Here is a 52,432-nt window from a genome sequence, read left to right on the forward strand (position 1 = left end):
GCTCGCATATGGGCAACCATCAAACATTATTTCCCCGAGCGTATTCACGCAATGGCCAACTATGAAAACCGCTTTGGGGTCACTATCAGTCGTAAACGAATAAATGTTCTGGATCTAAGCCAGAATATTTCTCCTATTAATATCACGGATGAGGAAGCGCTGCTGCAAGCGGTAAATCCGGTCTATACATTGCCCGTCATTAACATGTCAAAAGAATGGGTGCTACCTGGTGGGGCGTACAACCGGGAGAAATGCGGGTCAGACTAATTAGCCATCAGCGATTTATAGCTGAGATTTCGTCACCTGAATATTACGTGGAAAATAGATATCAAATAGCAACATTGATACAGGCTTAACCGCCTCTGAAGGAAATATTATGACGATGGTAACGGCCAGAAATTGTACTGAAACACGGTTCAACCAGTTATGGGATGCTCTGCATGAAAAAAGCAGTGCGGAAAACGAATCCTTGTTTCAGCAAGAATTGCATCGCTGCCGCAGTAAACGTCAGCGAAGTAAACTGGCCGGGCGATTCGCCGGTGCCTGGCAAACCTTATTCGATACCTTCTGTGAAGGTCGGGTCTTCTGCTCACTTCTGGACTCGGTTATCCACCAGGAGAGTATCAGCGAATGGCAGGTTGAAGAGTTAATCTCATTCACTTCTGCCCAGATGTCGACTCTATACAAAGGGTAGAGGTAGATATGGGACAAAGAAAATGTGCAGCAGCGTTCCTGCTCGCTGAAGAAATGTACCAGATACCAGCGACCAAATCGGTGATACTTGCCCGGGACCTGGAAGAAAGAGGGTTGTATCTCCGCGCTGCCAGGCAATGGGGAGAGGTCATGTTTGAACATACCCAGTGTACTGAGTACTGATCTTGACCCGCCATTTCCGGACAGCTTTTGTATCTTAAGTTAACGATGCCCGCTGCCGCCGGTATTCTCTCGGAGAGTGATATCCCAGCGCACTATGCGGGTGATTTTCATTGTAATGCGTGAACGCCGCTGCAAGGTTTCGCAGGGCTGTTCTCACATCCGGTTTCGGCATGAACGCGATATAGTCTTCCTTCATCGTCTTCACGAACCGTTCGGCCATGCCATTGCTCTGCGGGCTGCTCACCGCTGTTGTACATGGCTCCAGATTCAGCTCTTTGGCGAACCTCCGCGTTTCATGCGCGGTATATGCTGAACCGTTGTCCGTCAGCCACTGCACCGCTGTGTCGGGCAGCCTGTCGCCGAAGCGCTTTTCCACCGACCTCAGCATCACATCCTGCACGGTCGAACTGTCATAGCCTCCCGTGCTTGCTGCCCAGTCTATGGCCTCACGGTCGCAGCAGTCCAGCGCGAACGTTACCCGCAGTTTTTCGCCGTTGTCGCAGCCGAACTCGAAGCCATCTGAACACCAGCGCATATCGCTTTCTGCCACCGCTATCTTGCCCCTATGTTCACGCTTCGGTTGCTCTGGTTTGTGATGCAACAACAACAGGTTATGCTCGCTCATTATCCTGTAAAGCCGTTTGGCATTCACAGGTGGCTGTCCCTCTGTGCGACGTTGCTTGCGCAGGATGCCCCACACGCGTCGATAACCATAACTCGGCATATCGCTGATAATGTTGAGGATAGCCGACAGTATTTCTGCGTCTGCTTCTTCATTACGCCGGTTACAGCGCCTGTCCTGCCAGTCGGCAGAACGGTTAATCCGCAGTGACAGTTGCGCACGCGACACGCCCATGGTCCGGCTGACCATGGCTATTCCCCGTCCTTTGGCAACAAGGGCGCGTGCGCTATCCATTTTCGCGACTGACCGTACTCCACGGCTTCTTTCAGGATCTCAACTTCCATCGTCTTCTTGCCCAGAAGGCGCTGAAGCTCCCGGACCTGCTTCAGAGCAGCAGTAAGCTCAGAAGCAGGAACGACTTCCTCTCCAGCCGCAACGGCGGTGAGGCTGCCTTCCTGATATTGCTTCTTCCACTTAAACAGCAGGCTGGGCTGGATACCATGCAGGCGGGCGACATGGGAGACATTCATACCCGGCTCCATCGTCTGCTGGATAATGGCGATCTTCTCCTGAGGAGTTTTACGTTTACGGACTTCTTGCCCTAACAGGATCCCGGTCATCTCAAAATTGGTGTTAGTGTTAGACATATATTCAAGCCTATCTCTTATCTGGAGATACAGCTACTGTCTGGTGTTTCAGGGGGCTACATCACAGTGTACTGAGTACATTGTTGAACAACGGGAACGTTGCATTCGGTTATCCAATTCTCGCCATGAAGACCGTATCAGACAGCATGAGCAGGCAAGTGATCTTCAATATATTCACAAGCATATTAATGATGTATACACACGGATGGGACTAAAAGACGATGGTGTCTTTAATACCGCCTGATTTGTCGACCTTTTCCGTTCATTAAAAAATGAAACTGAGGAGAATGAGCGCACTCTTGACTGATTTTGACGGAGGATTACGTAAGTGGTTAAACAAAGTTTATTTGACCTTATAGGAGCTACCACGGGCCCAGAGCGAGATCTGTTGATCGTAAGCCTTCAGTCTCTACATCGTGAACGAGTAAGCTCATACAATGCATTGTGTACAGCCTGCTCAATCTCTGGAGATAAAGTCCCGCCAATGTCTTTATTCGGCATAGACGAGGTTACTGATGCACTACGCCGGTTAGGTGCATTACCGATCAGATAGTTCTTCAAGTAGTCAGGGTGAACAGGTTTGAATTGATACAAACGGCCTATGCTGAAGAGGAACAGAGATAACTGATGAAAACAAACGAAAACCTGCTGAACAGCATTGGAAAAAGTATTCGAATGTGGCGAGATAACTGCTTCCCTCCATTTCAGCGAGCGTATGGAACATGGTTATTGGTTCTGGTTTCGGTTAATGCCGGGATATGGTTTTACATAACCTCTGACTGGTCTGTACAGTTCGTCGGCAATATAGCAGGGCTCTTGGTTTTCCCAATGCTGGGTCGAAAGGTTTTTACAAAACGCGCCAGATCTTGGCAAGAAGAACTGGATATTAAGCTGGCAAAATACAAACCGCATAACATAGCTGCATGGAGGGAGTTGCAGGCTTATGCCTTGGAATCCAATACGCTATCTTCACAAATTGTTGAACGGTGGTATTTCAAAGAGCGGGAATTTATCAAGACGGCCCAAAAAGGGAAGCCGGGTAGTTCTGAACTCAAATTTCTCAAGAATAATACTGGATCAAAGCCTTAAGGAATCTGAGAGCCGGTGCGTAATGCAGAACCCACAGCCGAAGGGTTTTGGGAGTTAAACTGATACAGCTTTTACCGTGAGGTGGGATTTATGTCGAATGTCTTGCAGAAAGAAAACATCATCATGTCTCTGCCTCATCGTGACTGGAGTTGTGAAGTCATCGAGTGCCGATTAAAAGTGTGCCCCGTACCTGACGAACTCGACAGGGGGAATAACATCTTTTTCATCGTGGAAGACCTTTACCAGCTACGCGAGAACAGTGAATCACTTAACGTGCTTGGACAAATTCTGGCGAAACGTTTCCCACACATACCACCAAAAAGAATGCACCTTGTGCTGCACCGACGTGATGTGCAGAAAGCTCATGGAGTAGCCATCCACCTCTACCGCTTCATGCGTAGCGAGAAAGAAAATAACCGTAGTATTTTCATTGGTCGTAACCCTACTGAAGTTTCCCAGAAGACGGCATACGCCTCGATGTGCATTTTCTGACCACCAGCTGTTGAATCGTCACAATAGCCGACATAGTCGGCTATTTTTTTACGCTAAGAAAAACCATTTATGCCCACAAATTGCGGTTGAAAAAGCTATTTATTTTTGGGTGCAAAACGTCCTCATTCTCACTGTAACAATAAATTTCAACATGTGATTATAGTGAGAGTCGAAGCTGAAACATGAATGGTGGCTACATATGCATGATCTCCAGAATTCGTTAACTAGCAAAAATACCAACATTATCCGTGCTGAATTTGAAAATATGCTTTCTGCGCGTGGAACATCTATCGTGCGTTTTGATACCAACGCAGGGGCGAACAGCGGCGAGTATATAGGAAAAGGAATTCAACGTGAGTGGGTTGGGTATTTGCTAAACCATACGAGTTCTGGCCATACGGTCAAGGCATTTGAACCGGTGTATTCTATTCCTTTAAAAATCAGGCCAGACCTTCAATCCAGAAATATTGCAGACCACCAGACTAAAGTAAAAAAGTTATTTGAAAGTTATGATGAAGCGTATCTTACAGCCGCTATAGACTCAGAAGAGTATTGCAAGCCATTCTGGGTTTATCAGAATGCAGATGACGGTCATTACTCGATCAGTACTCGCGGTTTCAAAAATGCAAATGCACCTGCAAGCATTCCGAGCGATAATCGCATTGATATCGCTCAGATGAAAATGGGATATCCCATGCTCGATTATTGCCATAACATTATACCGTCCTCAGTCGTGCGATTAGGATTTAATGGGCGAGTGTTTACGCAAGGTAAGTATTATTACACCAATGAAGAGGTTTTCAGTTGGTTGTCCCGGAACCCGGATAGCGCAGTTTTCATTACGTTCCCAAAAGTTAACCAGACTGATAGATCTGAATTGATGTCAATTATGAAACGAGAATTCCTGAATTCGTGGGGTTTATTCTCATATTATCGCTGGCTGGGACGCAGCACCGCATTACTGGCATTGAGCCCGGTCAGTTCTAATGCTTCTGTTAAGTTAAGAAGTAGCAATGCACACTTCTTCAAAAATGCAATGCTGGCTGTTAACACGATCATTCCTAAAGGTAACGGAATTTCGTAATCGGAATAGTTACCGTTAGAGTGATTTAAAGATCGATTCATTCTGGAAATTGAACGAAGAAAATTTAATGGGAGTAACTATGACTGCACTACGCCGTATCTCAACAGAACCAAGCTGGACTCCAGTTGGCATCCGGGGCGAAGGGTTACCGACTAAAGCAGGTGTATACCGTTTTATTGTTCCCCGGGAAGCCGATAGCTCAGAACATATTGAGTTTCTGGCGTTAGTGCGCTGGCGTAAACACGGTGTTCATCAACTGTTATTTCCCACCTTTGAATACATCGTATGCGACGAGAATATCGTGCTCCCAGAAGGCACATGCTGGCGTGAACGCGAACCGTGGGATCCAGATACGCTGGGGGAAACCGAGTTCATCATCGTTCCTGAAATGAGCGCGGGTGCTCAACGCTGTCCGTTCTGCAAAGAAGTTCCGCGCATCGTTGGTGATAAATACAACTTTGAGTATAAGGAAAACTACATCACGAAAATGCCTCACCGGTTTAACCGCCTGTGGTTCAGCTGCTGTAAATGGGTTGCTCCTGTGCCCACTTCTGGGATTCAGTCACTGATTACGGCCTGGAACAAAATGCTCGGGTCATCCCGGTAGGAGTAATGATGAAATGTGCGTACCTACGAAAGTTTCTGATCATTGCTTTCATAACCGGCATTAGCGGATGCCAGAGTCTCGGAATAGGGTTAAGCCTGGATGAGCGCTACCAGAAGGCTTATCAGAAAGTACTGGCTGACCCTAATGACGATAACATTAAGACTTTCATGAAACTCAGCCAGGAAAAAGGCGAAAGAGACATGCAAGAGGCAAATTCGAAAGCCGCAGCCGACACTCGTGAAAGCGATAAGGGGTTTACTGAGTATTTTAAATCATATGGCAACGATGGATTTAAGCGGGCCAGACAATAAGAAAGAGGTCATATGTCATTACAGCAATCGCATGAAAATCTGGAGTTCCTGAAGGGGGCGGTCTGGTGCGCCGCAAAACTCGTTCAGGAAATTGGCGATTCAAAAGGTGCAGCTATTCTTATCACAAACTTGCCGGTTGGAATTTTCCCTCAATGTAGCGAAAGGGATTTATTTGTTCTGAGGCAATATGTCAGGAAAGATCTGCCACTTGGTATTGATGCCGAATATAGCGATATCAGGCCGGTCTTAATTGATTATCTGGGAGAGCCAGTAGACCTTCCTGAGTGTGAACTGGATAATTATGAACCGGCTCCTGGTGAAATGCTCCGCTGGGGAGTAACTGGAGATCTCAGTTCCGGGACACGATGTGTGCTGGTGGATAATCTTGCTTATCTCGCTGAAGCAATTGGTATCAGCAACGCACTAAGGCAACAGGCCGCAGAGTCAATCCAGCGCACCCTGTGATTAGTGAGTCGCCCCGAATTTCGTAAGCAGCATAAATGCCCTTAATCTTTATCCTACATATTTCAGGTTGTTGGGGTTTACCATGTACAAAGACCATTTTCCACAAGCGTGTCCTTCATCGATAAAAGAGGGCCAGTCATGCTGGCGGGTATTTATTGATATGGACGTAGACAACCCGTCGAAAATAAAAACCAGCGTCGAATTAATAGAAGTTGGCGTAAAAACAATTCGAATGAAAAAGAATGCGGCAGAAGGCAGTGAAAAAACTGTTTTTCTTGTGGATAAAATCCCTGGAATCACATTTATCAAAATTCGGCCTAGCGACAAAAAGCCAAGCGTCTGGAATACAAGCATCAGCAGTTTCTATAAACATGACGTGGAAATCGGGAAAACATTCCCCGTTGGTATCAGAACGACTAAAAGCGCTGCGTTTCGTACAGCAACAAAAAAAGTTGAACAGAGTATGCAAGAATACACTGATACTATAGCTAAGCTTGAAAACGACTATGTTAAGAATGAGACGGAGATTGCTGAGTACAAAAATGAACTCGCTGCTTACCAAACAATACTCCAAACCCTAAAACGTATGGCAAAAAGGCATCTCAAGCAATAATACATTTCGTCTCTTTTCAGGTAAACAAAATGGAAACACAATGTATTTTCATTGCAGGTTTCAAAAATTGTTTCACTCTGGGCCATACATGTTTAGTATGGGGACATAACAAAGAGAACGCTGGCGAGTACGCTGGCATAAAGATCACCTTTCCCGGCCTGGCCGGGATTTTTTTTGTCTGATGTGCCGTCCTTCTCACCACAAACTTAATATCCTGACTATTTTTATGGATGTGCAGTGCAATTATTTAACGAATTACCATTCGTCACCAGACCGGACAGGCTGATAATAATGTCATCCGATACAGAGCTGGGGAGGGTGTATGACTAATCGTGGCTATAGCAAAGTAATTATCGAAGGTACTGTAGGCCGTGAGCCTGAAATCCGACAACACCCTACCCACGGCATCTACGCAAAGATTTATGTAACAACATCTGAGTCCTCAATGGAGGATAAATCTGGTCTGGAGAAAATTACGGAAGAACACTATCAGATCATTTTGCTTGGTCAATTTGCTGATGTGGCCCGCAATCATCTTCATGTCGGGACAGGAGTGTACCTGGAGGCCCAATTGCGTACCCGCCTAATCAAGGAGGATGGTAAAGAACGCTTCTTTATGGACGTACTTGTCAACCCCGTGAAGGGGCATGTTCTTCGCAAAGTCAATGTAGGCGGTAATAAACTGGTGAGTCGTCACCTCCAGCAGAACCGTGGGCAGGATCACCGGCAGAATACCAGTTATAGCCGCAGGCCACAAAACACGAACGCGAGGCCAGCAACACCACGCAACTCGCCCCCAACAATGGAAAATTATTATTTGGGAAATCAGGATGAAGTTCCAGGAAGCACTGGTGCTTATGGAACTGAGATAGCCTTTTAATGATTAGCAGCATATCTGTTTTAATTTGTATCATAACTAATGGGGAATTATTGCCGTGAATGAATTCAATAACGCACTCCAGACGATACTGGAAAATGGGTCTATGTCATATGGCCAGGCTGCTATTTATGCCGGTGGTGCAATTTGCGTTGCGGCCCTTTTTTCGGCGATACTCAGAAGTGGACTACTGGTAATTTTGGGAATTGTCTCAGGCTTTTATCTGTTCAGTCTCAACACTCCAGACAGTACACTGGCGTATACTGCTGCTGCCTCAGACCGTCTCATCGAGCAGGTTAAAGCTGTCGGTGGATGCGCCACTAGACACATTGAGGATGCGCAAACTCTGGGTATCATCATAAAAAATGGCGATGTTATCGAGATAGCAAAGCAGTGCGGTATTATAAAATAATAACCGTAGCATATTATGATTGATGAATGCCTGAATGGTAATCTGCTCGCGGATTACCATTATTTTTTGAGATGTCTTATAGAACTTATCTAAAATTACATACGACTGTCATGACAGTATAAGGTCTTTATGAAAAACGTCGTCAAAACTTTACTACCCTCAGTGAACACTGGTGATCAAGACGAAAGCGTAAAATCGGATACGCTGACTGGCACTACTAAACCCTGCGACCACGGACTGGTTCATAATCATCTTTTAGGGCAGGAGGCCTGTTACTATGCCAAACACTAACGACTCGCTGACAGGACTCAACGTCGAGCTCGTTGGTGCATCGAAACAAGAGTTTACTCTCCTCACTGAAAACCATCTGATGCGCCGCATCATAGTGGCTTTATCTGAGTTAATGCGTAACGCGGAAGGCGTGATGATTGATTCTCATGTTTACCCATGGGATCAAGTTCTCCCTGCTGCGATGGACATTCCATCATCCAACGCTTCTGATGAAGAGATACAGAACTGGATGATCAGTGCCTGTAAGGAGTGGCAGTGCGAATACAATCGCCGGGTTCAGTCGTTTACCGCATCAGAAGTAAAAAGCAAAAGCGACACCGAGAACGATAACCTATTCCTGCTGAATATCACCAACCTAGCCCATATGCTGATTGACCGGTTACTGCCGTTTGTCAGTATCGAGGAGATTAATCATGAGGATCCAGATTTACTCCCCCAAGTTATTGATATCGTGAATTATATGGTTGGTGTTATAAATGGTACAACCAGCACACAACAAGTCAGACAAGAATTGTTTACTGCCGGTGCTGATGACGCAGTATTTGCACTCAAACTAAAGCACAAAGAGCTAACCAGCCGGGGTGAAGATGCTGGATGGCTTGAAGAGGCAATGAAGATAATCGAAGAAAACAAACGCCAATCCATCGACTTTATGCAGCGCAGCTAATCGTTCCCATAATAAAAGGGTAATGCTATGAGTAAACATCTGTACTGTATTAAGGGTGTTTTAAAACCCAGGAAATTTTCTGTAAGTCTGATAAGAAATAAACTTAGCTCATTTGGTTTAAGGGGAAGTACTCTTCGTAGCGAAACCGCTCGCATTCTTGCCGGGCCAATAGATGGTATTAAGGGTACGTATCCCTTCGGCTGGTCAGAAGAACATTTTGACCGCAGGATGAAACGCATATTCATTCGCGCCGGTAATGCTTCCAGACTTTCTGATAATCGTCCATTTGCATTAAAACGACGCAGCGCTTTAACTATCAGTAAAAAGTATCTTTCTGTGTAACCACCAGCAGACGAGTTTTACTCGTCTGCCTGGCCCCATGCCTCTAATCTTCGCACCCGAAATGAAGTTGCCTGGAGTTCTCCTGATGAAGTTAACTCAAATGAAACTGTAAGATCGTTTTTGTTCCGGTACTTCCATACATAGCCATTTTGCTGCAATGTTTTGAGTGACTTACGTAGGTTGGGCTCAGCTACATCCTGGCTGTCTGGAACAGAGTTAATAAACCCCAGCAACCTGGTGAATGGCACTATCGCAGTGCCTTTTTCTTTGCACAAAAGAAGAAGTACCAACGCATCCTTCTGAATACGGGAAAAGCGCTCCAGGCGATGTTCAGTACCATCTCCCTGCATATTGGCATTGTTCATAATCAACCTAATCATATGGGATATGATTAAGGTTAAAAAACACCCCCCGTTTTGTCACCCTTTTTTTTTCTTACTCACCACTTAAAGCAGTAAGCTCAGTTCGATAAATCTGAATTAAATAAGGCGAGGTTATATGAAAACGAAATTATTGCTGGCGCTAATTGCGGGATCGACTTTCTGCATCAATATTGCTGAAGCCAATATTCCTCTTAGAGCAGATGGAAGTCCGGCAGCGGGGCAGACACCAACTCAGTTCATTCAGCTTAAAAATGAATGTCCTGAATGCGTCATGGTCGCAACTGATGTAGTAAAGATGCGTAGCGATAGCTGTAAACAGCAGGCATCCATCGATTCTACAATCCTACAGGATCCTGTTTACGCATATCTCAACAGTATCCGTCTGGTAGTTGCCGGGAATGGTGGTTATGCAAGTCCAATCTATACATCCGCCCGTCAGGTCGTAGCGTCAAACATCAATTGCAGTGATGCAAACGACTGGGTAGCGAGAAGTAAAACGGTAATGGATAACACCTTCAAAACGCCGTAAACAATCCCTGAATATTTCGTTGCAGTAATGCTATCCCGTAGTATGACGTTAAAGGCGGAGCTTTGAATCGGGAAAAAATAACTACTGCACTTAGAGGTATTTATATGGGTCGTCACTTTACTGGTCTGATTGATAGTTCGCAGCAAAATTTTACAATGCCAATCCGTCCGTATGGACGGAGCCGCATGGCTGCAAAATTAAAAGGAATCTCCCGATTGAAAAAATCTGAAAAGCATGACGATGAATATCCTGATGAACTCTGGAAATTTATGAGTCCTTCAGAGAAAGCTAAATTTCTGGTCGCGGATGTATTTTCACGCAGTAGTAAAGACTCTTCCGCCATTCAACCGGGAGAACATAAGCAAAAGGAGCATGATAATGAGCACTGATAATTTACTAGCAGAACTCACTTCAAAAACAGGCCTGACAGAAACGGAACTTAATCGGCAGGCATTGATTATCGGTTTGATGGCATTGTGCCACCCGGATGCTATTGCCGGTGATTTGGTGAGCGCGGCACTTACGGGGTCATACTCAGATAGTACTGATAAACTACTTACCCGTGGTGATAACGCATCAGACAGTGTGTTGATGTCCATGCGTATCTTACTTCACCGGTTGAGTAAGTATGAAGGGTCTGATGGCAAAGTAGGTCAGATCAATAAAATGATGCACCGACTCGGCTACTTTAAGGCATCCGATGTGTTACGCGAGGCTCAATAAAGAGGCTCAATTTATGTTCACCATGACGAATTTCGCGTCCAATATTCTTGACATGGTTTTTCTATCAGAAATGGAAGGGGAACTCATTTATATAAAAGCGCTTAGCGGCGTTACTGGTTACGTTCCTCAGATCCATCTTTTCCGCCTCCAGCTTATCGCATTTGATATAGGTTGGTACTACGAGTACAGATTGAATTCAGGCAACCTCATTATAAAGGAAATTGTTGAGGCCATCACATCTCTTGGATGTGCTTTAAATGAATACCAATGGCAGTTCGCGTTTGAATTAGGTTATCGCCGTCACCACAAATAAACTTCATTTTTTCATAATTTGCTATTCGTCACTTGATTGACCGGGGGTACGATTAATTTAACACGGATAATTATGGGAGACAGTAAAATGACAGACGCATCTACAATAGACGCAGTTCAACCAAAGGCAAGACGCTTATCATTTAAAGAGCTTCCAGGGTTTGATATTTCTGCTGAAGCACTTCTCAAAATTATCGAAATGCCGTGTATGGTTATTCGCCGGTCTCCTGCAATGAAAGTACTGGAGATGATCACGCTGCGGTTACGTGGGGATTGTCTTTCTGCCCTTGGCATTGACTTAAACTCTGCCCAAATTACCAGTAAAGGGACGGTATCGGGGGGCAATGGTGATATGGACGTATCAGTACCTGCAACACAACTCTTTTCTTTAATCCGCAACATGCGCGGCGAAGATGAAATTAACGTCCGCTTCCATGCGGCAAAAAACCATCTTGTCATTCGCACCGACAAAAACTCCTATAACATCCCGGTTTGCTTAGACCATATACCCGAAATTCAGGCTGAGACGCTGGAACATAATTACAGCGTTTACTTTCCAACGCAGATGCTGAGTCAGATTATCAAGCGTGTCAGCCACGCTGCGGCTCAGAACGATGTCCGCTTTTATATGAATGGGGTCTACCTCGGTATCGATAATGGCCAATTTATTGCTGTAGCCACTGATGGACATCGTATGGCCGTCAGTTCTCATGATATCGACTTCAGCGATGACGTGGGCGATGAGATTCAATCTCCGACAGCTCCTACCTCTATCAGTAACACGAATGCAGGTGTGATTTTACCCAACGGGGTTTTCCCCGTGCTCCATAAAATCCTGAGCGGTAGCCAGGGTCAATTCAAAATTGACTACAGCAACCGTAACCTGACATTTACGCTCGGAAGCCATACAGTCATTTCAAATCTTGTCGATGGCCGTTACCCGGACTGGAAGCGCGTGGCCAGCACGGTAGCCAAAAATACTGAACTGTTTAAGGTTGATCCTTCTGAACTCACCACCGCACTAAAACGCGCAACCCCATTGCTTAAAGAGGGCTCGCCAAACAACACCAGTGTTTGTGTGATGTCATTCAAAGACAACGCCCTACAGCTTAAGTCGCCCGGCTCAAATGCAATCAGTTGCAAAGAGGTGATGGACATTGCGAAAGAGGCAGGCGAGCCCGAAACAATTGTTGATATCGGTATGAATGCCGATTACCTCCTGGAATCACTGGCAAGCCTGGGGGCGTGTTCGGAAGAAGGAGAAGCCGCACAGATTGCTTTGCGTGATACAACGACCGGCATATTGATTTCAGTAAACAAAAACAATTACGACATCATCATGCCTGTCCGTGTCTGACAAAACGCTCTCGTTTTGTCGGCCTTTTCGAAATAGCCAATTTCATGGGCGTGATAACGTTAAAACAAGCTTCCTGACGGGATGGCTATATGCCATCTCGCTCCCATTGGTCGCGATCACTGCGTCCTAATATTCTGGAGCCAGAATGAAATGAAAAGCGTTCTGAAGTGGGTAGGAGCCAAACACAACATTATGGCAAGTCTTAAGCATGTACTACCGAAAGGTGGTCGGCTTATTGAGCCCTTTGGCGGTTCAGGCGCTGTAATGATGAATACGAATTACCCAGAATACATTTTGGCCGATATTAATAGCGACCTGATCGATACATACCAGAGTATTTTTAAGTCGCCTGAAAAGGTACTTTCTGAGCTTAAACGCCTTTACTGTCTCGGGCGTTCTGAGGACGCCTATTATGAGCTGCGAAGCCAGTTCAATAATCATGATAGTGCAAGTGACACTCAAGCTGCTCTGTTTATCTATCTGAATAGGTTTGGCCATCGCGGACTATGCCGATACAACCGGAAAGGCATCTTTAACGTCCCCTGGGGTTATTACGCCAACCCCTATCTCCCAGAGACAGAGTTATACGCAATGGCTGAGAAAATGTCCTCAGCAACTTTACTTTGCGCCAGCTTCCAGACCACGCTATCAATGGCCCGCCCGGGTGATGTGGTGTATTGCGACCCACCATATGTTAATCCCGGCAGATTCACGGCTTACCATGCCAGCGGTTTTACACCCGCTATGCAGATTGAGCTTACCAAACTGCTCCAGTTGCTGCCTGAACGCGGGGTTCATGTCATCGCATCATGCCACGATGCGCCTGATATTCGTGAGCTTTATCAAGCCTTCGCTATTCATGGTGTGACTGCCCGGAGAAGCATATTTAAAGGCAGCGGGGATGGGAAAAAAGCTTCAGAAATCTTCGCGGTCAAATTAGCGGATAACTCGAAAAAGGGAGCTGCGGCATGAAACGCTTCCATTGTTCTGAAAAGCTGCATAACCCAGAGACTGAGAAATTTTGTCAGGATATCGCCGAACAATATCGGACAGCACCTGATATTGCCGTGGCGCAGTTTAAACAAGTGCTGAGCTCTAAGCCTCTAACTTACTGGGAGTGTGTCGTGATCCGCGAGCGTGTCTCTGACCTTATTAAAATTAATCAAGCAACAGCTGAGGGCCACGATGAGCCAATTTAAACCCAAAAGCCTTGTAGTCTACCGCATCCAAAAAGCTCTGGAATTAGACAAGCTGGATGAACAGTTAAGTGAGTTGAAATACACTCCCTGCGGGCCTAATGATATGGCACGGTCAGGATGGATCCCGCCATTGGGTGAAGATGTCGAGCTGTTAAAGCATGAGTCGAATAATCTCATTCTTCTGACTGTTAAGCACGAATCGAAAATACTTCCTCCCGCGACCATCAAAGAAATTGTGCGAACCCGGGTTCAGAAACTGGAGAAAGAGCAAAACCGCAGGCTAAAGAAAATGGAGATCCAGGCCGTCAACGATGCCGTGCTCGCTGAGCTCATACCAAAGGCTTTCAGCAAATACAGCACTACAAACATTTGGGTGGATACTAAATCACGTCTACTGCTTGTTGAGACCACCAGCCATAAAAAAGCAGATGATGTAACAGCTTTGCTACGTAAAACTATTGGCTCACTTCCAATTATCCCATTCACGCTGGAAACGCCGGTAGAACTGACGTTAACAGAGTGGGTCAAAACAGGAAGTCTGCCGCCTGGCCTAGCTTTATGCGACGAAGCCACGCTCAAAGATGTGCTCGAAAACGGGGGGGTCGTTACAACAAAACGCCAGGATTTGATATGTGATGAGATCGCTCATCACATCGAGGCCGGAAAGCTTGTGACAAAGGTTGCACTGGGCTGGATGAACCAGATGTTTTTCATCCTGAATGACAATTTCATCTTTTCACGACTGACCTTTACGGAAGAACTTATTGAACAGAACGATGACATTTCGCCAGAAGATCACGCCCAAAGATTTGATGCCGATTTCGTTTTGTTTACCTCTGTTGTTATGGAGGTTCTGGACACAATGATAAAAGCCCTCGGGGGTGAAAGCCCAGGACTCATCACAACGCCGTCAGACGAACAACAAGGTGTCGCGGCAGAAGCCAAACAACCAGAAAAAACCTTCCATTAAAGGGCTGAGAGATGATTACAGCTACAGAACTCCAAGAGTTATCACGCCAGGTTGAAAATGCTAACATTGCCCGAGCCCTGGCAGTTAAAGAGTTGGTTAAAGAGACAAGAGATCGTCAGTTTTCATTGTGGGCGCTATTTATTGGTCTCTTCAGAGAGACACCGGCGCGAAAAAAGCTGAACGAATGTGAATTGCATCTTAACCTGCTGCTGCCAAAATGCAGGAGCATCTTTCTTCAATACGTAGTTATGTCCTCGTTGGAAGAAATTTCGAAATCACCAGATTGTGAGATTTATCAGCATCTAGTCAACTGCTGGAAAGAAGCTCAGATAAAATATAACGAGTCAGGCAGACGACTCAAACTTGCAGAAAATGCCCGTGAACTATTAAAAACAGCAAAGGATGAATGTAATAGTGCTTCCACAACTGAATTTCTGGATATGGTTACTACCAGTAAAGCAATATCCATACTTTCAGCAATAGACACATCCTCTGCGAGTAGTTCGTTAAAGAGAGCTATGGGTGCGCTTAAGCGATTAGCAGATGAAATGCCTGCCCGGCAATCACCTATTGATTCAAATTTACCAGATGACACGCTTGATCTGTTTGTCGATCTGACTATAAATCCTGTTATCGATATTCTCTCCTGGTTAAATATTGAAAAGCTGGATAATGCCGAAGTGCAGTGCAGCAAAGCCTTAAAGAAACTTCAGACGTTATTAGGACAACTGGGTGCTGAGCATGATTTGAGAACTAAGGATTATCAATCTCAATTAGATACGCTTAAGAGAATTGAACAACCATACATCAAAAAGGTGATGCGGCATATACCCGAAAATATGAAGTTCAAGGAGCCTGAGTATCTCCAGACTATAGGAATGAACCCATGACTCTAAAATATATAATCGCTCTCGCAATATTTCTGACATTTGTGTGCTTTGCAGCTTTCATACTTATCTACGCGAGTCGAACAAAACGAGAACAACAACAAACTCAGCAACCTTTGGACGAGCATGATCAGCAGGCAGATATTAATGCCGATGCCGACGAGAACGCCGCACTTGATGGGTTGAGCGAGTACTTCATCAAAAAAAATTCGATATTGCCAAAAGTCCTGATGGATCTTTATGTGCGCTTGAGTGCGGTGTTCAATGGTCAGTACATTATCGCACCCCAGGTGCTTGCCCGGGACTTAGTAGAGCTGGAGCTCGAAGATGAACCGGTTGCCCCGGTTGACGTACTTCAGGCGCAACAGTACGCAGATGAATTCGTGTTCGATTTTGTTCTCTCCGATGCGCATACCGGGGAACTAGTGCTAGCAATGATCAATGAAGATGCTATCAGCGCTCAGCCTGAAGGAGAGTTCATTATTGCCCTTTTTAAAAGAACTCACATTCCTGTCTTTCGCTATGAAACGTTGTCAGGCTTGGACGATAACGCCCTGGCAGTCAACATCGCTGAATCAATAGACGATGGCCGATTCTCTTAGTTCCACAAGGAATTTATTATGTCTCTGTCAAAAAAACAAAGAATAGTACTGAGGGCTAAATTTGGTGGTCGATGTGCATATTGTGGCGAGGTACTGAAAGAAAAAGGTTGGCACGCTGATCACGTAGAACCTGTGCTAAGGAAATCCGTCCAGGATATGCAAGCTGCGGCCAGAGGGAAATTTAAGCTTAAGGCTACCGGTGAAGTGTTTAATGAAAGTGCCAACTGCTTAGAAAATCTTTTCCCAGCCTGTGCGCCCTGCAATCTGCTCAAAACAACATATTCACTGGAAATGTTCCGCAAACAAATAAGTTTACAGGTTGAAAGGGCACGGAAGAGTAGTATGAATTTCAGAACGGCAGAAAGATTCGGCCAGATAAGCATTGTAGAGAAACCCATTGTTTTCTGGTTTGAACAGTATTCAGAGAAAAATGGTGCTATCAAATAAACGACTAATTTAACATTATCATGGCGCGTATCGCGCACTGCTTCGTCAAATATTCAGCCGTGATAATATTGTTTAGTAGGCCCATTACGGAGCGTATATGACTAATCATACAAACTGGACTGGAGACCTGACCGAAGGCGCAACTATATTTGTAGCCACACCAGATGGCCAGCTCAGCAAATGTAGAGTCGAGTCCGTTCGAGACCGACATTTCTCGGTCGAGGGTATTGAACGTGAATTCGATAAGTTGAATGCCTGCTCAGTTGATGGGTTACTACACTCTTACCCCGACGATTTCGAGTCGAGGGAGTTATTTGGTCTGTGCCAGCAAAAAAACAGGCTCAAGTCTCTGCAAATTGATTCATTATCGTTACAGCAAGTCCAGTACATGCTGGCTGGCCTGGAACTTGCCAGGAAGAGATATGGATACCAGTACCGAGGCAGCAAAGCCGTAGATACCAATCAGAAGGGTAGACTGGCCATGAGCATTGATGATTCGCTTCACCCAATTCAGATCGCTTATATACTGGCAGGTTTAAAATTATCTCTCCTTCAAACAGAGGTGAACCATGACTGCTAACCAACGTAAACGTCCTTCGCGTAACAATCGAGCTGTCCAGTTAACGTCCGAGCAGCTGGTAGAAGCGAAGACGCTTGACCTGAAAGCCCACCATTCGTTTAAAAACCTTATGGGTCTTGCTGCAATCAGTGTCGTGGTGTTTGTCTGTCTTGGCTCCTTGATCCATAAACAACGCTCAGTAATGAACGAATGGGACCTGGGTGAAGTGATCAGAGGCGTTGATTTGAAAGCCGGAACCCTCGCAAAAAACAACTTTTTCATCACCAACAAAGGGCAGTTTGAAGCAAGTGGCGTTACAGTGTCACTTACGGGTACAAAACTGAAATTACAGCAGCATCAGGACGGAAAATATTACGTTTGTAATTCTGCAACAGGTGATTGTGTTCTGGTATCCGATGTACAAGCTGAAAAAATTCGTGACCAGCTGTAGCGAGGGGAAAATATCGGTTACTGTCACCGGTAACCGAAGGAACCTTCGTATATGTCACGACAAGAAGCCGCAACGCAGTTATTTATGTCTGCACCACCAGCAAGTATTGATGTCGTTATTGAGCAGCTGGAAAGGGACGCTCAAGCAGCCGGTATCGATATCCATACAATCTCTGTAATGGCCAGCCTGTTACGTGATCGAATAGAAGCATACAGTGACGTGCTTAAAATCGAGCCTGAGCGGGTGATACACGCACTTGAGGTACTGCGAGGTACGGAAGTGCCGTGGGCTTTTTACACTCCGTCCAGGCTACCTGAGCTTGAAGATGTTCATTGCTGGGAAACTCCTCACGATTTTGACCAAGACCTAGGTGAACACCAGCTGCGGCGCTATATTTGCCCTAAATGCGAGCATGAATCAACCGACCCAATGCGCTGCACGGCTGGCCATGCTCCTGGAGTTAACCAGTATCCTGAAAGCTGTGATGCCACTATCTGGAATTCGCCCGATTCTTGGGATAGTATTAACCCTATAATAAAATTAATTATCAAATCTACGTTCCTGGCTGACCTGACTGTTCATACAATCTTCTATCCGAAAGGGTTGAAGCTTCCTGAAATTCAGGACGTTGAGTAGTCTGCTTCGGGCTCTGTGATCTGATAGTTATATATACCTCATTTAAGACCCCTTACTGGGGTCTCTTTTTTTGGACTTCCGCCGTGCTATGTACTTCACGGTATCCCCAAATATCCCGGCTTATGTAGTTCGTCGATTTGCTTCGTCACCTGCCATACCTGTCTCATAATTTCTCTATTTGGAGAAATCTGATGAACCTACCGACAGCTGTATTAGCGAATAACGATGAAAATGAATCAGACGTCCTCAGCCTTTATGCTAATCCCGTAGACAGTCAAAGTGGCCTCATTGAACATGACGGCTTTCAAAAACTAAATGCCATGCGCGATCTGCTGGTGGAATACAACACAACACTGAAGCACATGCAGGCCATGTATGATGCAGTGATGCGGAACCGGCATGATGAAGCATGGCGCATGTTCTGTGATTCTTGTGACAATTCCATCAAATATACGCTGGCTGTAGAAAATTTGTTCTGTATAGAACGGGCCCGCTGTGCTCTCGATGAAAAGTACTGGCAAAAGCTGCTCGATCTGACCGGCGTAAAACCATTTATGCCCACCGAAAGATACGATGACTGGAACGAAGGATTAAGGGCATGGCGAAAATCATCAGAATCAAATTTTGAGAAGCTTAAGCCTGTACCCTTCAACGAAGAAAGTATCTTTTCTACCGCATTCGCATTGAATGAAGAGAAAAAAGACTACTTCGCCCAGATGGTTCATGGTGTGTTTGAAAAGCTCTCCGCTCTGCATAAGACTAACCGTGCCCAGGGCTTCAGCAACAAACTCATCATAGCCAGCTGCTTACCAAGTAGAGATAACCGCAGATCCTATGACTATCTCAACTATTTTAATGACCTTCGTAAGGTTATTGGACTGATGTATGGACGAAGCGGTGCTGAGGATGTGAATTCGGCTGCGGTCAAAGAGTACATGATGAGTAACCCTGGCGAATGGGTAAGTATTGATAACGATAGTCTTAAAGTGAAGGGGTTTATTAACGGCAATGTGCATATCCTGATTGAGGAGGAAACTTGTGACAATCTCAATCTGGTACTATCCCATTTAATGCCAGGCTGCATTCCTCTCGATCGCCGATACACCACCGGCCATAACTCCGCAAGAACTGTAAAAACCAATGAATATCGGTCGCAGTTGATATCATTCTCTGCTGTTAACTCCTTAATATCATATGCCACTGACCATTTGAACGCGGGCAAACACCTGTCACCGGGGCCGCACACTTTTATCCTGCGGGACAACCAGTCTGTTAGTGAGAAAAAAGAACTGGTGAACATATGGGAGTCATTGGGTGCTGTCAGAAGATATAGAGAAGTATATGACTTTGACTTTAGCCCCGTTGAAGCATTCAAACTTCTGGCATTACATGGTTCTATACCTGACCGCTATACGCACCAGTTCTATGCAACGGTCGGAGAACTCCAGAAACGAGCAATTGATGAATGTATGGTGGCTTCAGGTATGCGTTTGCTGGAACCGAATATCGGTCTTGGTGCGCTACTGAAAGGGTTACCAGAGGGGGTGGATGTTACTGGTTTTGATATACACCCCGCAGCTGTTGCAATTACTGGCCTGCGCTGGAACGTCACCCTTAATGATTTTCTATTGGTCAAGCCTGAAAATACCGGCTTGTTTGAAAGAATTCTGATGAATCCTCCATTTAGTGACTCACGCTGGATTGCACATTTTCAACATGCGATGAGATTCCTGAAACCGGGAGGACGCTTGATAGCAATACTGCCAGGGAGCGCAAAGGAGCATCTTTTAACCCGAGAAGCTGGGCCCGGTTACGACATCAATATTCTGGGTTGCTATGACAACGCCTTTGAAGGAACCGCAGAATCCATAAAACTTTTCTCCGTTGATGCCCATGAATAGTGGGGAAAGGAAGAGCTGGTCGAGTTAATTTCGTCACCCGTAACTGAACAGAAAAAATGAGATAGAGAAAAAGCCGTCAGTTTGTCGATGTTAAATGCTATTCAAATTTTTCAACATGCGACAATTGAGCCAACTACATGAAGAGGAAACACAATGTCAGCATTTCTCATCAATAAATTATCTTTCGAAGATACCAAACAAATAATGTTGTCCTCCATGAAAACAATGGCATCTCTTCATGGTATTTTGGCAATATTCTTGCCGATAATTGCTGGTGGTGGACTCCTGACACTCATCATGAAAAATGTGACAATGGAGGGGCTTGCATTTTTTATCTTACAGCCAGTTGTACTCACCCTCTACCTTACGGCTATCTTATGCCGATATCAAAGCTCAGAGCTAAGATTGAATATCTGGGAAGAACTACGCAACTTTATCGTTGTGTTAGTTTATGCATTATTCCTGACCGTACTAATGATCGTAATATTGTGGTTAGTCAAATTTATGATTGCTTCAGCGGTTGCGGGTGAAACCAACCATGTTGAATATAAACAACCAACATTAACAAGCATTAGTCTGGCTTACTCCAACCTAATAGTGTATTTCAATATGTACGCCCTTGCCACTTTGAGCGTATTTATCGCTACGCCAATGCTCGTTTTATTCATACCAACAGTTACGCGGTGTAAAGGTTCTCTGCTGAAAAGTATACCAGTCATTTGTAAAAGTACTTTTATGAATATTGGGCCGTTGTTCGCATTTTCAGCTATCTCTGGTGTTGTTTTACTTTCGTGGTCATACTTTTCGCTCAGGTATGAATGGTTAATCCCGGCAGCAACTATACCTCTGGCCTACTTATCAATATTGAATTACCAGCTGTCTGAAGCAGCATTGCCTCGTAACCAATAAAAAGGAAACCTGTGATGAGAAAAATAATATTAAATGCGGTTGTTTGTTTATTTGCAATTAATGCATCAAGTTTCGCAATATCAGCGGAAAGCTCTCCATCTCGTGACGAACTGAATGACGTGATGAAAGTTCATGCTTCCGAGATTGCTGCTGTTATCGCATGTAAAGACTACCTCGAAAATGGCGAGGAACGTTTGACTGAAGCGAAATCAAAAGCTGGCCGTGTACTGGGTAAGATGGTAGGCAATCAAGCCAAGGGTAGCGAGTATGCTAGTCGGATTCTGGTAACTGTTAACGAAGCTAAGCCAGATGAGCAACTGAAGGCTGAATTCGACAAGGTCAACCTTGACCACTCAGTCCGCGTTGCAAAATGCGCTCAGCTAGTAGCTGGTAATGCCGCACGTGCGGACGATGCTGATATCAATTATCTGAATTAAGAGGCTAGCAATGGCGAAGATCAGGATCACTCATCGTTATGACATCAATAAAGACATGTTCTATGGCGTAGAAACTAACCAGCCATATGAAAAGGTTGTTCAGAGGTTAGCTTATCTCCAATTGATTCATTCCACGTTGCCTGATTTTCCCTACATGGCTAATTGCCTGGAACAGGCCGATGCAGTAGAACTCTATTGTCGAATCTTTGGTGGTATTCCTTTAAACACAAATCAACATTATACCGCAGAGATTGATTTATATAGAAACTGGGAAATAGATACACGCGAACTCGTTAATGACATTAATTGCCAAAATTCAATTGCCATTTCCGGCTGCGTAGAAAAAATATTTAAATACATTGTTGAAAACTCTGTTCAGATCTATCAGCTCACAAAAGAAGCTTATAAATTAGGGCAGGGCATGACTAATAATGAAAAAGAAGAAATGGCTCTTTTACTGATTTATATGGATTGGCAACTTCAAAGGATGGATCGTGTTTTAATGGGAGAAAAAATTCAAAAGGAATGGGATTGGCACGATTTTGAGGGAAGGTTGATTTCAGACATTTCGTATACACACACCGGACAACCTGACCTATACATCCACAAAGATTAATGTCATTGACGCACAAGCTGAATATATTTCGACCTTGCACAAATAGCAAACAAACACATTAGAAAGAATTAACCATGCATCTATAATGGATTCTGTTAAGCATAAAATATGGGTAGTAATAGATCCGTTATTGAAAATGTAAGACATGCTGGTAGAGTAAAACGAATGATAACCGTTTACCTTCTCTGTTCTGGCGGATGCCAGTTTATGGATGTGCATACTGGAACTATTTGAAATATGTAGGTAGAGGGATCTACTTACTATGTAGTGTGATTAAAAATATTCTGTTTTCTATGTGGTCAAAAAGTTCAGTATGAGTGATATATGATTGATGATTACAAAAGCTTCCTCAAAAACCCCAGGGAATTTACCGGAACTAATTAGTTACTCTCCGTCAGGCAGACTGACCTGCCCCCACGATTAGATACAACACTCAGTTAGTAACGTCGGAATCTTCATTCTCAGAATGACCCTTTCTCCAGCCCGCTGCAAATTCAGACGGTGTCTGATAATTCAGCGTGGAGTGCGGGCGGCATTCGTTATAATCCTGCCGCCAGTCATTAATAATTTTCCTGGCATGAACGATATCGCTGAACCAGTGCTCATTCAAACATTCATCGCGAAATCGTCCGTTAAAGCTCTCAATAAATCCGTTCTGCGTTGGCTTGCCCGGCTGGATTAAGCGCAACTCAACACCATGCTCAAAGGCCCATTGATCCAGTGCACGGCAAGTGAACTCCGGCCCCTGGTCAGTTCTTATCGTCGCCGGATAGCCTCGAAACAGTGCAATGCTGTCCAGAATACGCGTGACCTGAACGCCTGAAATCCCAAATGTAGATTCAATTGGTCAACGCAACAGTTATGTGAAAACATGGGGTTGCGGAGGTTTTTTGAATGAGACGAACATTTACAGCAGAGGAAAAAGCCTCTGTTTTTGAACTATGGAAGAACGGAACAGGCTTCAGTGAAATAGCGAATATCCTGGGTTCAAAACCCGGAACGATCTTCACTATGTTAAGGGATACTGGCGGCATAAAACCCCATGAGCGTAAGCGGGCTGTAGCTCACCTGACACTGTCTGAGCGCGAGGAGATACGAGCTGGTTTGTCAGCCAAAATGAGCATTCGTGCGATAGCTACTGCGCTGAATCGCAGTCCTTCGACGATCTCACGTGAAGTTCAGCGTAATCGGGGCAGACGCTATTACAAAGCTGTTGATGCTAATAACCGAGCCAACAGAATGGCGAAAAGGCCAAAACCGTGCTTACTGGATCAAAATTTGCCATTGCGAAAGCTTGTTCTGGAAAAGCTGGAGATGAAATGGTCTCCAGAGCAAATATCAGGATGGTTAAGGCGAACAAAACCACGTCAAAAAACGCTGCGAATATCACCTGAGACAATTTATAAAACGCTGTACTTTCGTAGCCGTGAAGCGCTACACCACCTGAATATACAGCATCTGCGACGGTCGCATAGCCTTCGCCATGGCAGGCGTCATACCCGCAAAGGCGAAAGAGGTACGATTAACATAGTGAACGGAACACCAATTCACGAACGTTCCCGAAATATCGATAACAGACGCTCTCTGGGGCATTGGGAGGGCGATTTAGTCTCAGGTACAAAAAACTCTCATATAGCCACACTTGTAGACCGAAAATCACGTTATACGATCATCCTTAGACTCAGGGGCAAAGATTCTGTCTCAGTAAATCAGGCTCTTACCGACAAATTCCTGAGTTTACCGTCAGAACTCAGAAAATCACTGACATGGGACAGAGGAATGGAACTGGCCAGACATCTAGAATTTACTGTCAGCACCGGCGTTAAAGTTTACTTCTGCGATCCTCAGAGTCCTTGGCAGCGGGGAACAAATGAGAACACAAATGGGCTAATTCGGCAGTACTTTCCTAAAAAGACATGTCTTGCCCAATATACTCAACATGAACTAGATCTGGTTGCTGCTCAGCTAAACAACAGACCGAGAAAGACACTGAAGTTCAAAACACCGAAAGAGATAATTGAAAGGGGTGTTGCATTGACAGATTGAATCTACAGCGGCTTTTTTTAATATGTCCCGTTCGTCGGTAACCCGCTTCAGCTCTTTCTGGAGACGGCGGATCTCGGCCTGAGCATCTGACTCTTCTTTATTAGTGGAAGAATCTGGACCGTACTTCTTTATCCAGGCGTAAAGGCTGTGGGTGGTGATATCGAGACGTGTTGCAACGCTGGCAACAGAATAACCGCGATCAACAACCTGTTTGACTGCTTCAATTTTAAACTCTTCGGGATAACGCTTACCGCTCATGGGCACCTCTCTTTAAGCCATCTTAAATGACTCTGAGGTGTCTGTTAAACCCGTGGCGATTCAAAATGAACCAGTGCCACCAGACTAAATTGTGACAATCGATAGCCAATACTGCAAGAGAACCTAAGAATAAAAGGTATCGCTATATGACAGCTCAGTCGGTAAAATCGAGGAAACCATGTCGGATCACCATTGTAGTTTCTGGTTAGTTCAATAATGAGGTATCCCCAATGACATCCATTCTGCTTACTTCTGATTCTGTTGATGGGTACACTTTTTGTATTTCTACTGATGGTAATGGATGTAAGCTGTCAGTCAGGCCAGAATACCGGCGCAATGGCACACAAACTTATGATGGCTGGTTTCCCAGATACTACTCAAAGCCTCAGTATGCTAAAGCAGCGTTAACAAGGTTCCTTGGAGAATCTGTTAACTGGTCACCACGGACGGGGCTCAGTTAGTCACAGGATACGTAACAGCCTGAGTCCGAGGATACCAACAAGTCAAGAGAACCCCCTGATAAACCCTTAACAATCAACACCTTACCTTGGTGCGCTTAATGAACCTTATGTTGAATTATGGTTAAGTAGTCGATTTTATGGTTGGAAGTGCCTGTTTGCAGTAAAATGCAGTTCATTACCTTTAACCACTGGAACTAGACATGGCTAATGAAGATCTCCCCTCTGGGTGCAAACGCTGTAAAGGATGCAATCAGGTTAAACCCTTCGAAGAATTCGGTAAGGAACTTAAGGGTAAGTTTGGCCTTAAAAGTAAATGCAAGTTGTGCATTAGCGATAAAAACAGAAATTATGCTGCCGGTTCCGGTGCAGGTGTAAAACTCCAAAACAATAAAAAATACCAGACCGAGCATAAGAGTGAACTGGCAGAAAAGATGAGAGTAAGACGGGCAAAGAAAAAATTTGGAGATAACTATGAAGCATATCTAGCATCTTTAGAAAGGATTAAAAACCTCTGATAATTACATAACAACCTTAGCCAATAAGACACAAAGATTATGTATTGTTGCTTTTATTTCAAAGCATCAACTTTATTGAAAAGTTACGCTATACACTGTGCAATTTATTATGCTGATTTAATTTGGTGATTATATGAGTTGTCATGACAGAGACATCAATAAGATCCTTCAATCATTCACTCACTTAATGGTTGAAGCAAAAAAAAGCATCTTTCATTCAAAATCAATGAAGGTTCAAGGTCTTCAGTTAGTAGATGAGTTATACATCCGTGCCCGGACGGGAAAAATGTCATACCTCGGTTCGTCGGTACTGGTAGTCGCAACCATTTCAGTGAAGACCCCAGGCAAAGGATTTTTCAGACAGTTACTCTCGAAATTAAAAGAAGCAGCTGAGACAAATAACTACATCTTAAAGGTTGAGAATGTCATCAGCACCGAACTTAGGGAGTTTCTTATCAGAGAGGGTTTTTCATTTCCTGGTGAACGGTGGATGTGCGGTTCCGGCTACTGGGCTCCATCATCACTTAGGCTTAATGACCAATTAAGCACCCTCCCCGTCTAATATGAGGCCGTAAATGTTCATAACCCCTGAAGTTGCTTATGTCTGCGAGCTGTTACATAAATATGATGTACTTCCACTCGAATGTGATGGTCATACTATGGTTGTAAGTTGCCTGCTAGATAGATTCTGTATACCGCACCAGCGCATCGTTGGAGAAGTAACGTTGGCTGGAACTGGCCAGATAATTCGACCTCATCTGTGGATAGAGTATGACGAATACATAATAGATTACCGCCTCCGCATGTGGGCAAGGAAAACCGAAGATAATGTTAGTCTAGTGCCTCATGGCATCTTTATCGAAGATAAAAGTCAGGCAATTTACACTGCTCAAAGAATTGCAAATAAAGCCATGATATCAGACTCGATAATTGATTTTATGACAGATGGGTTATGGACTAAGATTCTCCTAGAAATCCCTGGTAAAAAAAGAATTACATAAAGCAGGAGGATTAAGTTTGTTCATAAAGTTTTTCTTCACTGACACTCAAAGCAAAGATGTCTTTTTCCAAGCACCAATCTTAGAAAATATTTGCTTTTCTACTGACTCAAGTTGGTTCATTAAAAGATGATAGTCAGGAGTCTCAGCTCCAATGTTCCCTTCCCACTTTAGAATCAATTCACTTACCTTCCCTTTTAATGTTGCAAGGAGAACAAGCTGTTTCTTCGCGAATACAATCTCTTCCTGATGTATGTTTTTCTTTGCCATTGTAGTGTAGGTTCCATATCCATGTTGATTTATGTTAAGGATTACATTTTATTAACAATATTTTTATTGATTGTAAACACAAATCTCAATGGAATAGCATGAATTAAAGTCATCACGACCATTTTACCTAGTAGTATCAGCATGATAGTAAGTGAAATCAGATTATAAAAAGCAGATAGTCATATCGAACAAAAAGATAATTGAAATAAAACAAAAAACCATCACTGTTAAGTGATGGTTAATGATTTCAATATGGAATTATTTAGTAATCAAACAAAATAACCAGGATTATTAATCAGATCACTTTGTTGAGTACTATGTGCCATTTCAACAAATTCAGACACGCTTGTAATTTCATTGAGTGTGGTGATTGCGAATAATCGAAAAGAAAACTCTTTATTACCTTTTCTTGGGTAGATGTTCAGGAAAAAATTCAACTTTTGACCAACCGGACACATACTTGAAACCGCAGCATAAGATTGTGTCTGTCTGAGGTACTGAGTGAGGAATTGAGCAAGATCAACACCCTCATCAGACGTTAACGACCTGGATGTCTGAACCTTTAATAACCTTACAAGGTTATCTATGGCGGTCTGAATAGGAAGAAGTTCTATCTGAGGAACCTTCAAAAAATCAGCTATGATAATACCAAGTAACTGGCTCTGATCGTTCATGAAATTATGGATATAAAGAAAGTGTGAGTCACCGAATCTTTCAGCAGAATCATACTTAAAATTCCATTCATTCAATACTGCACTGTACTTCATTTTATTCATGGTTAGCTCCTCTTTATATAAAAAAAGATTAACGCAACATTCATCGGTGACGAAATTCTAAGACCCGTTAATTTCGCCCCCTATTGGGGTCATAAAAAATTGTCACGCTACGGCCTGTCTGGCAGAATCCCCTGAAACCGATTTGCGATAAGTAACCCTGATGAAAAACCTCATTAATGATGTTGCGACTGAAGCACGGGCATTACTGAACGGTATCCTCGCTGACTGTGATACCGATGACACAACGGGCACATGCCTATTTGCCAGTCTGCTATTAGCTCGTCTGGCACATAGCAAAGGGTTATCAGCTGTGATTAGAGGTGGCGATGGGAAATCTGACGGCGGGTTATTCACTATGTATGGCGGGTTCGGTCATTACTGGTGTGAGATCTCCAACAACGATGAATTCCATATTGTTGATATATCGGCAGATCAATTTGGCTTCGAAGGAGTTATCGTTAAGAACATCAAAGAGGTAGAAGGCTGGCCACGTTACATCCCTGGAAACCAGGATGTCGTAAATGCTGGAGTTGAGGAGCTCTTCAACCACGGATACTAAATGGTCGAGTCTAAGTGCGATTTATACACCTCAAAACGCCCCCATTCTCGATTCAAGAATTATTGATTTACAAGTAATATCAGAAATATTTAGTTCACTCTAAGGCAAGTGAATGAAGAAGAAATTACCGTCATGGTCACCAGCTGAAGATCTGAAGCTTATAAAAGGGCTTAAGGATGGTTACTCATTTGCAGCGCTTACGTCCATTCTTGGATACAATGAAAGGATAATCCAGTTAAGATGTATCGAGTTGGATTTATACCTTCTCATAAGAGAAAATCTCTCCGAGCCTAACGAAATTACCCTCAAGCCTAACTCTTCAATCAGAGTGCCACCGGCTGAACCAGCTTCAGGTATAACTCTTAAAACCCTGCTAGATAATGGATGGGTAGCACACTGCATAAATGGTGAAAATGTTCTGTACTCTCCAGAATGGTGGCGAACAAGAAACACAAGCCTGTTAGTACCCGAAGATGAGGATACTGATCAGCTACATAAGAAAACATCTTCACACCTCATTACCGGTAAACCGTGGACTCCTGACGATACTCGGGCCTTACTTAAGGCGATACAACATGGTATCAGTAAAACGGCACTTGCCGAGCTTACCTTAAGAAGCCATCAATCCACTCTTCAGCAACTTATAGAGCTTGGAATGATTACCGTGGGCGCTGAAGACGATTCATCTAGTACGGTTATATGGTTAAATAAAAAAATAAGTTCTGCGAAATTATCAAAAAAACGTTTTCTTGATGTCCTGCCACTAATCGAATTCGGCTGGCACATTGATGGATTCGACCTTACCGCCCCAGATTGGTGGAGCAAGCATATAGTGCTTAATGAAATTATCTATGAAACCGTACCAGATAAAACCATTTCAAATTACCCGGCCAGAACTGACATTGATTGTGATAGTGAAAAACCACAACAAATTAAGGAAAGATCAGTGCCTGAACGGAACCAAAGAGAACCACAAAAACCAGCCAAATGGGTATGTGGAAACTATAAGTTTTTAATTACACTTCTATCTGAGCATCGTTCAATAGAAGTGATTGCCAAGAAAATGAATAGGACAGATGGCGCGATTAGGTCACGTCTACAGCATATCGGTATAACGCGTTACGAGAAACCAACAAAACCTGGTGAAAAAGGAAGTGTCATTAAAGCTACATCAATTTCTACAGATATCTTCAGAAACCAGCCATTTTTTGTGAAGAGATTACTCATAGATGCCGGATGGTCTGAAAAAAACAATGAATTGCATTGCCCGGTCTGGTGGAGCAATTATCCACACAACGTTTAACGGGCTTAGTCACGAACTCTACCCTGGAGAACTATATGTTTGATTATTTTAACAGACCATTTGACACTTTCGACTGGGCGCTGATTATAGGATGCGGAATCCTTTTTGTCGGGCACTTTATCTGGAAAATCTTCTTCAGCGATGAAGGCCGTAGGAAAATTGATAATGAAGCGCCGCCTCCAATCATGACTCAGAAAGTAGATGATGAAACGGATGGTAAATAAGCACACAAAAATAAAACGCCCTTAAGGGCGTTTTATTTTATTTCGACAGATATTTAATATTAGACTCTATCAAATAAGTAAGCCTACGGCCATTTCTAACCGTCAGCAGTATAATCACCACAAAAATTACGGCAAGTATAAAAAATATTAGAGCAGTACTTTTTATAATATATTTAATATAATTGGATTTAAGATCATTTCCCGACTTCCAAGCAGAAAGAGGATTTGAAGCAAGCGCACCAGACTTGTAACCAATGTCATAAATATGGTAATCAATAGCTTTATAAAGTTGTGAATCAAACAGTGTGTTTTTGTCTTTGACACTATCCTCTTTATATTCAGGCATTAACAAAACCAAGTTTCCAAGATGATTTTTATAATTGCTATCAGATACTTTTTCAGCAGTAATTATTACACCTCTGAGTAACAGGCCATCGATATCTCCCAGTTTTTTTGCAGTAGCTGGTTTAGGATCTGCAAGTGCTTTTTCAACTGACTTTCTTAGTAAACTCCCTCTGTCTCCATAGATTTCATACAAAGAGTCCAAGTCTCCAGTTTTCATAGCAGTACTTATTTTGTCGGTATTGTATTTATAATTATGAGGCTCATCACCAAATGCAGCAATAAATAAATTAAACCCTACAAACAATACTATGCAACTTGTCATTATCTCAAGTTGTAAACCATTCCCATTAATAATTGCCCCTAGTATTACAATCAATATACATACACCCACACCAACTCTTCCATATATGGAAATAAATGATCCAATCGTATCAAAAGCATTTTCAGGAACTAACTCATTGGAGCGTAGAATGTTGAATATATCGTCAGAAACCTGTTTGACTTGCTCATCTACTGGCATGTCTGATGGAATACAAAACCATAATATTAGAAATATAATAGCGAAGATTAGAGATATAGCTAAGGTAAAATATATAGCTCTATCACGCTTCCGTCTAATAGCATTCTCAACATCATCATATGGATTACTTTTTCTGATTCTAGCCATAGCACATCCTCTAAATTTAACTATTATTTGGAAGACAGTTCTTTTGCTACCATAAAACGCTTCTCCTTCCATTGCGCTGCGCGAGCTTCAAGCTGGGTATGTTGCGTCTTGGCTCGGTCGTGGATTTTTTTAATTTCTCGACCGGCCTCATTGATCTGGTTTGATATGTAATCAATTGTCTCAACATCATATACAGTACGATTAGCTGTTTTGGCTACACGAATACTGCTCTCTTTTACTAACAAAGCTTGACGTCTGGCTTGTTGATTTACAGAATCACCAATTGCCTGAATCAGTAATGAGCTTTTATCACTCCTTTCGGCCTGGTCAATAATAAGATGGCTGCGTTTAGAAGATGGTATCGTTACTTTAATAATAGTTTCAAACTGGTCTACCATCGAGAGGTTATTGAACTTCATCATTTTCATCATCTTTAGGTCTTCAAATGCCTTTTGTTGTTCCGTGATCATGTCATTTCGACGTTTTGTTATGAGGGCGATTTGATGTTCAATATTCATTGCTTCCATGCTCAGCATGGTATTATCAGGCTGATTTTTTAGTTCCTTACGAATAGAAGCCTGAACTGTTTGTAACTTCTCCAGAATGTAATAGGCAGCTACAATGTTAACCCCTGTATTTTTTACACTAGTTAAAGCTTGGTCATACATTCCATCAATATTTTTATTCATTTCAAACAACCCCTCCGATATGCTTTCGATATCCGAGGTTAAAATATCGATTTGTCCTTTAACTGAATCAAATCTTGACATTGCACTAAAATGAAGACCGATGGCTTTCATTATGAAAGGCCCAACATACGGTATCCGTGACAGTTTCTTTTGAAGATAACTTGGTTCGACTGCATTACTGACTTCACGAGCCAGTGCAACAATCTCATTCAGAGTCTCTCCCTTCTTGCCCTGAGATGATGAGCTGACGCTGAGAAGGAGGTTATCAAGATAATTAATATCAGTAGTGTCCTCCAATCGTCCAAAGTTATGCGCGGCATCAATATCACCAATCTGGAAAGATCTGACTGCATCTTTTATTGATGATTCCATACTTACATCAACAGCATATTTATCAAATTCCTTAGCCACTTTGACATCTAATATATCAATACTATTTATGATCTTTGAATCGCCACGGATAATCTAGACACTTCCGAGCCGTTGATAATACTGGTTTTCATATTCTGTCGGTGACATCTGATCGCTAGAACCATGCCGACGCTTACTGTTATAAAACATTTCGATGTAATCAAAAATATCGCTGCGGGCTTCTTCCCGCGTTCCGTAGATCTTTTTCTTTATCCGTTCGCGTTTCAACAACTGGAAAAAGCTTTCTGCAACCGCATTATCATGGCAGTTACCGCGACGGCTCATGCTGCCCTCCAGGCCGTGTGATTTCAGGAACGACTGCCACTCATGGCTTGTGTACTGACTGCCCTGATCCGAATGAACCAGCACCTGTTTTTGGGGATTACGCCGCCATACAGCCATCAGCAGTGCGTTCAGGACAATGTCCTTTGTCATCCGGGATTGCATGGACCAGCCGATAATTTTGCGTGAGAACAGATCAACAACCACGGCAAGATACAGCCAGCCTTCGTGGGTCCTGATGTAGGTTATGTCCGTTACCCAACGCTCATCCGGAGCATCCGGATTGAACTGTCGCTGGAGCCTGTTGGGCGACACGATACTGGCCTCGCCTTTACGTGCCCGCGGGCTCCGGTATCCGACCTGAGCCTTTATCCCGACACGTTTCATCAGTCGCCAGACCCGGTTCACTCCGCACTGTTGCCCGCTGTCCCGCAGATCCAGATGGATTTTGCGATAACCATAAACGCATCCCGATTCCAGCCAGAACTGTTTAATCTGTCCTGTCAGTCTCAGGTCTGCCTGATGGCGTTGTGAATGCGGCTGCTGAAGCCAGGCGTAAAAACCACTGGGATGAACATCCAGCACCCGACAGAGCAGGCGAACAGGCCAGCAACAGGTGTTGTCACGGATAAAGGCGTACCTCAGTCGGACAGCTTTGCGAAGTACGCCGCTGTAGATTCAATCTGTCAATGCAACACCCCTTTCAATTATCTCTTTCGGTGTTTTGAACTTCAGTGTCTTTCTCGGTCTGTTGTTTAGCTGAGCAGCAACCAGATCTAGTTCATGTTGAGTATATTGGGCAAGACATGTCTTTTTAGGAAAGTACTGCCGAATTAGCCCATTTGTGTTCTCATTTGTTCCCCGCTGCCAAGGACTCTGAGGATCGCAGAAGTAAACTTTAACGCCGGTGCTGACAGTAAATTCTAGATGTCTGGCCAGTTCCATTCCTCTGTCCCATGTCAGTGATTTTCTGAGTTCTGACGGTAAACTCAGGAATTTGTCGGTAAGAGCCTGATTTACTGAGACAGAATCTTTGCCCCTGAGTCTAAGGATGATCGTATAACGTGATTTTCGGTCTACAAGTGTGGCTATATGAGAGTTTTTTGTACCTGAGACTAAATCGCCCTCCCAATGCCCCAGAGAGCGTCTGTTATCGATATTTCGGGAACGTTCGTGAATTGGTGTTCCGTTCACTATGTTAATCGTACCTCTTTCGCCTTTGCGGGTATGACGCCTGCCATGGCGAAGGCTATGCGACCGTCGCAGATGCTGTATATTCAGGTGGTGTAGCGCTTCACGGCTACGAAAGTACAGCGTTTTATAAATTGTCTCAGGTGATATTCGCAGCGTTTTTTGACGTGGTTTTGTTCGCCTTAACCATCCTGATATTTGCTCTGGAGACCATTTCATCTCCAGCTTTTCCAGAACAAGCTTTCGCAATGGCAAATTTTGATCCAGTAAGCACGGTTTTGGCCTTTTCGCCATTCTGTTGGCTCGGTTATTAGCATCAACAGCTTTGTAATAGCGTCTGCCCCGATTACGCTGAACTTCACGTGAGATCGTCGAAGGACTGCGATTCAGCGCAGTAGCTATCGCACGAATGCTCATTTTGGCTGACAAACCAGCTCGTATCTCCTCGCGCTCAGACAGTGTCAGGTGAGCTACAGCCCGCTTACGCTCATGGGGTTTTATGCCGCCAGTATCCCTTAACATAGTGAAGATCGTTCCGGGTTTTGAACCCAGGATATTCGCTATTTCACTGAAGCCTGTTCCGTTCTTCCATAGTTCAAAAACAGAGGCTTTTTCCTCTGCTGTAAATGTTCGTCTCATTCAAAAAACCTCCGCAACCCCATGTTTTCACATAACTGTTGCGTTGACCAATTGAATCTACAGAAGCCAACCTGATCTGTCTTCGCAACCTCGCGGATGTTTATGACGTTGATCATGACGACATCAGTCTTGAAGACGGCTTCGAAGTGAACGGCAATAGCGTTTATCTGCAAGGTATCTACCCGGCGACCTCAGAGCAGGCACTGGTAGTTGATGCGGTATTTAATATGACTTCTGTAGAACCAGTCGCTGAGGCTGTGACCGGCACGGCGGAATCCGCCTGCGGTATCAGCCTGGTCTCTGATAAGGTCTGGCTGGAAAGCTGGTTCGACCTCGAAGACAAATTTGCTGATCAGATGGCCCACGTCGCTGAAGATGACAAGTCTGATACACGCTTCTTGCTCTACCGTGACCAGGTCATCGATGTGCGTGAATGCGAGACATCTTCTGTCCCAGGCTGGGATCTCCAGTTCGGCTTGAGCGGCGGTACGCAGATGCTATTCATTCGCCTTTCTGATGATGGCGATCACGTTGCACTGGGTCTCGAATAACTGCTGCCTGCGCCCGGGCTTGTTTGCCCGGGTTGCTCCCCTCCCCTGAATCAAACCGAGTATCATGACATCATTCTGAGGAGTACCAGACGATGAGCGAAGTAAAGCACTTCAGCATCACGAAAACCGTTGATTTTTACATCAATGAAGCATCCCCGGAAATTATTGCGGGCCGCAGGATCTATCTGGAAACCGTATTGATTCCTCGCCTTCGTACCGGCCTTGCCGTGCTCAATAAGATGGGCCTGACCGAGCGTGAAGATATGGAGCTGCGCGATGTGTACCAGCGTGGCGTGGAATTTTTTGACAAATTGTTCGATGGCCCTGTCCCGCAGGCCAATACCACCACCAGCCACTAATCCGCAAATTTTGTCCTTTTTTTACCCGGCTCTGACTTCGTCACCCGGGTAACCAGTGATTTAATAAGTAAACAAAACGAACATACCAATAATCACTGGGGATGCACCATGTTTAAAAGTCTGTCTGAATTGATGACCAGCGTTGGCAAGACTGATGCGCATAAAGTCTCGATAGTCCAGGTTAAAACCGGTGTCACCTCGTGGGGCCGCAAAAACCAGTCATCCCGGCCTACGGCTGAATACCAGATCTGGATGGATACTCCTGACAACGACAGTCGTATCGTCCTGAAGCTGAATTTCGTGCTGAGTTCCCGCCGTAACCAGCCTGAGAAGAATGCGCCCCTGAATATTGAAATCAGCCAGTACGCTAACTGGGATACGGTGAAACGCGCCTGGGCGGAATGCGCTCCTGAACGCTATATGCGGCTGGAGAATGAAACGACAGATGAGTTTATGTCCACCAGCGGGGTCTGGGAAGAAGCATCCGTCATCACCAATGACATGCAGCCGGATTACCGCTACTTCTATCCAGGCACGTCCTATTACGTGGCAAACGACAGCTACTGAAGCCAGAAAACACACCATATAACCGAGGATCTACCATGACCGACGCTATCCAGACTGCCCCTGAAAGCTTCAGCCTTTCTTCCCTGACCGACCTGTATCGCACAGTGCAGGCAACCGAGTCCCACGCTCTTTCAATGATGCGTGTCCAGAGGGGGATCACCTCCTGGGGGAGCCGTCGTATAACTGACCGCCGAACTGAGGGGTTCACCGTCTTTCTGGATGCGCCGGATAACGCCAGCCGTATTACTGTTAAAACGGAGTTCGTGCTGAATGCAGCAAAGACCGGCCCTGATACGTCTAATGATCTGGTGGTGGAAGCGCGTGAACATTCAGGCTGGGATGAGAGCCGGAATTGTTTCACTGTTACCCGCGAGATCGGCGAACTGCGGGTTAATGCTGGTGGTGAAAATCATGCTGCTACACTTCGTCAGCTGTGGAAGCTGCTTCACGCGCAGGCAAAAGCCTACCAGTCCAGAAATACTGCCGGTAACGCCACCTGGCTTATGTTCTGATAAGCCCCGGGCATGGTAATGTGCGTCACGACATTACGCCGTGGCGCACTACGTTCGTTTAGAAGGAAATGAAGATGAAAATAAGCCAGCTGGAAGTCGGGATGAGTGTCTGGTCGGTTAGCCGGGTAAATATGGGCAACACCACACTTAAAACAGTTGTCGTCCACCCGGTCGTGATTGTCGAAGTCCATGATAACCACGTCATAGCCACCTGGAATGGTAACGCCCCGCGTCGTTTCGGTGAGTCCGTCGTTAAGGGCTGGAAGAAAGAAAAGCCGTTGCTGATCCGTGAAGGTTTCGGGCAAATGCGCCTGGCTACCAGGGAAGAGAAAGCGCTGGCTGGTAAGTAACCCCCTTCGTGACCTGTATGACCCGTGGTGTAATGGCTCCGACAACCTGGCAGTTTTCGCAACGCAACACTCTGCCGCAAATCACCCTCCACGGGGCCAGACAGGGAATACACGATGACCGATGCCATTCTCTCTGAAGAGCTGTACTTCAAATACCTCAACACCTACGAACGCGAAAGCAGGTTTCGCATTGACTCTTTTCGCTTTGATGGCGAGCCTCAGTGGACAACCAAATTCGGTCAAGCTCGCATCCGCCCTTCTCAGGTACGTGTACTGCTCTGCCGCTGCGGGGCAAACAACTGGAAAGACGATGGCAGGTTCGCCAATGAGTACTGCTGCGACAGCTGCGGACAGTTCGTGGAGGTGCTACAGCATAACGACCGTTGATTCGCGTCCCGGGGCCGGAGCTGATGGCTCACTGATAAACCATTTCAGACCGACATATTCATTCTGATAATACCCGACGTATCGCCTTCGTCACCTGCCGGGCCCGTGTTGTACTGGTATCAGTACAACATAAAACGAGATCACGGGGCGCATCATGCAGACACTGACCGACGTATTCAGCGATAAGGCGAATAAAGCCTTTCATTCGATTTTCGCCGATTTCCTGCCCACCAGCGCGGATGGGGTAATCACCTTTACGGTTCGCGGCTATGGCGGAAAAACTGCCTGCATGACCGTCCCCTCTGGAACCCCGGTTTTCGTCTTTGGCACTGAAGAGCTCGCCGACTTCCATCGCTCCGCCGTGGCGGGTGAATTCTACATCGTTGATCACGGTGGTTTCCGCACCCTGAATCAACAGGTAGAACGTGGCCGCGTCCCAGTCATCTACGACATCCTCTGAAGGGATCCGATTATGGCAATCGACACAGTTTACCGCCTGCGGCTCGATTTCGACGTGTATAACGGCGATGTCATCGACACCAAAGAGCAGGAAGACAAAGACCAGATCTCCATTGCGAAAATCACCCAATTTATCTTCGATGCCTCCGTTCGGCTCAAGCTTGATGCCTGCGAAACCAGCGATGGCGGGCCAGCACATGGGCCTTACTGTGTTCTTGAGCACTGCAACCGAGCTGTACTGGAACAGGCCGAAACTGAAATTAAACGCTATGTGAGACGCTTTAAAGGCCATTCACTGGAAGACTGATGAACCCGGTACATCCACCAGCATGAGGATGTACCTGACTTCGATAGCCGCTGCCGGGCTGTGCCTCCTGAGCAGCAGAGGACAAGGTACGGATATGCCAGACAATAAACCCCGGATGACTGCCGCTGAAATGACTGAGCGAGCCTATCACTTCTTCCTGGACGCAAAGGGTCTGTCCCCTCGTGCCGGGCAGGTAGACATGATGGCGTTTTGCAGCGCAGTCGTTAACGCTACCCCCGCTGAGGAGCAGTATCGCGTCGGGGTTATTGAGGCCGGTACGGGGACAGGGAAAACACTCGGGTATTGTCTGCCGCTGATCCCCCTGGCGATGGAAAAGCATAAGACGCTGATCATCTCCACGGCAACCGTTGCGCTTCAGGAACAAATCATCTCCAAGGATCTGCCAGAAATACAGGCGAGAGCGGGCCTGAGCTTCTCCTATGCGATGGCGAAGGGCCGTAGCCGTTACTTCTGCCAGATGCGCTGTGACGTTCATATGGAAAGCGAGATGAATGCCTATGGCTACATCCGCGATGATGTGGAGGATATCAGCAAGGCCTTTGCTGGTGGTCACTGGACAGGAGAGCGTGATTCCTATCCTGATGAGATCAATGAGGCGGTATGGGGTCGGGTCAATGCTATTGGCAGTCAGTGCCCTAAAAAGCGTTGCCCACATTATCACCGTTGTCCGTTCTTCCTCGCCCGCGCCCTGCTGGAGTCGGTGGATGTGGTTATCGCCAACCATGACATCGTATTGTCTGACCTGTCACTGGGAGGCGGTATTATCCTTCCCCCGCAGGAAGAGTCCATTTATGTGTTCGACGAAGGTCACCACGTTCCGCAGAAAGCAATTAACCACTTTGCGACCTCCGCCTCTCTCGATGCCAGCAGGCATTTCATGAGCGAAATCTTCGACATGGTAATGACCATGCCAGAGTCCTACGGCGGGACTATGGAAAAGCACGTGCAGCAGCTGGTGGAGCTTGCGGGCCATGCCGGTGATGAGCTCGGTGAGCTGCGGGGGACACTTTTACGCTCCCTGAACTGGCGAAACGATCACGAAATGCCAAATGGCACGGAATCGGACATCTATCGCTTCCCGGAAGGTTTCGTTCCTGAAGATATTGCGGCCCTGTTTAAGCCTGGGTTAAAGACAGTAAACGAGATGCAGAATATCGTTGTGAAAATGACGGCGATTGTAGATGAGGCCGGGCGGGATATCAGCGAGGAAGAACTGGCCCTTCAAAAGATGGCTGTCGGCGAGCTGGCAAATCGCCTGGCGGGTATGCATCAGGCTCTGGCCTCATACTGCGGGAATAAAACCGTCTCTGGTATGCCTATGGCCCGGTGGATTAACGTCCGTCGTACTAAACGCAGCACCGAAGTGGTGATTAATTGCAGTCCGGTCTATGCGGGCGAACACCTGAAATCCGAGCTCTGGTCGAAGGCTTATGCCACCATTGTGACCTCGGCAACAATCCGCTCCCTTAGCAAGTTTGACGCATTCCTGGAGCAGGCCGGTCTTCCAGTCGATACACCTACCCTGCTGGCCCGCAGCCCGTTTGATTACCAGAACAACGGCGTGTTGTTCATCCCCCGTATGCGCTCGGTTCCGACCAATCATGAAGAACATACGGCGGAGATCATCGAACTCCTTCCCAAACTGGTGCTTCGGCTTCAGGGTTGCCTCGTGCTGTTCGCCTCCCGCAGGCAGATGGAAGAAGTCAGCAAGGCGATGCCTCAACACATTTCACCGCTTCTGCTGATACAGGGGGCACTTCCAAAACGGGAAATACTGCTGCGCCATAAGCTCAGAATCGACCGTGGTGAGCCGAGCATTATCTTTGGTATGGCTTCTTTCAGTGAAGGGGTGGATCTGCCTGGCGTGTACTGCAACAACGTCATCATTGCCAAGCTGCCTTTTAGCGTTCCGACCGACCCGGTGGGCCAGACCCTGACGGAGTGGCTGGAGAAAAACGGGCGTGATGCTTTCCGGGAAATCTCGATACCGGAGGCCTGCCTCAAACTGACCCAGTCCGTTGGTCGGCTTATCCGCACAGAGAGCGATACCGGCGCGGTGACTATCCTGGATAAACGCCTGAAGACAAAAGCCTACGGGAAAGACATCCTCGCATCCCTGCCCCCTTTCAGGCGCGAAATTCGTTAATCAACAGTCGAGAGGTTGCTATGCATAAAATTGAATGCCCACGCTGTCTGGGTGGTAAGGGTGAGATCCGAGCGTTCCGGCACGTTCAAGGCGGTGTGTGTTTTCGCTGCAAGGGCCGGGGGTATGTCGAGGTGAAAACCATCCCGAAGCCTTCTATCCGGTTTGTTGCTATGCAGAAATGGGCAAATCCAGAGGACGTTAACTACAACAATGGGGATTTTATCAGGACGTTCTATTTCAAGGCCCGAAGTCAGGCTGAAGCAACAAAGAAGCTTCAGAAAAAACTCGGCGCGTCAGGTCGTGAGTTTTATGCCACTCCTGCGGATGATGTCCAGCAATAAATGGGGGCGTTTTGTAGTGGTTTATTCACTCTGAAATCTATCACTCTGGTTATGATTGGTTTCGAAACAAATGACAGGTGGTAACACATGAAAAACCAGGCTAAAACACAACATTCTGTTTTTAAGTTCATTCGAGCTGCGATTCCGGTAACAGTTCTATCGGCTATACAGTACGCTGTCATTTCTACATTGCTGGTGGTTGGAAAAATTGACCTTCAATGGTCGGAACTCGCTACATCACTTCCGTTATGTATTATTGCAATATTCTCAACAGCATTTGTATTTTACGACCCAAATGAATATGAGTACTTTCTTTCAGTGCTGGGAATGCTTACCGTTTGGGTTTTAGTGTTTATTGCATCAATACTCCTACTTGTAATCGCGCGAGGTTTTTCCTTCATCACAAGCAATTATGTAACATATGCTGAATTGGCTTCCTATTCCATACAGATAGGAATGATGATTGTATTTTACTTCAAGAGGGATAGTCTTAATCAACAGACCCTATAGATACAGTATTTCGCGATTAATATTATCATTGAACATTAACGCACAAAATTTACCCCCACGTCATACAAGGTTACCGATGCAATGAAAAATAAAATTATCGATGCAAAACTTGCATTTTTTAAAGTAGAGGGAACTCCAAGTACTGGTCACGTTGTGGTTATCGGGAAACCATCATCTGGGAAAAGTTTCTGCCTTACTGATGAAATAACGCGTTTGTTAAAAGCAGGTAAAAACCACGAAAATTAATTTGAATATTGCAAGCGGGGTTTGCTATGACATCAATTATTACCACTTTATATGAAAAACTTTCATTTCGTGTGCTCGCAGTTCCGCTGATTATTTTCAGCATTGAATTTTTGATATGGGCAGTGCTTATTCGAGAAAATGTTATATCCGGGGACTGGCCTTTGTATAGAACTTGTTTGTTCGCTTGTTTTTCCTCGCTGATTATAACTGGATTCACATTCCAGAATCCTGAAGGCAGTGATTTCCTAAAGGCAGCAGCAGGTCTCCTTGGATGTCTGGCCTTGGGGGGATTGATAATTATTATTTATTATATTGGCACTCTCGAATTTCCGATTATCACTGCCAAGATGGTTTGGATTTTCATGATGGCAAGCTTTACGTCTCAGCTTTTCACTTGCCTGATGAAATCGATGACTGATTAATTTGAAGTTCAGCAAAAACAATTGCAGAGCAAAGTTATTTATTCACTCATTTTGCGATCTAAGTATGCTTACGCTGAAGTAACCGAAAAGTACCTTTCTTGAAAAGTTTTTTCGGGATTTTAGGAGAAATGGATAATGGCATTCTCACTTACTTTCCATCAATACATTCTGGAGTAATAACATGTTTACTTTAGTTCTCGTGATTGGGCTTTATTCAAGTGGTCTTAATCCAAGTGGTGTCACCTCTCAGAAAATACCTGACTACAAAACCTATGATGAATGCCAGAGTGCCGCGCCTAAAGCAAAGCGTGGGGAAACTATCACCATCTTAAGTTATTGCATTCCCCAGCCTGCGGATAAGACAAAGGCGTAAAGGCTTCGCTATATGTGAATTATCGAAGGGGTGTCCATTTCATACCCGATTACTTCGTCAATTGTCGACCGGTGGGATAATAGGATTAAAACAGTTTTTAGCTTCACGATATTATGGAGAAACCGCCGTCATGCACCCATTCGATTCGGTCAGAGTAAAACTGAGTTTTGCCGGAAAGCCACCAGCGGCTTTACTGCAAAGCGCCCTATTTCTTGAAAATCAGCGTCCCGAATCCTCCAGTTGGAGCGACCCGGGCACGGCGGGTAATACACTGCTTCGCGACATCCTCCGGTCACAACCGGTTGAACTGAGCACTCTACAAGGCGTGGTTAATCTGACTACTGGCAACCTCGGTAAAGCCGAATGTAGTGAGTTGCTTGCACTGATGGGCCTTCGTAGCTTCGGTGAAGAAGCTGCTGAGTTAATGGTTCGCAATGCGTCAATGGTTTTTGCGAGTGGACAGGCTAATGCAAAGAACCTGATTCGCATGGAAGTCACTAAATCACACCTTACTTCTGATAAGCAGGTCATTGTCAGTACTGAAACCCTTGAGCGGCGTATGTACGTCATGAACAGCAACGGTATCTGCTTCGTCGTTGAGCCTGAGATCTGCCTTGATGCCGAGAAACTGCCGGGCGCGGATTTCTTTATCACTGAAGACGAAATGGATGCTGCGGGCGTGAGCCGCTGGGGTGAAAACGGCAGTCAGCACTGGCGATGCATGGTTACCTGGTTCAATGGCAGTAGCACCATCATGAACGAAATGGGACACATGTACGAGCTCGGTGATGAACCTGAAATTCGGCTCAATAGCTTCGGTGGATAAAGCCCACCAGCGAGGAAATACGATGAGACACGATAACGTCAAGCCCTGCCCTTTCTGCGGTTGTTCATCTATCCGGGTTCGGGAGATTTCGAATAATTTTCGCGCCTGCTGCAATTCCTGTGAGGCCACGGTGGCGTTTCAGGACTCCGAACAAGCCGCTGTGACGCGCTGGAATACCCGCGCTGAAGAGAAACAATCTGGCGGACTCCAGTCAGCATAAATTAAGCCCCGGGCTGCTCTGGGCCTGAATACCGATAAGAGGAAACACCGACATGAAATTTTACATCAGCGACGTTTTATGGAAATCCGGGCAGGCATTCATTTTCTCGTTTGTCACTGCTCCGGCAGTTGCGTTACTGCTCATTCTGTTCTGCACAGTTCTTACCAGTTCACCATCCAAGGTCTTCCTCGATCAGGCCCGTAGTCTGGTTGGAAATGCCACCAGCACCTCGGTCATGGTTTGCCCTGAAGAGAAAGCAGTGTTTGCCGCGTTCCGCTCCTCAGAATGCCAGCGACACGTGGTGAATGCCGATGATGCCATTAAACAATGGGACTCGCTGTTGCTCAAAGGCTACCTGATAGTGGCGGGTATCGCTCTTATCTGCTGGATGGTAAGCGAGGCAGTTAACTACCGCAGAAAGCCGTGGCGCTATGGGATCCGTCCCTCTGATATGACATTTAGCTATACAAAACTCGTGCCGAAAGAATCCGATGATGACGCGGATAAATAACCACTCATTTAGCACGGCAGACAGCCGGTCAATGCCAGCAGCACAGGGGGCAGTATGGGTAGACCTACAGGCAATATCGTCAGACTCACAAAATCAACAGGCCGCAGCAGCGACTTTTTCGGGCCATGTGAGTTGTGTGGAAAACATATGTCAGAAGCATTCCGTACCCGAAAAGCGCGTGAGTGGCAGCGTGAAAATGGCGAACTCTATTACGGCCATGATTCCGCCGTCATGTATGCACATGAAAAATGCATTCTGAATCTGGAAAGCAAATTTACCTCAAATTAACGACTGGTGAGATTTATGAAAATACCTCTGGGTAAGACGTTCCCAATTTTTTTTATCTTATTGGTGGTGGTGCTGGGGGGCGCTATCGCCGAGAAACTGCTATGGGAGGGACACCTCTATCCCGATTTTCTTATCAGTGATGCCTATGTGGCGAAAGATACTCAATTGCAGGCCAGTAACGACACAACACTGTTGAAGCAGTGCTACGCTCAGCACTTAACTGGATGTGAAAAGTATTATAGAAGCTTCAGCCAACTGGAGGTCAGGGGTAACGATCTCAAGTCGCTGTGTAAAGTCCTGACAAATAACACTGATCTGGACGTCTTTCAGAGTGATGCTCAATTGCTGGTTCGTTGCTCACGATGGAATGTTTTCCGTGTAATTCCATTTAAACCTACAGATAACGCAACTGATAAATTTAAGCCAATGGTCGATATGGTTGGGAGCTGGATGGCCTACAACCGGCTCTCAAAAGAGCTACTTCATGAAGATCCGGTCGATATCTTTTTTGTTGGACTGGATGAGGGAAAAAAGCAACTATCCCTGAAATATTGCTTTACCGGGGTTGATCAAATTCCTCCTCAAGTAGCTTTCCAGCGATGTGACACCGAGTCGGATACGACTAAAACCCAGAGTGACAAATCATGATGACATTTCTCGCTAATTTGCATCGCCATACTACGGCCTGCCGCAGCTTCGCATTCTTCACTCTGGTCTCCGGCCCGGCGATTGCTTTATTTATCACGTTCATCTGCATGAACTATTCAGGTTCACCTTCAGCGCATCTGGTTAGTGCAGCCAGGGCTGTCATTGATGGTGCTCCGGTCGGCAAACTAATGGTATGTACCGAAGAGCCACAATCCACGACTCCCCCGACACTTATCGAATCTCCCTGCGTTCGCGAGGCGGTCGATGAATCAATAGTAACCGCGAAGTGGGATTCAAACTTCCGAATGGTTTACGCAATGCTTGCTCTGCTTTCTTCTGTTATCTGGTGTCTAGTGAGCGCCACACGAGCGAACATATTCAAGGACGCTAAACCCCCTACTCGATAAGCCTGTCAATTCTCAAATAAAATGATGAAAAGTTGTGAAATTAAGGAGTGATGATGAACATAAATTACAGTATTAATAACAGTGTGCTCATGATGATGAGTGAGTTTATGATTACAGCTTTTGTAATCGTAATACTTTTTGTGATTGTATTAGTATATAACAAAGCGTTTAAGTCTGAATTAAGCATAAAAATATTTTGTTTTAGTCAGTTAACAGCCATTTTCATTTCCGTATTAGAAATAACAACAAAAAGAACAAATGCTGGAAGTATCAGTATTACATGGAGTGACGGCATCCATCAGTTTTATACTCACGTTTTTCTGGGGTTTGCTTTTTCTTTCTTACTTTTTTTGCTTGGTCTTTATGACTACAAAATGAAAGGCAACAAAGATGGTTTAAAGGATTGCAAAAAACATGTTTTACCGTGTTTCATAGGGAGTTGGTTCGTATTAATAATATTCTTTTTCTCCGCTTCGCCTTTGCGCTATGAGGAGAATTTGATTACGGATGCTCGCGTCGTAGCTTCGGATCCCAATCGAACCACAATTATCTATGCTGATGGGTTCTACTGGCTATTTGATATGGATAGAAATGAATTTGATAAGTCTATATCCAGAGAGATAGTCAGAGGCAACTACAAGATGTTATGTACTTCAGATACACCAGCTACCTGCTGGGCGGGCAGAAAATTCCCCAAAAACACATCACTGGATAAAGTTTTATGAAAGATTGTAACGCTGAGAAATATAGCTATTCATGTCTTTTCGCAGCGGTATTTAGACCAGGTGAAATGCCTGTCATTTCCGCGTTCCGGGCGCGGTATTGGGCTCTAATCATTCGATGGGCATTGCGTTTCGGTTACACCGTTTGCCTGATTGGCAGCACTGGAACCGGAAAAAGTTACCTCATCGAAAGAACGCTACCAGGACGGATCATTGATGCCCGACTGTTACTGGTAAAGAATGATTGGCATGGCCCTGTGCCATTCAGTTTGCGCGGTGCAAAGCCCGGCCCAGTTGGCATTGATGAGTCGTCCAGCTTTTCAGAGGAAACGCTGCGTCAGAACGCGGAGAACCTGAAAGAAAGAGGGGTAGTGTATACAGCACAAAGCATTGATAAAGCAGCTAAAGTTGCAGCCAACCTGCCAAACAGGCGTGTGTTGCTTATCATGATTGGAAAAACGTAGCCTCTGCGGTCTAGGCCATCTGACCTGCTGAACTGACGCAGTAGACTCTCTCGGAGGCAAACAAATTTGCTGGTGGGATAAAATGGGCGCATACTTAAAGCACGTGTAATCGACACGTGCTTTTTTATTGGAGGACACATGCAGGCTACAGCTGCTCGCCAGAAAAAAACCGTCAGTGTCACCCTTGAGCCAATGCTCGTACAGCAGGCAAAAGACGCTGGGATTAACTTGTCCGCCACGCTGGCAGAAGCGCTTCAGAGCAAACTGAAGGCCAGTGCAGCGGAAGAATGGAAACGACAGAATCGTGCTGGTATTCAGGAGTTGAACCGCATCACTGAAGAGCATGGGTTACTGTCTGACGAATACAGGACGTTCTGATAATGCAATATACCGTTTACCGCAATCCCGGCAACAGCCAGGCATACCCTTACCTGCTGGATATACAGAGCGACATCATTGGCGAGTTAAATACCCGCCTGGTGATCCCCCTTCATCGGCTTAAAAAAGGAGCCTCGGCCCCGGTTGCGCGATTAACTCCGGTCATACAGGTGGAAGGGAATGACGTTATCCTGATGACGCATGAAATGGCTTCAGTCCGCGTGAAGCAGCTCGGTCAGGCGGTCATGGACGCATCTCCGTTCCGGCACACTATCAAAAGTGCGGTGGACTTCCTGCTGGATGGTTTCTGACAGAGATAATGAGCGAGAAAATGATGAAGCAAAATGAACTGCTGGAAGTGGCAAAAGCCATGCGCGATTATATTGATGCCCTCCCTACCGATGTCGTTGCAGCATTACCGGTGATGCCGGGATTTGATCGAGACTGGGCCGACGAAGTCATTTACGAAGCCGAATCCGCCAGCAAATAACCCCCCGTCTGCGCCCGTTTCATCTGAATTCGGGCCGTCACAATCTTTCTGATTTTATTGAGAAAACAGCCTCTTTTTGTCCCCTTTTTTCCTTCGTCAGCAGACTCAGTCGTTCGATAATAAAAACAGACCAACACAACCACTGAGGTGTTTCATGTTAGCGATTATCCCGGCAGCAGGCACTGACAAGGTTTTTAAAACCTCCCTCAAACACGTGCTCGATGAGGACTTCCTGTTTGCAATGGCTTCAAAAGCAAGCGCGACGTACATTTCATCCCATATCAGCGATGACGGTGAGGGCACAGTGTTTTTCAGTCTGAGCGACTGGGATAACCTCAAGCCTTCCTTATCGGCTGATGGCTGGGATGGCGATACGATGCCCGGCTTCATTGATTTGCTGGATGCAATCGCAGCGCAGGGCTATAACACCGTCGAATTCCACATTTCTCACCCACTGGTGGTTGGCGCGGTCTGGTTCACCGATGAGTATTACTTCACGGTTACCCCGCTGGCGTATGACCTTGCCACGCTGGATGGTCAGTTTGTTCTGCCGGATGGCTCTTCCTACCGGCTGGATGACCTTGATGAAGTCAGCTATGACGAAATGACCGACTACTTTGACGGCATTATCGAAGTCGATGGCGATACCATGCTGGGTGTAAAGCGTAACGACGATGACACCGTAAACGTCAGCAAAATCGAAAGCTAACCCCTCCTCCCCGGTGTCGGTATCCGCCGCGCCGGGCTATTTTCCTGCCATCATCCTCTGGAGTGTTTCATGAAAGACCGTTTTTATCTGGTCAGCTTGCGTGACACCGTTGGTAGCAATACCGCTTTTCATAGCCATCACGGCAGAGGTTACAGCACCGATCAGCGTAATGCCCGGGTTTACACCCGCGAGGAAGCACAACGCGCATGGAATACGGGACGGGAGTTTGACCTGCCGGTTGATGCCGATGCAGTCGACCGCCATCTCGTGTTTCATGTTGATCATCAGTTTGTACCGGGAAAAACCATTCTCTCCGAAAGCGCCACCAAATATGTCGGCTTCGTTAATGGCCAATGGGACGGAAACGATCTGTTCTGGCTGGCTGATGCGGGTACTACCACGGATTTTTCCCTTGCCAGAGTTTTTGACTCACCACAGGCAGATAGACCTGATGTCGTCTGGTTACCCCATCACATCCCTGACGCTGCAAAGCGCCCTACCTTCAGTGTTGAGCGGATAGACCGCCGTAAAATGACGCAGGGGGCCGGTCTGCTGATGCCTGCCTGGCTGAAACGCCAAAATCGCCGACAGTCAAAGGGGCTGACTCGCTGGAATTGCCCCGGGTGTGGCCGTATTTCATGGCAACAGAATCCGTATGATTTTGATGGTTGCCGGTTCTGCATATAGTCAACTACCGCGAGAGGCCTCTATGTTCCGATTATTACAGAAGTGGTTAGTCAGGTTTACCTGTCAGGACGATATAGATTGTATGTCGACCCGGCGCTCTGCGGGCGAGTTCTGGCTGGAAATAGATGCCCGTCGTCACTGGATTTTCCTGGACATCGACGGTGTACTCCACCGGGCGGAAAACGGGTCACTGGAGTTTATGCCTGTGCTGGATCACGTGCTGACGCAATGCCCGCAGACGGGAATTATCCTTTCCACAAACTGGCGTACCGGCGTACCCCGGGAGATGGTGCTGAGTCATTTCCCTGCGGGTATACGCGATCGGATTGCTGGACTCAATCCCGATCTGGATGGGCTGGTGAATAACCACGTGCGTTATCACGAATGCATGGCGGTCGTTAAACGGTTCGGCCTACAGCATTACACCTTCGTGGACGATACCGCTCGACTCTTTCCAACTGACTGCCCTGCCCTGTTCCTGACTCACCGGCACGAGGGGCTGAATGCAACGCAGGGTAGCGCTTTGATAGACCGGATTCGGTTAATGAAATGACCGGTTTAAGGCTGAATACAAATTATTAATGAGGATGCGTTATGAATGAAATCCCACAATACGTCTATGACCTGATCGGTATTTGCCTCTTTGTTGGAATGTGGGTCGGAGGCGTTCTGCTTATTTGGTTTATTTTCTCTAATGGAGAGAGCGACGAATAGCCAGGCAACTGGCGCAACTGATGTTGCAGGATGGCCCCAACAATATCTTACCTGCTTACGCTCTGATTACCCGCGCAACGCTTCGTCAGAAGCGGAAAGCTGGGATAATGAATATATCCCGTATACACCAGGCTATCCCAATGAAAATTACTGTGTTTACTGCCCCTGATTGTCCGAAATGTCGCATGACGCTTACCCGCTTTTCTCTGGCTGGGGTGGACGTGAATGAGATCCCGCTGGTGGACAACGCAGATCTCGTTCGCCTGACACAAAATACCGGTGCGCCGCTGGTGGTGGTGGTCAACGATTCGGGCCGTGTGACGGGTTGGGGTGGGTTCCGGCCAGATCTTATTGCGACAACTGCCAATGGCTGGAGTGTCGGGTCACTCGATATCCCCCCGTCGCTGGTTAATCACGTCCTTCACTGAGGTAAACGCCATGCACAATATCTCTGTCGAAATCCCTGCGGCCCTCGGCGTACATCCTCCTTCAGGAGCGGATGTCGTGCTTATAGACGATCTGAATAACGCCCTCGCCGGTGCTGGCTTACCGCAACTGAAGATAGAGCCGATAACGTGGACACCGCCATCAGGCCGACCGGTGATCTACCGGTCTGAGGTTCCCGATATCCTGCGCATTGCAGGTATAAACCCTGACACCTCTGACATGGTGAAAACCTTCTGTTCCGGGCCACTGCCGATTGACGATAACGAGCTGGATGCCCTTCTGGAGATGCGCGAACGGGACGGTCATAGCGAAAGCTTCAGGATCGCGCTCTGTGGGGCGCTGGACGCGATTCTCATTCGACTCTACTCAGCAGAGCGTCAGCTTCGTTGAAACGCCAGTAAAGACGCTGGTGGCCTCATATGAGGTATCAATCGGCTCGGTTCCGTCTCAATAATTTAAAGAGAGCACGGTATATGAGTCCTGAAGAAGAAAAAGTGCTGCATCAGCGGCTGATACAGCTTGGCGATATGATGGGGGATGGCCTGCACTATGAGCGCGACGGTCAATGGATCACCCGGGAGTACAAAGCCACGTTGCGGGCGCTGGGGCTTTTGAAGGCTCCCAAGCGTAAGCATAACCCGACCAAAACACTCGCTGTGGATGAGCGAATGGCACAACGTGTGAAGGACGTAGCCTGTACCCAGTGCGCCGGGAAACTGAAACAGGTGCGCTCCGGGTCTCTGAAAGCGCAATGCACCCGGTGCAAAACCAAGTTCACCCTCCTGAAAACCATTAAGTAACTATACCCGCAGCTGGTGGTCACCCCACCAGCATAAAATATACCCGAAACTGTGACACCTGCGCTTGCCTGCCTCAATGTCGTGATAGCTGACAACCCCCACGAAGAAAACAAACCTCACACCTGCGATCGTCGTGATGCAACGATTTTGTCGAGCCAATTATATGAAGAGACTGTTATGAAAGACTTCCATTTCCTGTATGTCGAACTCCTGGTCGAATTGCTTCGACTGGTCAATTTTCTTCTGCCGTTGTGGTTTGGTAGTTGAAAATAGCAGGTAATACCCGGGCAAGACCTTCCCGTTTTTTTAAAATAAAAGGGCGCACATAGCGCCCTGTCAGAAAGGTATTTTGAAGCAGCAGACTACTTACGAAACTCCCATTGTTTAATCAGCTTTTTGACAAACGTCTCGCCATAGATCTCATGTGACTCCATGTATGCACAAAGCTGTATCAGGGTCATCATGCCATCGCGAAGGGTATCGCATGACTCGTTACGGCAATAGGCCGTGAGTTTGTACATATTCGCCCCGCAAACGTCCGGGTTGTAGAGATTAACAATCAGGCTTGCCGCGAATTTCTTTCTCTCTGCGATAGCGCCCAGATAAGCCAGCTCCCTTTTCAGGTCTTCCGGGATAGGTGTGACAGCACACGCTCGCGGGTTCAGGTTTATCTGGATATGGTCAAAGTCGAGTTCCTGCATTGTCCTGGTTCCTTCTGCTGATATTCGGTATCCGTCTGCCGGGCCACACGATTCTGCATGTAATGCCCTTCATATCACCATTGTACCGGATACCTGCAATTTGCCCCGTAACTACCGGTGCTGATGATAAAAAATATCTTTATTTTGCGAACGATATACACCAGTCCGTCCTGATTTCGTCAGCTGAATTGTGCCGGGTAAGCTGGTTGCCATGTGAGTGACCTAATGGAGAACACCATGCAGCACACTGCAACCACACACCCGCAACCGGCTAACACCGTGAGTATCGTCAGTACGACCTACGGTCAGACGCTGGTGGTACTGAACGGGAAATGTCTCTACTGCGCACCACCAGAGCGAGGAGACGAAGCCCGGCAGCTGGCATCAACCACTGCCGGGGCACTCAACGTGCCGGTCGATGTCGTCCACCTCGATACATTTGCTACCGATACAACCGAAAGCCAGCTGATGGCCCGCTTTGAAAACCAGAATGCCGGGCCGTGGTATAGCCATGCGTTTACCATCGCGTTCAGTGTTGAATACCCGGCGAAGAGTAGCGATGACATTCCACCAGCGGAATTACACCGTGCATTGATGAAGCGGGCCAGAGAGTTTACCGGTGATCTGGATGCGCTGGTGGAAGCCTGCGGGGCATCTTATGACAGTTATCAGATGGGGTAACTCCTGCTGGAAATGACCGCATTCTGCTGGCGTTTTCAATGAGATATCGCCAGCCGCTTTGGTAGAGTTTTCCAGATAGCAAGCGAACATCATAGCCAGTGGCAAGAGGTAAACCTATATGAATTCTGTCTGTCTTGATTACGAGAAAGTGGATTTTCTGGCGAATCTCCTGATCCCCACCCTCGCCAGACACCCCATCAGTAACAGTTTCCCGGAGCGCGGCCTCGCACTTAAGGAAAAGCACCCTGAGCTGGTGGGCTGGCCCGAGCGCAAACTGGGTGAAGTGGAAAATTACCAGAATGCACTGTCCAGACAGCTACCGAGCCTGAACAGCATGTCCTTGCCGGAGTTTATCGACTTCATTCTCACCCCGCATGTCGCGGAGTATGTTCTTGAGCAGGTTGGCACTCCGCTTGCTGAAGAAACCATGCAGCTGTTTATGGCGAAAGTGAAGGCATAACGCGGTTTTCAGCCCCATATACTCCAGATCATAACCGGCCTTAATGGTCGGTTTTTTTTGTGAATTTTCTGCCCCGAAAGCCTTCGTCACCTGCGGGGAGCGTGGTTAACTGGTTATGTAAACAAAACGAACAACACACATAACTACAGGGGTCTACCATGTTAAATCCAGCTATCTGCGCCATGTTCATGTTTCAGGGCTTCCAGCATGAAGTCTCCCGTCTGACCGCATTATCAGTGGCTAATCCTATCCCCCTCACCTTCAACTGTGACAGCGTACAGACAATGATCTGTGAAACGCTGGCTGGTGGCGAAATTGAATGTGCTCACTGGATGTTGGATGCCGCAGAGCAGATCTGTAAAGCCTGCGAACCTGCGTATCAGGCATCTGAAGAACCGGGAGTCTGGTACTACGACATTGCTGAACGTCTGGGCGCTGAAGTGGCCTGCCGTTGCGTAAAAGGTGATATCAGCACTGACCAATTGGTCGCTGTTGCAGTTAACCTCACTGAGTCATGGAACACGCTGAGCGAAGACAGCAATCAGGAGCCTGATTGCGGATCATATGAAAATACCGTCAGGACGTTGGTAGAACGTGCTGATACAGCAGAAGCGGCTTGCGTAGAAGCAGTCAGAATCCTTGATGGTGGTGAGCGGCAGGCGTTATCAAAGGCGATAGCAATTCTTCGCCCTGTGGCCGCAACGTTGCAGTAGATAGTGGCAGAACACCAATACACACAACACTCACTACAGGAAAATGACCATGAAACTCACCGTATCGA

Annotated in this window: 80 protein-coding genes and 4 pseudogenes (2 of these 84 running past the window's edge); 73 read left to right on the top strand and 11 right to left on the bottom strand. The window is 46.0% G+C overall.

Going from position 1 to position 52,432, the window contains the following annotated elements; translation table 11 throughout:
* Both HV345_RS24695 and HV345_RS24700 read left to right on the top strand, forming a co-directional pair.
* On the top strand, window positions 1–267 hold the 3' portion of the coding sequence (locus HV345_RS24695) for a phosphoadenosine phosphosulfate reductase family protein (RefSeq protein WP_007372151.1). Its footprint begins 804 nt before the window's first position; only the last 267 of its 1,071 coding nucleotides appear in the window; its start codon lies off the left edge, out of view; its stop codon occupies window positions 265–267.
* 109 nt (window positions 268–376) lie between these two features.
* The gene (locus tag HV345_RS24700) at window positions 377–694 is read left to right on the top strand and encodes a hypothetical protein (protein WP_255467606.1); all 318 of its coding nucleotides are present in this window, start codon (window positions 377–379) and stop codon (window positions 692–694) included.
* Window positions 695–910: 216 nt separating this feature from the next.
* On the opposite strand, the gene HV345_RS24705 is transcribed toward HV345_RS24700, so the two are convergent.
* Window positions 911–2,118 (bottom strand): IS3 family transposase gene (locus HV345_RS24705; protein WP_088765899.1). Its coding sequence is split into 2 segments (ribosomal slippage): window positions 911–1,797 and window positions 1,797–2,118, totalling 1,209 coding nucleotides; the frame shifts between segments, so codons are not numbered across the junction.
* Window positions 2,119–2,772: 654 nt separating this feature from the next.
* Between HV345_RS24705 and HV345_RS24710 the strand changes: the two genes are divergently transcribed.
* The 11 genes from HV345_RS24710 (at window position 2,773) to HV345_RS24760 (ending at window position 9,395) form a co-directional block, all read left to right on the top strand.
* Entirely contained in the window at window positions 2,773–3,234 is a 462-nt protein-coding gene (locus HV345_RS24710; RefSeq protein ID WP_009653863.1) for a hypothetical protein, read from the top strand.
* A 90-nt stretch (window positions 3,235–3,324) separates the two neighbouring features.
* The gene (locus tag HV345_RS24715; protein WP_020996135.1) at window positions 3,325–3,726 is read left to right on the top strand and encodes a hypothetical protein; all 402 of its coding nucleotides are present in this window, start codon (window positions 3,325–3,327) and stop codon (window positions 3,724–3,726) included.
* 199 nt (window positions 3,727–3,925) lie between these two features.
* Entirely contained in the window at window positions 3,926–4,810 is an 885-nt protein-coding gene (locus HV345_RS24720; protein WP_007372154.1) for a hypothetical protein, read from the top strand.
* A 79-nt stretch (window positions 4,811–4,889) separates the two neighbouring features.
* Window positions 4,890–5,417, top strand: a complete 528-nt coding sequence (locus HV345_RS24725; protein WP_007372155.1) for a hypothetical protein — start codon at window positions 4,890–4,892, stop codon at window positions 5,415–5,417.
* 5 nt (window positions 5,418–5,422) lie between these two features.
* Window positions 5,423–5,728 (top strand): hypothetical protein, encoded by a 306-nt coding sequence (locus HV345_RS24730; protein ID WP_032941601.1) that lies wholly within the window; start codon window positions 5,423–5,425, stop codon window positions 5,726–5,728.
* A gap of 12 nt (window positions 5,729–5,740) precedes the next feature.
* On the top strand, window positions 5,741–6,193 hold the full coding sequence (locus HV345_RS24735; RefSeq protein ID WP_007372157.1) for a hypothetical protein: 453 nt from the start codon (window positions 5,741–5,743) through the stop codon (window positions 6,191–6,193).
* Window positions 6,194–6,275: 82 nt separating this feature from the next.
* A complete protein-coding gene (locus tag HV345_RS24740; protein WP_007372158.1) occupies window positions 6,276–6,806 on the top strand; it encodes a hypothetical protein in 531 nt (176 codons plus the stop codon).
* Window positions 6,807–7,128: 322 nt separating this feature from the next.
* Window positions 7,129–7,686: a single-stranded DNA-binding protein gene (gene ssb / locus HV345_RS24745; protein ID WP_008786804.1), complete on the top strand. Its 558-nt coding sequence runs from the start codon at window positions 7,129–7,131 to the stop codon at window positions 7,684–7,686.
* A gap of 55 nt (window positions 7,687–7,741) precedes the next feature.
* Window positions 7,742–8,095, top strand: coding sequence for a hypothetical protein (locus HV345_RS24750; RefSeq protein ID WP_154050669.1), 354 nt, complete (start codon window positions 7,742–7,744; stop codon window positions 8,093–8,095).
* Between the two features lie 277 nt (window positions 8,096–8,372).
* Window positions 8,373–9,053 (top strand): hypothetical protein, encoded by a 681-nt coding sequence (locus tag HV345_RS24755; protein WP_007372161.1) that lies wholly within the window; start codon window positions 8,373–8,375, stop codon window positions 9,051–9,053.
* Between the two features lie 27 nt (window positions 9,054–9,080).
* Window positions 9,081–9,395 carry a hypothetical protein gene (locus tag HV345_RS24760; RefSeq protein ID WP_127649449.1) on the top strand — a complete coding sequence of 105 codons (315 nt, stop codon included), beginning with the start codon at window positions 9,081–9,083 and terminating at the stop codon, window positions 9,393–9,395.
* Window positions 9,396–9,412: 17 nt separating this feature from the next.
* On the opposite strand, the gene HV345_RS24765 is transcribed toward HV345_RS24760, so the two are convergent.
* The gene (locus HV345_RS24765) at window positions 9,413–9,760 is read right to left on the bottom strand and encodes a hypothetical protein (protein ID WP_127649446.1); all 348 of its coding nucleotides are present in this window, start codon (window positions 9,758–9,760) and stop codon (window positions 9,413–9,415) included.
* A gap of 133 nt (window positions 9,761–9,893) precedes the next feature.
* Here HV345_RS24765 and HV345_RS24770 point away from each other — a divergent pair, with 133 nt between their 5' ends.
* The 18 genes from HV345_RS24770 to HV345_RS24855 all read left to right on the top strand — a co-directional run bounded on the left by HV345_RS24770 (window position 9,894) and on the right by HV345_RS24855 (window position 22,313).
* Window positions 9,894–10,307 (top strand): hypothetical protein, encoded by a 414-nt coding sequence (locus HV345_RS24770; protein WP_007372162.1) that lies wholly within the window; start codon window positions 9,894–9,896, stop codon window positions 10,305–10,307.
* A 62-nt stretch (window positions 10,308–10,369) separates the two neighbouring features.
* A complete protein-coding gene (locus tag HV345_RS26580; protein WP_223227020.1) occupies window positions 10,370–10,696 on the top strand; it encodes a hypothetical protein in 327 nt (108 codons plus the stop codon).
* Complete coding sequence (locus HV345_RS24780; RefSeq protein ID WP_032951317.1) at window positions 10,686–11,030, top strand: hypothetical protein; 345 nt, start codon at window positions 10,686–10,688, stop codon at window positions 11,028–11,030. The genes HV345_RS26580 and HV345_RS24780 overlap by 11 nt, the downstream gene beginning before the upstream one ends.
* A gap of 13 nt (window positions 11,031–11,043) precedes the next feature.
* Entirely contained in the window at window positions 11,044–11,343 is a 300-nt protein-coding gene (locus tag HV345_RS24785; RefSeq protein ID WP_009653866.1) for a hypothetical protein, read from the top strand.
* An 87-nt stretch (window positions 11,344–11,430) separates the two neighbouring features.
* A complete protein-coding gene (gene dnaN, locus HV345_RS24790) occupies window positions 11,431–12,699 on the top strand; it encodes a DNA polymerase III subunit beta (protein WP_223307982.1) in 1,269 nt (422 codons plus the stop codon).
* A 150-nt stretch (window positions 12,700–12,849) separates the two neighbouring features.
* A complete protein-coding gene (locus HV345_RS24795; RefSeq protein WP_007372165.1) occupies window positions 12,850–13,671 on the top strand; it encodes a Dam family site-specific DNA-(adenine-N6)-methyltransferase in 822 nt (273 codons plus the stop codon).
* Entirely contained in the window at window positions 13,668–13,898 is a 231-nt protein-coding gene (locus tag HV345_RS24800; protein ID WP_007372166.1) for a hypothetical protein, read from the top strand. The genes HV345_RS24795 and HV345_RS24800 overlap by 4 nt, the downstream gene beginning before the upstream one ends.
* A complete protein-coding gene (rdgC, locus tag HV345_RS24805; protein WP_007372167.1) occupies window positions 13,885–14,868 on the top strand; it encodes a recombination-associated protein RdgC in 984 nt (327 codons plus the stop codon). The genes HV345_RS24800 and rdgC overlap by 14 nt, the downstream gene beginning before the upstream one ends.
* 11 nt (window positions 14,869–14,879) lie before the next feature.
* A complete protein-coding gene (locus tag HV345_RS24810; RefSeq protein ID WP_009654998.1) occupies window positions 14,880–15,758 on the top strand; it encodes a hypothetical protein in 879 nt (292 codons plus the stop codon).
* Complete coding sequence (locus HV345_RS24815) at window positions 15,755–16,357, top strand: hypothetical protein (protein ID WP_223226832.1); 603 nt, start codon at window positions 15,755–15,757, stop codon at window positions 16,355–16,357. The genes HV345_RS24810 and HV345_RS24815 overlap by 4 nt, the downstream gene beginning before the upstream one ends.
* A gap of 18 nt (window positions 16,358–16,375) precedes the next feature.
* Window positions 16,376–16,804, top strand: a complete 429-nt coding sequence (locus HV345_RS24820) for an HNH endonuclease (protein ID WP_032951321.1) — start codon at window positions 16,376–16,378, stop codon at window positions 16,802–16,804.
* Between the two features lie 97 nt (window positions 16,805–16,901).
* Window positions 16,902–17,384 carry a hypothetical protein gene (locus HV345_RS24825; RefSeq protein ID WP_032951323.1) on the top strand — a complete coding sequence of 161 codons (483 nt, stop codon included), beginning with the start codon at window positions 16,902–16,904 and terminating at the stop codon, window positions 17,382–17,384.
* Entirely contained in the window at window positions 17,374–17,814 is a 441-nt protein-coding gene (locus HV345_RS24830; protein WP_223226831.1) for a hypothetical protein, read from the top strand. The genes HV345_RS24825 and HV345_RS24830 overlap by 11 nt, the downstream gene beginning before the upstream one ends.
* Window positions 17,815–17,865: 51 nt before the next feature.
* Window positions 17,866–18,450 carry a hypothetical protein gene (locus HV345_RS24835; protein WP_032951326.1) on the top strand — a complete coding sequence of 195 codons (585 nt, stop codon included), beginning with the start codon at window positions 17,866–17,868 and terminating at the stop codon, window positions 18,448–18,450.
* Window positions 18,451–18,641: 191 nt separating this feature from the next.
* Complete coding sequence (locus HV345_RS24840) at window positions 18,642–20,351, top strand: DUF4942 domain-containing protein (RefSeq protein ID WP_007372173.1); 1,710 nt, start codon at window positions 18,642–18,644, stop codon at window positions 20,349–20,351.
* Window positions 20,352–20,504: 153 nt separating this feature from the next.
* Entirely contained in the window at window positions 20,505–21,260 is a 756-nt protein-coding gene (locus tag HV345_RS24845) for a hypothetical protein (protein WP_009654999.1), read from the top strand.
* 14 nt (window positions 21,261–21,274) lie between these two features.
* The gene (locus HV345_RS24850) at window positions 21,275–21,697 is read left to right on the top strand and encodes a hypothetical protein (RefSeq protein ID WP_043016719.1); all 423 of its coding nucleotides are present in this window, start codon (window positions 21,275–21,277) and stop codon (window positions 21,695–21,697) included.
* 10 nt (window positions 21,698–21,707) lie between these two features.
* On the top strand, window positions 21,708–22,313 hold the full coding sequence (locus HV345_RS24855; RefSeq protein WP_043016718.1) for a hypothetical protein: 606 nt from the start codon (window positions 21,708–21,710) through the stop codon (window positions 22,311–22,313).
* A 433-nt stretch (window positions 22,314–22,746) separates the two neighbouring features.
* Here the strand turns inward: HV345_RS24855 and HV345_RS24860 are convergent.
* Window positions 22,747–23,145 (bottom strand): annotated as a pseudogene (locus HV345_RS24860) (integrase core domain-containing protein); the annotation flags it as partial.
* Here HV345_RS24860 and HV345_RS26585 point away from each other — a divergent pair.
* Window positions 23,143–23,211 (top strand): annotated as a pseudogene (locus tag HV345_RS26585) (hypothetical protein); the annotation flags it as partial. The pseudogenes HV345_RS24860 and HV345_RS26585 overlap by 3 nt on opposite strands.
* The gene (locus HV345_RS24865) at window positions 23,208–24,359 is read left to right on the top strand and encodes an IS30-like element IS30 family transposase (RefSeq protein WP_001254932.1); all 1,152 of its coding nucleotides are present in this window, start codon (window positions 23,208–23,210) and stop codon (window positions 24,357–24,359) included. The pseudogene HV345_RS26585 and the gene HV345_RS24865, both read left to right, overlap by 4 nt.
* Before the next feature lie 9 nt (window positions 24,360–24,368).
* Here HV345_RS24865 and HV345_RS24870 read toward each other — a convergent pair.
* Window positions 24,369–24,617: pseudogene (locus tag HV345_RS24870) on the bottom strand (transposase); the annotation flags it as partial.
* 661 nt (window positions 24,618–25,278) lie between these two features.
* Between HV345_RS24870 and HV345_RS24875 the strand changes: the two are divergent.
* From HV345_RS24875 to HV345_RS24885, 3 genes are all read left to right on the top strand, one after another.
* Window positions 25,279–25,593, top strand: coding sequence for a hypothetical protein (locus tag HV345_RS24875; protein WP_009652923.1), 315 nt, complete (start codon window positions 25,279–25,281; stop codon window positions 25,591–25,593).
* Between the two features lie 133 nt (window positions 25,594–25,726).
* The gene (locus HV345_RS26590; protein WP_032155219.1) at window positions 25,727–26,155 is read left to right on the top strand and encodes a hypothetical protein; all 429 of its coding nucleotides are present in this window, start codon (window positions 25,727–25,729) and stop codon (window positions 26,153–26,155) included.
* Window positions 26,156–26,168: 13 nt separating this feature from the next.
* Window positions 26,169–26,594 (top strand): hypothetical protein, encoded by a 426-nt coding sequence (locus HV345_RS24885; protein WP_016241518.1) that lies wholly within the window; start codon window positions 26,169–26,171, stop codon window positions 26,592–26,594.
* A gap of 45 nt (window positions 26,595–26,639) precedes the next feature.
* Here HV345_RS24885 and HV345_RS24890 read toward each other — a convergent pair whose 3' ends face one another.
* Both HV345_RS24890 and HV345_RS24895 read right to left on the bottom strand, forming a co-directional pair.
* Window positions 26,640–26,861, bottom strand: coding sequence for a hypothetical protein (locus HV345_RS24890; protein WP_048213849.1), 222 nt, complete (start codon window positions 26,859–26,861; stop codon window positions 26,640–26,642).
* A gap of 269 nt (window positions 26,862–27,130) precedes the next feature.
* Window positions 27,131–27,637 carry a hypothetical protein gene (locus tag HV345_RS24895; RefSeq protein WP_007372203.1) on the bottom strand — a complete coding sequence of 169 codons (507 nt, stop codon included), beginning with the start codon at window positions 27,635–27,637 and terminating at the stop codon, window positions 27,131–27,133.
* Between the two features lie 160 nt (window positions 27,638–27,797).
* Here HV345_RS24895 and HV345_RS24900 point away from each other — a divergent pair, with 160 nt between their 5' ends.
* From HV345_RS24900 to HV345_RS24910, 3 genes are all read left to right on the top strand, one after another.
* Complete coding sequence (locus HV345_RS24900; RefSeq protein WP_016241897.1) at window positions 27,798–28,196, top strand: hypothetical protein; 399 nt, start codon at window positions 27,798–27,800, stop codon at window positions 28,194–28,196.
* Window positions 28,197–28,308: 112 nt separating this feature from the next.
* Window positions 28,309–29,499: a hypothetical protein gene (locus tag HV345_RS24905; protein ID WP_048213848.1), complete on the top strand. Its 1,191-nt coding sequence runs from the start codon at window positions 28,309–28,311 to the stop codon at window positions 29,497–29,499.
* Between the two features lie 35 nt (window positions 29,500–29,534).
* The gene (locus tag HV345_RS24910) at window positions 29,535–29,723 is read left to right on the top strand and encodes a hypothetical protein (RefSeq protein WP_007372207.1); all 189 of its coding nucleotides are present in this window, start codon (window positions 29,535–29,537) and stop codon (window positions 29,721–29,723) included.
* A 37-nt stretch (window positions 29,724–29,760) separates the two neighbouring features.
* Here the strand turns inward: HV345_RS24910 and HV345_RS24915 are convergent, their stop codons facing one another.
* The 4 genes and pseudogenes from HV345_RS24915 to HV345_RS24930 form a co-directional block, all read right to left on the bottom strand.
* Window positions 29,761–30,735, bottom strand: a complete 975-nt coding sequence (locus HV345_RS24915; protein WP_048213847.1) for a hypothetical protein — start codon at window positions 30,733–30,735, stop codon at window positions 29,761–29,763.
* Window positions 30,736–30,758: 23 nt separating this feature from the next.
* Entirely contained in the window at window positions 30,759–31,835 is a 1,077-nt protein-coding gene (locus HV345_RS24920; RefSeq protein WP_227675418.1) for a toxic anion resistance protein, read from the bottom strand.
* Between the two features lie 54 nt (window positions 31,836–31,889).
* Window positions 31,890–32,783: pseudogene (locus tag HV345_RS24925) on the bottom strand (IS3 family transposase); the annotation flags it as partial.
* 12 nt (window positions 32,784–32,795) lie between these two features.
* Complete coding sequence (locus tag HV345_RS24930; RefSeq protein ID WP_001254932.1) at window positions 32,796–33,947, bottom strand: IS30-like element IS30 family transposase; 1,152 nt, start codon at window positions 33,945–33,947, stop codon at window positions 32,796–32,798.
* 146 nt (window positions 33,948–34,093) lie between these two features.
* On the opposite strand from HV345_RS24930, the gene HV345_RS24935 reads away from it, so the two are divergent.
* The 30 genes from HV345_RS24935 (at window position 34,094) to HV345_RS25080 (ending at window position 49,809) form a co-directional block, all read left to right on the top strand.
* Window positions 34,094–34,498 (top strand): hypothetical protein, encoded by a 405-nt coding sequence (locus tag HV345_RS24935; protein ID WP_229233733.1) that lies wholly within the window; start codon window positions 34,094–34,096, stop codon window positions 34,496–34,498.
* 92 nt (window positions 34,499–34,590) lie between these two features.
* On the top strand, window positions 34,591–34,857 hold the full coding sequence (locus HV345_RS24940; RefSeq protein WP_007372268.1) for a hypothetical protein: 267 nt from the start codon (window positions 34,591–34,593) through the stop codon (window positions 34,855–34,857).
* A 108-nt stretch (window positions 34,858–34,965) separates the two neighbouring features.
* Complete coding sequence (locus HV345_RS24945; protein ID WP_007372269.1) at window positions 34,966–35,424, top strand: hypothetical protein; 459 nt, start codon at window positions 34,966–34,968, stop codon at window positions 35,422–35,424.
* 35 nt (window positions 35,425–35,459) lie between these two features.
* Window positions 35,460–35,936, top strand: a complete 477-nt coding sequence (locus HV345_RS24950) for a hypothetical protein (protein WP_007372270.1) — start codon at window positions 35,460–35,462, stop codon at window positions 35,934–35,936.
* Between the two features lie 74 nt (window positions 35,937–36,010).
* A complete protein-coding gene (locus HV345_RS24955; RefSeq protein ID WP_007372271.1) occupies window positions 36,011–36,286 on the top strand; it encodes a hypothetical protein in 276 nt (91 codons plus the stop codon).
* A 114-nt stretch (window positions 36,287–36,400) separates the two neighbouring features.
* The gene (locus HV345_RS24960) at window positions 36,401–36,673 is read left to right on the top strand and encodes a hypothetical protein (protein WP_007372272.1); all 273 of its coding nucleotides are present in this window, start codon (window positions 36,401–36,403) and stop codon (window positions 36,671–36,673) included.
* Between the two features lie 154 nt (window positions 36,674–36,827).
* Window positions 36,828–37,133, top strand: coding sequence for a hypothetical protein (locus HV345_RS24965; RefSeq protein WP_016241563.1), 306 nt, complete (start codon window positions 36,828–36,830; stop codon window positions 37,131–37,133).
* Between the two features lie 12 nt (window positions 37,134–37,145).
* On the top strand, window positions 37,146–37,439 hold the full coding sequence (locus tag HV345_RS24970; RefSeq protein WP_007372274.1) for a hypothetical protein: 294 nt from the start codon (window positions 37,146–37,148) through the stop codon (window positions 37,437–37,439).
* Window positions 37,440–37,533: 94 nt separating this feature from the next.
* Window positions 37,534–39,606: an ATP-dependent DNA helicase DinG gene (dinG, locus tag HV345_RS24975; protein WP_016241562.1), complete on the top strand. Its 2,073-nt coding sequence runs from the start codon at window positions 37,534–37,536 to the stop codon at window positions 39,604–39,606.
* A gap of 20 nt (window positions 39,607–39,626) precedes the next feature.
* Entirely contained in the window at window positions 39,627–39,947 is a 321-nt protein-coding gene (locus HV345_RS24980) for a hypothetical protein (protein ID WP_016241561.1), read from the top strand.
* 87 nt (window positions 39,948–40,034) lie between these two features.
* Complete coding sequence (locus HV345_RS24985; protein ID WP_024196082.1) at window positions 40,035–40,457, top strand: hypothetical protein; 423 nt, start codon at window positions 40,035–40,037, stop codon at window positions 40,455–40,457.
* Window positions 40,458–40,538: 81 nt separating this feature from the next.
* Window positions 40,539–40,703, top strand: a complete 165-nt coding sequence (locus HV345_RS24990) for a hypothetical protein (protein ID WP_007372277.1) — start codon at window positions 40,539–40,541, stop codon at window positions 40,701–40,703.
* Window positions 40,704–40,729: 26 nt separating this feature from the next.
* Complete coding sequence (locus HV345_RS24995) at window positions 40,730–41,125, top strand: hypothetical protein (RefSeq protein WP_024196081.1); 396 nt, start codon at window positions 40,730–40,732, stop codon at window positions 41,123–41,125.
* 181 nt (window positions 41,126–41,306) lie between these two features.
* Complete coding sequence (locus tag HV345_RS25000) at window positions 41,307–41,498, top strand: hypothetical protein (protein ID WP_016241560.1); 192 nt, start codon at window positions 41,307–41,309, stop codon at window positions 41,496–41,498.
* A 130-nt stretch (window positions 41,499–41,628) separates the two neighbouring features.
* Window positions 41,629–42,324: a hypothetical protein gene (locus HV345_RS25005; protein ID WP_007372278.1), complete on the top strand. Its 696-nt coding sequence runs from the start codon at window positions 41,629–41,631 to the stop codon at window positions 42,322–42,324.
* A 22-nt stretch (window positions 42,325–42,346) separates the two neighbouring features.
* Window positions 42,347–42,544, top strand: a complete 198-nt coding sequence (locus HV345_RS25010) for a Lar family restriction alleviation protein (protein WP_032155220.1) — start codon at window positions 42,347–42,349, stop codon at window positions 42,542–42,544.
* A 52-nt stretch (window positions 42,545–42,596) separates the two neighbouring features.
* Window positions 42,597–43,055: a hypothetical protein gene (locus tag HV345_RS25015; RefSeq protein ID WP_008786599.1), complete on the top strand. Its 459-nt coding sequence runs from the start codon at window positions 42,597–42,599 to the stop codon at window positions 43,053–43,055.
* Window positions 43,056–43,202: 147 nt separating this feature from the next.
* A complete protein-coding gene (locus HV345_RS25020) occupies window positions 43,203–43,343 on the top strand; it encodes a hypothetical protein (protein ID WP_007372281.1) in 141 nt (46 codons plus the stop codon).
* 15 nt (window positions 43,344–43,358) lie between these two features.
* Window positions 43,359–43,991, top strand: coding sequence for a hypothetical protein (locus HV345_RS25025; protein ID WP_007372282.1), 633 nt, complete (start codon window positions 43,359–43,361; stop codon window positions 43,989–43,991).
* Between the two features lie 457 nt (window positions 43,992–44,448).
* Entirely contained in the window at window positions 44,449–45,123 is a 675-nt protein-coding gene (locus HV345_RS25030; protein WP_008786597.1) for a hypothetical protein, read from the top strand.
* Window positions 45,120–45,584, top strand: coding sequence for a hypothetical protein (locus HV345_RS25035; RefSeq protein WP_008786596.1), 465 nt, complete (start codon window positions 45,120–45,122; stop codon window positions 45,582–45,584). The genes HV345_RS25030 and HV345_RS25035 overlap by 4 nt, the downstream gene beginning before the upstream one ends.
* 138 nt (window positions 45,585–45,722) lie before the next feature.
* The gene (locus HV345_RS25040) at window positions 45,723–45,962 is read left to right on the top strand and encodes a type II toxin-antitoxin system CcdA family antitoxin (protein ID WP_007372285.1); all 240 of its coding nucleotides are present in this window, start codon (window positions 45,723–45,725) and stop codon (window positions 45,960–45,962) included.
* 2 nt (window positions 45,963–45,964) lie between these two features.
* Window positions 45,965–46,273 (top strand): CcdB family protein, encoded by a 309-nt coding sequence (locus HV345_RS25045; protein ID WP_007372286.1) that lies wholly within the window; start codon window positions 45,965–45,967, stop codon window positions 46,271–46,273.
* Between the two features lie 20 nt (window positions 46,274–46,293).
* Complete coding sequence (locus HV345_RS25050) at window positions 46,294–46,452, top strand: hypothetical protein (protein WP_016241558.1); 159 nt, start codon at window positions 46,294–46,296, stop codon at window positions 46,450–46,452.
* Between the two features lie 154 nt (window positions 46,453–46,606).
* Window positions 46,607–47,161, top strand: a complete 555-nt coding sequence (locus tag HV345_RS25055; RefSeq protein WP_007372288.1) for a hypothetical protein — start codon at window positions 46,607–46,609, stop codon at window positions 47,159–47,161.
* 69 nt (window positions 47,162–47,230) lie between these two features.
* Window positions 47,231–47,848 carry a hypothetical protein gene (locus tag HV345_RS25060; protein WP_007372289.1) on the top strand — a complete coding sequence of 206 codons (618 nt, stop codon included), beginning with the start codon at window positions 47,231–47,233 and terminating at the stop codon, window positions 47,846–47,848.
* Between the two features lie 82 nt (window positions 47,849–47,930).
* Entirely contained in the window at window positions 47,931–48,401 is a 471-nt protein-coding gene (locus HV345_RS25065; RefSeq protein WP_007372290.1) for an HAD domain-containing protein, read from the top strand.
* A 301-nt stretch (window positions 48,402–48,702) separates the two neighbouring features.
* Window positions 48,703–48,990, top strand: a complete 288-nt coding sequence (locus tag HV345_RS25070) for a hypothetical protein (RefSeq protein WP_016241556.1) — start codon at window positions 48,703–48,705, stop codon at window positions 48,988–48,990.
* Window positions 48,991–49,000: 10 nt separating this feature from the next.
* Window positions 49,001–49,399: a hypothetical protein gene (locus HV345_RS25075; protein ID WP_007372292.1), complete on the top strand. Its 399-nt coding sequence runs from the start codon at window positions 49,001–49,003 to the stop codon at window positions 49,397–49,399.
* Window positions 49,400–49,482: 83 nt separating this feature from the next.
* Window positions 49,483–49,809, top strand: a complete 327-nt coding sequence (locus tag HV345_RS25080; RefSeq protein ID WP_007372293.1) for a hypothetical protein — start codon at window positions 49,483–49,485, stop codon at window positions 49,807–49,809.
* A 362-nt stretch (window positions 49,810–50,171) separates the two neighbouring features.
* Here HV345_RS25080 and HV345_RS25085 read toward each other — a convergent pair whose 3' ends face one another.
* Window positions 50,172–50,510, bottom strand: coding sequence for a hypothetical protein (locus HV345_RS25085; protein WP_007372294.1), 339 nt, complete (start codon window positions 50,508–50,510; stop codon window positions 50,172–50,174).
* 237 nt (window positions 50,511–50,747) lie between these two features.
* Between HV345_RS25085 and HV345_RS25090 the strand changes: the two genes are divergently transcribed.
* From HV345_RS25090 to HV345_RS25105, 4 genes are all read left to right on the top strand, one after another.
* The gene (locus HV345_RS25090) at window positions 50,748–51,191 is read left to right on the top strand and encodes a hypothetical protein (RefSeq protein ID WP_007372295.1); all 444 of its coding nucleotides are present in this window, start codon (window positions 50,748–50,750) and stop codon (window positions 51,189–51,191) included.
* Window positions 51,192–51,309: 118 nt separating this feature from the next.
* Window positions 51,310–51,651, top strand: a complete 342-nt coding sequence (locus HV345_RS25095) for a hypothetical protein (RefSeq protein WP_007372296.1) — start codon at window positions 51,310–51,312, stop codon at window positions 51,649–51,651.
* 158 nt (window positions 51,652–51,809) lie between these two features.
* The gene (locus tag HV345_RS25100) at window positions 51,810–52,364 is read left to right on the top strand and encodes a hypothetical protein (RefSeq protein WP_007372297.1); all 555 of its coding nucleotides are present in this window, start codon (window positions 51,810–51,812) and stop codon (window positions 52,362–52,364) included.
* Window positions 52,365–52,413: 49 nt separating this feature from the next.
* Window positions 52,414–52,432: the 5' portion of a hypothetical protein gene (locus HV345_RS25105; protein ID WP_007372298.1), read on the top strand. 248 nt of this gene lie beyond the right edge of the window; 19 of the gene's 267 nt are visible here — the first part of the coding sequence; it begins with the start codon at window positions 52,414–52,416; the stop codon falls past the right edge of the window.

Origin of the sequence: Citrobacter sp. RHBSTW-00986, from assembly GCF_013783065.1 — a bacterium.
GTDB classification, from domain to species: Bacteria; Pseudomonadota; Gammaproteobacteria; order Enterobacterales; family Enterobacteriaceae; genus Citrobacter; species Citrobacter braakii.

Bases quoted from the DNA above. Each gene is read 5' to 3' on its own strand.
- HV345_RS25030 (WP_008786597.1), top strand. From the start codon at position 44,449: ATGATGAACATAAATTACAGTATTAATAACAGTGTGCTCATGATGATG.
- HV345_RS24735 (WP_007372157.1), top strand. From the start codon at position 5,741: ATGTCATTACAGCAATCGCATGAAAATCTGGAGTTCCTGAAGGGGGCG.
- rdgC (WP_007372167.1), top strand. From the start codon at position 13,885: ATGAGCCAATTTAAACCCAAAAGCCTTGTAGTCTACCGCATCCAAAAA.
- HV345_RS25020 (WP_007372281.1), top strand. From the start codon at position 43,203: ATGTCAGAAGCATTCCGTACCCGAAAAGCGCGTGAGTGGCAGCGTGAA.
- HV345_RS24970 (WP_007372274.1), top strand. From the start codon at position 37,146: ATGGCAATCGACACAGTTTACCGCCTGCGGCTCGATTTCGACGTGTAT.
- ssb (WP_008786804.1), top strand. From the start codon at position 7,129: ATGACTAATCGTGGCTATAGCAAAGTAATTATCGAAGGTACTGTAGGC.
- HV345_RS24985 (WP_024196082.1), top strand. From the start codon at position 40,035: ATGAAAAACCAGGCTAAAACACAACATTCTGTTTTTAAGTTCATTCGA.
- HV345_RS24800 (WP_007372166.1), top strand. From the start codon at position 13,668: ATGAAACGCTTCCATTGTTCTGAAAAGCTGCATAACCCAGAGACTGAG.
- HV345_RS24810 (WP_009654998.1), top strand. From the start codon at position 14,880: ATGATTACAGCTACAGAACTCCAAGAGTTATCACGCCAGGTTGAAAAT.
- HV345_RS26590 (WP_032155219.1), top strand. From the start codon at position 25,727: ATGAGTTGTCATGACAGAGACATCAATAAGATCCTTCAATCATTCACT.
- HV345_RS24910 (WP_007372207.1), top strand. From the start codon at position 29,535: ATGTTTGATTATTTTAACAGACCATTTGACACTTTCGACTGGGCGCTG.
- HV345_RS24825 (WP_032951323.1), top strand. From the start codon at position 16,902: ATGACTAATCATACAAACTGGACTGGAGACCTGACCGAAGGCGCAACT.
- HV345_RS24830 (WP_223226831.1), top strand. From the start codon at position 17,374: ATGACTGCTAACCAACGTAAACGTCCTTCGCGTAACAATCGAGCTGTC.
- HV345_RS24820 (WP_032951321.1), top strand. From the start codon at position 16,376: ATGTCTCTGTCAAAAAAACAAAGAATAGTACTGAGGGCTAAATTTGGT.
- HV345_RS24855 (WP_043016718.1), top strand. From the start codon at position 21,708: ATGGCGAAGATCAGGATCACTCATCGTTATGACATCAATAAAGACATG.
- HV345_RS24990 (WP_007372277.1), top strand. From the start codon at position 40,539: ATGAAAAATAAAATTATCGATGCAAAACTTGCATTTTTTAAAGTAGAG.
- HV345_RS24710 (WP_009653863.1), top strand. From the start codon at position 2,773: ATGAAAACAAACGAAAACCTGCTGAACAGCATTGGAAAAAGTATTCGA.
- HV345_RS24815 (WP_223226832.1), top strand. From the start codon at position 15,755: ATGACTCTAAAATATATAATCGCTCTCGCAATATTTCTGACATTTGTG.
- HV345_RS25100 (WP_007372297.1), top strand. From the start codon at position 51,810: ATGTTAAATCCAGCTATCTGCGCCATGTTCATGTTTCAGGGCTTCCAG.
- HV345_RS24945 (WP_007372269.1), top strand. From the start codon at position 34,966: ATGTTTAAAAGTCTGTCTGAATTGATGACCAGCGTTGGCAAGACTGAT.
- HV345_RS25085 (WP_007372294.1), bottom strand. From the start codon at position 50,510: ATGCAGGAACTCGACTTTGACCATATCCAGATAAACCTGAACCCGCGA.
- HV345_RS24980 (WP_016241561.1), top strand. From the start codon at position 39,627: ATGCATAAAATTGAATGCCCACGCTGTCTGGGTGGTAAGGGTGAGATC.
- HV345_RS24785 (WP_009653866.1), top strand. From the start codon at position 11,044: ATGTTCACCATGACGAATTTCGCGTCCAATATTCTTGACATGGTTTTT.
- HV345_RS24840 (WP_007372173.1), top strand. From the start codon at position 18,642: ATGAACCTACCGACAGCTGTATTAGCGAATAACGATGAAAATGAATCA.
- HV345_RS24720 (WP_007372154.1), top strand. From the start codon at position 3,926: ATGCATGATCTCCAGAATTCGTTAACTAGCAAAAATACCAACATTATC.
- HV345_RS24765 (WP_127649446.1), bottom strand. From the start codon at position 9,760: ATGAACAATGCCAATATGCAGGGAGATGGTACTGAACATCGCCTGGAG.
- HV345_RS25050 (WP_016241558.1), top strand. From the start codon at position 46,294: ATGATGAAGCAAAATGAACTGCTGGAAGTGGCAAAAGCCATGCGCGAT.
- HV345_RS24865 (WP_001254932.1), top strand. From the start codon at position 23,208: ATGAGACGAACATTTACAGCAGAGGAAAAAGCCTCTGTTTTTGAACTA.
- HV345_RS24995 (WP_024196081.1), top strand. From the start codon at position 40,730: ATGACATCAATTATTACCACTTTATATGAAAAACTTTCATTTCGTGTG.
- HV345_RS24755 (WP_007372161.1), top strand. From the start codon at position 8,373: ATGCCAAACACTAACGACTCGCTGACAGGACTCAACGTCGAGCTCGTT.
- HV345_RS25010 (WP_032155220.1), top strand. From the start codon at position 42,347: ATGAGACACGATAACGTCAAGCCCTGCCCTTTCTGCGGTTGTTCATCT.
- HV345_RS25065 (WP_007372290.1), top strand. From the start codon at position 47,931: ATGTCGACCCGGCGCTCTGCGGGCGAGTTCTGGCTGGAAATAGATGCC.
- HV345_RS24700 (WP_255467606.1), top strand. From the start codon at position 377: ATGACGATGGTAACGGCCAGAAATTGTACTGAAACACGGTTCAACCAG.
- HV345_RS24740 (WP_007372158.1), top strand. From the start codon at position 6,276: ATGTACAAAGACCATTTTCCACAAGCGTGTCCTTCATCGATAAAAGAG.
- HV345_RS25075 (WP_007372292.1), top strand. From the start codon at position 49,001: ATGCACAATATCTCTGTCGAAATCCCTGCGGCCCTCGGCGTACATCCT.
- HV345_RS24850 (WP_043016719.1), top strand. From the start codon at position 21,275: ATGAGAAAAATAATATTAAATGCGGTTGTTTGTTTATTTGCAATTAAT.
- HV345_RS24835 (WP_032951326.1), top strand. From the start codon at position 17,866: ATGTCACGACAAGAAGCCGCAACGCAGTTATTTATGTCTGCACCACCA.
- HV345_RS25005 (WP_007372278.1), top strand. From the start codon at position 41,629: ATGCACCCATTCGATTCGGTCAGAGTAAAACTGAGTTTTGCCGGAAAG.
- HV345_RS24760 (WP_127649449.1), top strand. From the start codon at position 9,081: ATGAGTAAACATCTGTACTGTATTAAGGGTGTTTTAAAACCCAGGAAA.
- HV345_RS25035 (WP_008786596.1), top strand. From the start codon at position 45,120: ATGAAAGATTGTAACGCTGAGAAATATAGCTATTCATGTCTTTTCGCA.
- HV345_RS24770 (WP_007372162.1), top strand. From the start codon at position 9,894: ATGAAAACGAAATTATTGCTGGCGCTAATTGCGGGATCGACTTTCTGC.
- HV345_RS24960 (WP_007372272.1), top strand. From the start codon at position 36,401: ATGACCGATGCCATTCTCTCTGAAGAGCTGTACTTCAAATACCTCAAC.
- HV345_RS25015 (WP_008786599.1), top strand. From the start codon at position 42,597: ATGAAATTTTACATCAGCGACGTTTTATGGAAATCCGGGCAGGCATTC.
- HV345_RS25060 (WP_007372289.1), top strand. From the start codon at position 47,231: ATGAAAGACCGTTTTTATCTGGTCAGCTTGCGTGACACCGTTGGTAGC.
- HV345_RS24875 (WP_009652923.1), top strand. From the start codon at position 25,279: ATGGCTAATGAAGATCTCCCCTCTGGGTGCAAACGCTGTAAAGGATGC.
- HV345_RS24930 (WP_001254932.1), bottom strand. From the start codon at position 33,947: ATGAGACGAACATTTACAGCAGAGGAAAAAGCCTCTGTTTTTGAACTA.
- HV345_RS24940 (WP_007372268.1), top strand. From the start codon at position 34,591: ATGAGCGAAGTAAAGCACTTCAGCATCACGAAAACCGTTGATTTTTAC.
- HV345_RS24885 (WP_016241518.1), top strand. From the start codon at position 26,169: ATGTTCATAACCCCTGAAGTTGCTTATGTCTGCGAGCTGTTACATAAA.
- HV345_RS25095 (WP_007372296.1), top strand. From the start codon at position 51,310: ATGAATTCTGTCTGTCTTGATTACGAGAAAGTGGATTTTCTGGCGAAT.
- HV345_RS24780 (WP_032951317.1), top strand. From the start codon at position 10,686: ATGAGCACTGATAATTTACTAGCAGAACTCACTTCAAAAACAGGCCTG.
- HV345_RS24905 (WP_048213848.1), top strand. From the start codon at position 28,309: ATGAAGAAGAAATTACCGTCATGGTCACCAGCTGAAGATCTGAAGCTT.
- HV345_RS24915 (WP_048213847.1), bottom strand. From the start codon at position 30,735: ATGGCTAGAATCAGAAAAAGTAATCCATATGATGATGTTGAGAATGCT.
- HV345_RS25000 (WP_016241560.1), top strand. From the start codon at position 41,307: ATGTTTACTTTAGTTCTCGTGATTGGGCTTTATTCAAGTGGTCTTAAT.
- HV345_RS24890 (WP_048213849.1), bottom strand. From the start codon at position 26,861: ATGGCAAAGAAAAACATACATCAGGAAGAGATTGTATTCGCGAAGAAA.
- HV345_RS25080 (WP_007372293.1), top strand. From the start codon at position 49,483: ATGAGTCCTGAAGAAGAAAAAGTGCTGCATCAGCGGCTGATACAGCTT.
- HV345_RS24955 (WP_007372271.1), top strand. From the start codon at position 36,011: ATGAAAATAAGCCAGCTGGAAGTCGGGATGAGTGTCTGGTCGGTTAGC.
- dnaN (WP_223307982.1), top strand. From the start codon at position 11,431: ATGACAGACGCATCTACAATAGACGCAGTTCAACCAAAGGCAAGACGC.
- HV345_RS24715 (WP_020996135.1), top strand. From the start codon at position 3,325: ATGTCGAATGTCTTGCAGAAAGAAAACATCATCATGTCTCTGCCTCAT.
- dinG (WP_016241562.1), top strand. From the start codon at position 37,534: ATGCCAGACAATAAACCCCGGATGACTGCCGCTGAAATGACTGAGCGA.
- HV345_RS25025 (WP_007372282.1), top strand. From the start codon at position 43,359: ATGAAAATACCTCTGGGTAAGACGTTCCCAATTTTTTTTATCTTATTG.
- HV345_RS24795 (WP_007372165.1), top strand. From the start codon at position 12,850: ATGAAAAGCGTTCTGAAGTGGGTAGGAGCCAAACACAACATTATGGCA.
- HV345_RS25070 (WP_016241556.1), top strand. From the start codon at position 48,703: ATGAAAATTACTGTGTTTACTGCCCCTGATTGTCCGAAATGTCGCATG.
- HV345_RS24900 (WP_016241897.1), top strand. From the start codon at position 27,798: ATGAAAAACCTCATTAATGATGTTGCGACTGAAGCACGGGCATTACTG.
- HV345_RS24730 (WP_032941601.1), top strand. From the start codon at position 5,423: ATGATGAAATGTGCGTACCTACGAAAGTTTCTGATCATTGCTTTCATA.
- HV345_RS24895 (WP_007372203.1), bottom strand. From the start codon at position 27,637: ATGAATAAAATGAAGTACAGTGCAGTATTGAATGAATGGAATTTTAAG.
- HV345_RS24965 (WP_016241563.1), top strand. From the start codon at position 36,828: ATGCAGACACTGACCGACGTATTCAGCGATAAGGCGAATAAAGCCTTT.
- HV345_RS24950 (WP_007372270.1), top strand. From the start codon at position 35,460: ATGACCGACGCTATCCAGACTGCCCCTGAAAGCTTCAGCCTTTCTTCC.
- HV345_RS24845 (WP_009654999.1), top strand. From the start codon at position 20,505: ATGTCAGCATTTCTCATCAATAAATTATCTTTCGAAGATACCAAACAA.
- HV345_RS25090 (WP_007372295.1), top strand. From the start codon at position 50,748: ATGCAGCACACTGCAACCACACACCCGCAACCGGCTAACACCGTGAGT.
- HV345_RS25045 (WP_007372286.1), top strand. From the start codon at position 45,965: ATGCAATATACCGTTTACCGCAATCCCGGCAACAGCCAGGCATACCCT.
- HV345_RS25055 (WP_007372288.1), top strand. From the start codon at position 46,607: ATGTTAGCGATTATCCCGGCAGCAGGCACTGACAAGGTTTTTAAAACC.
- HV345_RS24725 (WP_007372155.1), top strand. From the start codon at position 4,890: ATGACTGCACTACGCCGTATCTCAACAGAACCAAGCTGGACTCCAGTT.
- HV345_RS25040 (WP_007372285.1), top strand. From the start codon at position 45,723: ATGCAGGCTACAGCTGCTCGCCAGAAAAAAACCGTCAGTGTCACCCTT.